This window comes from Brevundimonas sp. Soil_N_31, assembly GCF_057655995.1.
The window spans coordinates 220761-275394 of the sequence record NZ_JBDGLE010000005.1; the positions used below are offsets into that span (position 1 = coordinate 220761).

Sequence of the window (54634 nt, forward strand, 5' to 3'; positions counted from 1 at the left end):
AGCCGAAGCCTATACGACGCATCTGCAGGGGCAGGGCTGGCTGCCCGCCGACGGCGACGACAACCGCGTCATCTTCGTCAAGCGTCGCGAGGGCGGCGGCTGCGACGGCATGCAGATGGTCGCCTTCTATGATCAGGAAAAGCCGGCCGAAGCGACGGCGCCGGGCTATCTGGGCTTCGCGGTCATTCCGGGCGACGTCTGTACGGCGTCGCCGGTCGCGGGCACGCTGCCGCAATGACGACCGCACGCATCGACGCCCGTTTCGCCAAGCTGAAGGCCGAGGGGCGGGCCGGCTTTGTGCCCTATGTCATGACCGGCGATCCCAGCCGGGATGAGGCGCTGGAAATCCTGAAGGGCCTGCCCGCCGCAGGGGCCGATCTGATCGAACTGGGCCTGGCCTTTTCCGACCCGATGGCCGAAGGGCCGCCGATCCAGCGCGCCGCCCTGCGCGGGCTGAAGGCGGGGATGACCCTACGCGGCACGCTCGATCTGGTCGCTGATTTCCGCAAGGGCGATCAGGATACGCCGCTGATCCTGATGGGCTATCTGAACCCGGTGGAATCCTACGGCTATGAGGTCTTCGCCCGCGATGCGGCCGAGGCCGGGGTGGACGGCGTCATCGTCGTCGACTGCCCGCCGGAAGAGGCCGCGCCCCTGCTCGCCGCGTTGAAGGCCGCCGATCTGTCGCTGATCCGCCTGGCCACGCCGACGTCCGACGACGAGCGTCTGAAGGTCATCGCCGAGGGCACCTCGGGCTTCGTCTACTATGTCTCGGTCGCCGGGGTGACAGGGGTGAAGGAGGCCGTGGCCGCCGATGTGGCGCCTGCCGTCGAGCGCGTGCGCCGCGCAACGAACCTGCCCGTCGCTGTCGGCTTCGGCGTGAAGACGCCGGAACGCGCCGCCGAGATCGCCCGCGTCGCCGACGCCGTCGTCGCCGGCTCGGTCTTCGTCGACGAAGTGGCCGCCGCTCTCGAGGCGAACGAACCCGCCGTTCCTCGCGTTCTGGCCAAGGTGAAGGCCCTGGCCGATGCTGTGAAGACGGCGAGAACTAGTGCTTCCGTGACGGAAACCGTTTAAAGGCCCCGCCCATGGTCGATAAAAATCCCGAGAACAAGGCTCGCGGCGGCTGGCTGTCGCGTTTCGCGCCCGGCGTGCGCAAGATCGTCAGCCCGCGCGACACCCCGGACAATCTGTGGGTCAAGGATCCCGACACGGGCGAGATGCTGTTCCGCTCGGACCTGGAGGCGGCCCTGTGGGTCACGCCGTCGGGCCGTCACATGCGGATCAACGCGCCGACGCGCCTGAAGGCGACCTTCGACGACGGCCTGTATGAGGCGATCGATACGCCCGACGTGCCGGAAGACCCGCTGAAGTTCTCGGACGGCAAGCCCTATCGCGATCGCCTGTCGGCGGCGCGCAAGGCGGCGGGCCGCAAGGACACCATGGCCATCGGTTATGGCCGCATCGGCGGCGCGCCCGCCGTGGTCATCGTGCAGGACTTCACCTTCATGGGCGGGTCGCTGGGCATGGCGGCGGGCGAAGCCTTCATCGCCGCCGCGCGTGAAGCGGTGAAGCGCAACGTTCCTCTGGTCTGCTACACCGCCGCCGGCGGGGCGCGGATGCAGGAAGGCGCGCTCAGCCTGATGCAGATGGCCCGCACCACCCTGGCCGTTCAGGAAGTGAAGGCGGCCAAGCTGCCCTACGTCGTGGTGCTGACCGATCCGACCACGGGCGGGGTCACGGCCTCCTACGCCATGCTGGGCGACGTCCACCTGGCCGAGCCGGGCGCCCTGATCGGCTTCGCCGGTCCGCGCGTGATCGAGACGACCATCCGCGAGAAACTGCCGCCGGGCTTCCAGCGCGCCGAATACCTCAAGGACAAGGGCATGGTGGACAAGGTGGTGTCGCGCGGCGACCTGCCGACGACGCTGGGCCTGATCCTGTCCATGTTGATGGGCGGCGCGGCCCAGAAGAAGGCTGCCTAACCGCAGGCTTTTGCCATGGACCCGATTTCGGAACGCCTGCGCGCCCGGCATCCCCAGCGCATCGACCTGTCGCTGGATCGGATGCGGGCCTTGTGCGCCGCGCTCGGGAATCCGCAGGATAAACTGCCGCCGGTGGTTCATGTCGCGGGCACCAATGGCAAGGGCTCGACGGTCGCCCTGATCCGCGCCATCGCCGAGGCGGCGGGACTGCGCGTCCACGCCTATACCTCGCCGCATCTGGTGCGTTTCAACGAGCGTATCCGGCTGGCTGGGACGCTGATCACCGATGAGGCGCTGAACGCCATTCTCGACCGGGTCGAGGCGGCGATGGCCGAAACCGGCGGCCAGGCCACCGTATTTGAGAGCACCACGGCGGCGGGTCTTCTGGCCATGAGCGAGACGCCCGCCGATCTGGCCGTCGTCGAGGTGGGCCTCGGCGGATCGCTGGACGCCACCAACGTCATCGCCCGGCCCCTGCTCAGCGTCATCACCCCCGTCGATCTGGACCACGCCGAGTTTCTGGGTACGACCATCGAGGGCGTGGCGGGCGAGAAGGCGGGCATCCTCAAGGCGGGCGCACGCGGCGTCGTGGCGCGCCAGTCCGAAGCGGCCATGGCCGTGATCGCGCGCCGCGCGGCCGAGGTCGGCTCGCTCCTGACCGTCATGGGCGTGGATTTCGACGCCTGGGCCGAGCGCGGGGGCCTCGTCTATCAGGATCAGGAGCGGTTCCTCGATCTGCCCGCACCCGCCCTGTCCGGCGCGCACCAGTTCGACAATGCCGGCGTCGCCATCGCCGCCGCGCTGGAGTTGGACCTGCCCGAAGCCGCCATCGCCGAGGGCTTGAAGGCCGTGCGCTGGCCCGCGCGGATGCAGCGGCTCACCAACGGTCCCTATGCCGACAAGGCTCAGAAGGCCGACGCCGAACTGTGGCTGGACGGCGGGCACAACCCGCACGCCGCCCGCGCCCTGGCCCGCGCCCTGTCCGACCGCCAGGCGCGCGCCCCGCGCCCTACGGCCCTGATTGTCGGCATGCTGGCCAACAAGGACGCCGGCGGCTTCTTCGAGGCGCTGAAGGGGATCGACGCCCAGGTCTTCACCGTCGGCTTCGACGGAACGGCCGCCGAGCCGGAGGCTCTGGCCGCCGTCGCGCAGGGACGCGGCTTCGGCGCCCTGGCGGCGGGATCGGTAGACGCGGCGCTCGACCGCGCCCTGGCCTTGGGCGCCGGACGAGTGGTCATCTGCGGCTCGCTGTATCTGGCGGGCGAGGTTCTGGGCGCAAGCCGCGAGACCTGGCCCGTATAAGCAAACGCGCCGCCTCTCCCTCCCCTTCATGGGGAGAATGGTCGCGAAGCGACCGGGTGGGGAGGGCTTGGGCGAAGCGGGCAAAGAAAGAGGCGGCGCCTCTTTCGAAACGCCGCCCCCACCCGACTTCGCCCTGCGGGCTCAGCCGCCCTCCCCATGAAGGGGAGGGAGAATGTCACGTGTCAGTCCGCCTTCACGCCGGCTTCGGCCAGCCATTCGACGATCTTGCCCTTCGGCATGGCGCCGACCTTCATCGAGGTCATCTGACCGTCCTTGAACAGCATCAGGGTCGGAATGCCCTTCACGCCCATCTTGGACGGGACCATGGGGCTGTCGTCGATGTTGACCTTGGCGACCGTGACCTTGCCCGCCAGTTCGTCGGCGATCTGCTCCAGCGCTGGGCCGATCTGCTTGCAGGGGCCGCACCACTCGGCCCAGAAATCCACCAGCACGGGGGTCGAGGACTTCAGGACGTCGGCGTCGAAGCTGTCGTCGGTGACTTTCACAGTCGCCATTTTAGTCTCCTTAAGGGCGCTATCGCTCGCCGCGCGGCGGCTCGCTGCTTGAGCGCAGAACATGTTTCCCGCTGACGGCGGCGTCAGCGTTCAGACACAGATGTGGGTGCGAATCCCCGACAAATCAACGCGCATTTTCGAGAGCGGCGTCCATCAAGGCTTGAGGAACTGCCATCAGCTTGGGCCCGTCGGTCCAGACCAGGGCCGCCTCGACCGCGCGGTCGGGATAGAGGCGGCGCAGGACGGCGGCGTAGATCGCCATCTGCAGAATATAGGCCGGATCGGCGTTCTCGACGCGGTCGGGCGCCGGGCGGTTGGACTTGAAGTCGACCACCAGCACCCGCTCGGGCGTGACCACCAGCCGGTCGATGCGGCCCGAGATGGACACGCCGGACGGCAGGTCGGGCGCGGTCCCGGTCAGGGCGACCTCGGCGCGGCTGCCGGGGCCGAAGACGGGGGCGAAGCGAGCGTCGTCCAGCACGCCGAAGGCGGCGGCGATCATCTCGGCGCGCTGGTCCTCGGTCAGGTCGCGCTCGCGCGCCAGCATCCGGTGCGCGGCGTCCGGACGGTCAGGCGACGGAAGGTCGGGCAGGCGCTCCAGCAGGCGGTGGATCAGGTCGCCGCGCCGGAACCGGCCCAGCCCCGCGCCCGGCCCTTCGCCGCGCGCTAGCGGCGACGGCGCCGGGATGCGCTTCTGCTCCTGCATCTGCGAGGGCGAGGCGAAGCGGGCGGCGGCGTCGCGCGGCGGGTTGGTTCGTGTCCAGTCGGGGGCTTCGGGCCGGACTTCGACCGTGGCGACGGCGGCGGGCAGGCTGTCGGGATCGGCGCCGTAGCGACGGACGCCGCCGTCCAGTTCGCGCACCTGATCGCCCAGCCGGTCGAAGGTCTCTTCGAGCACCGACCACCAGTCCCCGGCCTCGGGCGCGCGTTTGGAGCCGCGTCCCATGACGATCACCCGATCCCGTGCGCGGGTCAGGGCGACGTAGAGCAGGCGCAGGGATTCATCGCCGACCCGCGCCTCGCGGATTGCGCGGGCGTCGGCCGAGGCGGGGCAGTCCTCCTTCGACGAGCCGGGGCACATCAGCCAGGCTTCGCCGCTCTCGGTGGCGACCGGCATCAGGGACGGCCCCTGCGCCTTCGCCTTCATCGTCGTGTCGGGCAGGATGACGACCGGCGCCTCCAGCCCCTTGGCGCCGTGGACGGTCATGACGCGGACCTCGCCGCGCGGGCCTTCCAGTTCGCGCTTCACCTCGACGTCGGCGGCTTCCAGCAGGGCGAGGCAGGTCTCCAGATCGGTTCCGCCGCGCCCCTCGGCGGCCAGCACCTGATTGAGGGTCTCGTCGACGGCTTCCTCGGCCTCGCGCCCCAGGCGGGTCAGGATGCGGGCGCGGCCGGACTGGCCTGTCGCGTCGACCCGGTTCAGCAGGCTGGAGAAGAAGCCGAAGGGATCGAGGTCGCGGGCGCTGCGCGCCGCGCGCAGCAGGTCCAGCGCCCGGCCCCACTCGGGCCGCTCCTCCGCCCGGCGCTTCAGTTCGCGCCACAGGCTGTCGCGCTTCTCGCGGCCCGCGAGGTCGAACAGGCTGTCCTCGTCCACGTCGCAGAAGGGACCGCGCAGCACCTCGGCGACCGTCAAATCGTCGCCGGGGAAGAGGGCGAACCGGGCCAGCGCCTTCAGGTCGTCGAAGACGATGTGCTGCGACAGCTTCAGCCGGTCGGCGCCCGCCACCGGCGCGCCCGCCGCCTTCAGGGCGCGGATGATCTCCTCGAACGTCGCATCGCGGCGGCGGACCAGGATCAGGAAGTCGCCGTAGCCGCAGGGACGCGCGGCGCCGCCCTTGTCGAAGACGACGGCGCCGGTCTCGACCTGTCGTTTGATCTCGAACGCCAGCGTCTGGGCCATGCGCTTGCGGGCGCTGGCGGTTCCTTCCTGATCGACGGGGTCGGTCCAGGCGTCGCGCTCCGGCGGGGCCTCGTCGATGAACAGGGGCCACAGTTCGACGGCGCCGGGCTGGCCTTTGCGGGCGGCGGTATGGTGCGGGATCTCGCCCGTTTCTCCGACCAGGGCGCGGGCGCGTTCGGGCGTGCCGAAGACTGCGTCCACGAAGGTCAGCACCGCCTCGGTCGAGCGGTAGGAGGTCTCCAGCGGCACGCCCTCGAAGGCGCCGCCCGCCCCGCTGATCAGGCTGTCATAGACCTGGGATTCCTGGCGCAGCCGTTCGGGCCGGGCGCCCTGGAAGGAGTAGATCGACTGCTTCTCGTCGCCGACGGCGAAGACGGTGCGGTCGGTGTCCGGGACGGTGAAGAACTCGCCGGTCAGGGCGCGCATGATGGCCCATTGTTCGGGCGCGGTGTCCTGGGCCTCGTCGATCAGGACGTGATCGACGCCGCCGTCCAGCTTGTACAGCACCCAGGCGGCGGTCGAGCGGACGGTCAGCAGCTCGACCGTGCGCGCCACCAGGTCCGAGAAGTCGAGCGCGCCGTGGGCCGTCTTGGCCGCCTCGTATAGGGCGGCGTGGGCGTTGGCGAGGGTCAGCAGCCTGATGGTGTCGTCGGCGACCTTGGCGGCGCGCAGCTGGTCGCGCGCGGCCAGGAATTTGTCCTGCAGATCGGTCAGCCAGCCGGCGGCGTCGGGCGGCGCCTTGCTGGTCGCCATCGACTTGCGGGGCGAGCCTGAGCCGGTCAGGAAGACGGCGCCCAGGCCGTGGAAACTCCAGTCGTGGTCGAGTGCGTGGGCCAGTTCGGCGGCCCGGTCCTTGTCGGTCTTGGAGCCGGTGGCCATCAACTCGGCCATGCGGCGGACCTCGTTCCGGTCCAGCCAGCGCAGGAAGTCGGCCTCGATGTCCTCGGGCGTCATGTCCGGATCGGCGCCGGTCAGGACATAGGGGCCGGGCGCGCGGCCGTCGCCGACGCGGGCGACATAGTCGGTCAGCTCGGCGCGCTTGGCCTCGATCAGGGCCAGCAGATCCTGGAAGCGGCCCCAGTCCAGCTCGACCGCGAAATGGCTGTAGGCCTCACCGATCGGCCCCTCGGCGTCGGCGAGGGCGGCGCGAGCCAGATCCTCGCGCGCGGCGTGGCTGAGGGCGATCGCCGCCTCATTCTCCAGCACGGTGAAGCGCGGCGACACGCCCGCCTCGATGGGAAAGCGCCGCAGCAGCTTTTCGCAGAAGGCGTGGATGGTCTGGATCTTCAGCCCGCCTGGCGTCTCCAGGGCGCGGGCGAACAGGCGGCGCGCCTCGGACAGGCGGGCGGGATTTAGGGCGGCGGGGTCGCTGTCGTCCAGCTTCGCCAGTTCGGCCGACAGTTCGCTGTCGTCCATGACGGCCCACTTGCCCAGAGTCTCGAACAGGCGGGCCTGCATCTCGGCGGCGGCGGCCTTGGTGTAGGTCACGCACAGGATGGCCGAGGGCGCGGCGCCGCCCAGCAGCAGGCGCGCCACCCGGCTGACCAGGGTGGTGGTCTTGCCCGATCCGGCGTTGGCGGTGACGAAGACCGAGCGGGCCGGATCGGCGGCGCGGGTCTGGGGGTTGAGGCCGTCGCGGACGTGGAGGTTCATTCCGCCTCTCCTTCTTCGCCGCCGCCGATGACGTGCCATTCCCAGACGCGGGCCAGCAGGTTGTAGGGGCTGTAGCTGCCCATCAGGTGGGGCGCGGCCCACGAGAGGTAGGGCGTCTCCGGCCGGTCGAATTCGGCGACGCGGGCCATCAGGCCTTGCAGGGCGGCGTCGGACAGGATTTGCGCTTCCGGCCCGGCCGCGCGCACGGCGACCTCGCCCGCCTTCTTGCGGCCGACGACGCGGACGTAGGTCAGTTCTTCCGGCGGGACGGGACCGTTCGTCGCTTTGAAGCCGCCGGCGGCCAGGATGGCGCCGGTCAGGGTCAGCTGGGGCGCAAAGCCCGCCTTGATCTGTTTGGCGGTGGGAACCTGGCCGGTCTTGAAGTCCATGACGGCGGCGGACAGGGCGCCGACCTCGATGCGGTCGGCGTAGGCCTTGACGGTGAAGGGGCCGCCCGGCGCGTCGAAGGTCAGCGCGCCCTGCTGTTCGATCAGCAGGGCCACGCCGGGCGCGCGTCGCTCGGTCTCGAACCCGGCCAGCCAGCGGGCGGCGTTCCGGGCCAGCGGCGCCTCGCGGGCCATGGCGGCGTCCTCGAAGCCGTGGGCGGTCAGCTCCTCCAGCAGCAGGCGCTCGATCACCGCGTCGAGATCGTCGGGCAGCAGGTCGGGCCAGTCCTCGGTCAGGCGCTCGATGGCCTTATGCACGGCGTTGCCGCGCGCCAGGGCCTCGGCCGAGGCGCCGGGGCGTTCCATCGGCTCCAGGTTCAGGATGCGGCGGGCGTAAAGGGCGTAGGGGTCGCGGACCCAGCGCTCGACCCCTGTGACATAGAGGCTGCGCGGGCGGCGTTCGACCGGGGGCGTGGGGGCCGGGCGCGCGGCCAGCCGGGCGGGACCGGGCGGCGGGGCGTCGAGGGCGCGGGTCCAGTCGGCGACGCCTTGGGGGGCGCTGAGGTAAACCGGGGTGTCGGGTGCGTCGGCGCCGCGCGTCAGCATCTCTAGCCGCCACAGCCAGCGCGAGCGCACGGCGGGCTGGCCGCCGCGCCGTTCGCAGTGGACCAGGACGGCTTCGTCGGCGCAGGCGGCTTGAACGAAGTCCTGCGCCGTCTGGCCCAGACGCCGCTCGGGCGCGGGCAGGGGCAGGGCGGCGCGCATCGGCCGCGACAGGAAGGGATCGACCGGGGCGGCATTGGGCCAGACGCCCTCCTCCAGCCCGGCCAGGATCATGCGGTCGGCCCGCGCCAGTCGCGCCTCGATGGCGCCGAGGATGCGCAAGGACGGATGGGTGGAGCCGCCGGTGCGCACCGTCGTCTCGGCCAGCAAGGCGGCGATCAGGTCGGCGAACTCCGCGGGCGTGGTGGGCCCCAGCGGACCGCCGCCCTCGATCAGGGCCGACAGCAGGGCGGCCGCCGCCTCGCCGTCCGGCCCGGCCCAGGCGTTCTGACCGGCCAAGGCCTCGATCAGGGCGGTCAGGGTTCGCGCGGCCTCGTCCGGCGGACAGGGGCGGGCGGTCGCCAGCGCCTCCAGCCGGTCGGCGAGGGCCTGCGCGCCCTTCAGCCGGGCCAGCTTCCAGTCGGCCAGCGGCAGGCCGCCGCGCCGCGGCCCGGCCGCCTTCAGCAGGCGTTCGTGAAGCTGGGACCAGCGGCGCGGACGCGGGCCGCGCAGGGCGTGCTCCTCCAGCGCCTCGGCGGCGTCGTGCAGCGAGGTCTCGCCCAGATCGAGGCGGACCAGCGGGTGCTTCAGCAGGGCCAGCAGGGTCTGCGGCTTCAGCGGCTCGGCCAGGAAACGGGCGCCGACGTCGACCAGCACGCCCGCCGTCATTCGCGACAGCGGCTGGCCGGTTGAGGAGTCCGCCACGATGCCCCAGCGCGCCAGCCGCGCCTCGACCCGGCGCGACAGCTGCAGGTCCGGCGTCACCAGGGCGCAGGTGATCGGACGGCCGTCGGAGCCGCGCTGCTCCAGGCTCTCGCGCATCATCAGGGCGACGGCGGTCGCCGCCTCTTCCTCGGCGCGGACGGACAGAACGGTCAGGCCCGACAGGCCCTCGGCGATGGGGTCGGCGGCGCGGCCGGCCTCGGCCGAGCGGGCGCGCAGGCGCTTGATCTCGCGGCGCCAGTCGTCGGTGGCCTCGGCGGGGCGAAGGGCTTCGTTGATCAGGCGCTGGCGGGCCAGACCGCGCGCCTCGACGGCCGGTTCGAGGGGGTGCTGGAACCAGGGCTGGACGGCCTCGCGCGCGACCTCGGCGCGGGCCAGCAGGGCCTTCAGCGCCGCCTGCGGGTGCTGGTCGTCGATGCGGTCCCAGGCGTCGGCGGCCAGGTCGAGGTCGAGGCCGGGCAGGACGACCACGCCCTGCGGCGCCCTGGCGACGGCCTTCAGCACATCGGCGGCGGCGGGGACGGTGCCGGTCGAACCGGCGGCGATGACGGGGGCCTGCGGCGGGCGGGCGTCCCACGCCTCGGCCAGACGGCGCAGCAGGGTCGCGCGGCGCCAGGCCGGATCGACCAGGCCGAGCGCCTCCAACCGTTTCGGCCAGGCCTCGACGGCGAGGCCGAGGAAGCGGGCGCTTTCGCGCCAGTGCTCGGCCAGATCGTGTTCGGCCAGCGTCGCGATGCGCGACAGGTCGGAGACTTCCTCGAGCTGGCAGGAATCGAGGAAGGCGCCCAGCGCATCGGCCATCTCGAGGGCGCGCAGGGGCTTCATCCCCGGCTCGAACTCCTCGGCGATCATGCGCGCCATCTCGAAGCGGCGCGTCAGGGGGGCGATGGCGGGCGGCAGGTCCAGACCCAGCTCGCCGGGGGCGAAGGGCGGCTCGTCCTCCTCCAGATCGCCGAGCGGGCGGACCTGAGGCAGCAGGACGGGGCGCTCGCCCGCCAGCTTGCCCAAGGCGAAGGAGAAGGCGCGGGCGGCGCGTCGGTTGGGCAGCAGGATGGTCGCGTCGGTCAGGGTCTCGGGCGGGGCGTCGCCCAGCCAGTCCAGCACCCCCGCCGCCAGATCTTCGAGGAAGGGCCGCCAGGCGGGCACGGCGCGCCAGCGCGGGCCGTCACCCGAGAAAGGATCGAAGCGCCCCCCCGTCATGATCAGGTCTCCGCCTTCAGCCGGGCTTCGGCCTCGTCACGCGCCTGCGGGTCGCCGACGTGCATCCAGTCGCCGTCGAGCACGTAGCCGTAGAGACGGCCCTCGGCGGCCGAGGCGCGCCACAGGGGGCTGAGCGAGAAGGGGCCGTCGGGGCCATGGTCGGCGTAATCGGGCCGGGTGATGTGGACGCCCATATAGGCGTAAGGGGCGCTGGCGGCCTCGCCCCGGAAGGTCAGGGCGCCGTCCTCGCCGAGGAAGAAGTCGCCGCCGCCCTCGAAGCCGATGGAGCCTTCACGCCGGGCCAGCAGCAGGGCGGCGTCCATGCGTTCGGGATCCCACAGACGTATCAGGTCGCCCAAGGCGTCGCCGCGGTCGATCCAGACGCTGTCGATATTGGCGACGAAGACGGGATCGTCGCCCAGCAGGGGGCGCGCCTTCTTCAGCCCGCCGCCGGTTTCCAGCAGTTCGACGCGCTCGTCTGAGATGCGGATCGTCGGGCGCGTGCGGGCGGCCAGATGGCTTTCCAGCCGATCGGCGAACCAGTGGACGTTGACCACGGCGTCGGTCACGCCCGCCTCGGCCAGCCGGTCGAGCACATGGTCGATCAGCGCCTTGCCGCCCACCTCGACCAGAGCCTTGGGCCGATCGTCGGTCAGGGGGCGCATCCGCGTGCCGAGCCCGGCGGCGAGGACCATGGCGGTGGTGGGGGCGGTCATCGACGCAGATCCTCCGGCACATGGCGGTCCATCCAGGTGGCGACGGCGTCGAGGCCCGGCGCCTTCAGATTGGCGTTCAGGTGGGCCCACATGCGCGGCATGAATGCGGCGTAGCGGGGCTTGCCGTCGCGGGCGATCAGGCGGGCGAAGATGCCGAGAATCCGCGCCTCATTCAGGGCGGCCAGACCGGCGTAGGCGGCCATGAAGGCCTCGCGGTCGGTCTCGGGGCGCAGGGCGAAATAGTGGTCGAGCGCGAGCGCCTCCAGCTCGGGCGCCACGTCGCGGCGGGCGTCCTGCAGCAGGGAATGCAGATCCCACGACGGGTGCGCCTTCACCGCGTCCTGGAAGTCGATCATCCCGACCGAGGCGGCGCCGGTCCTGCCGTCCAACCGGATCAGGTTCTCGGCGTGATAGTCGCGGTGGGCCATGACGGTCGCGCCCGCTTCGCCCGCCGCCGTGGTCGGCGCCCAGGCCGCGCGCCATTCGGCGACGGCGGCGTCGTCGAAGCTGAGGGCGGGGATCAGTTTGGGCAGCCATTCGACGAACAGGTCGGCCCCGCCCTGCAGCGCCGTCTGGTCATAGGTCAGCAGCGGCCAGTCGCCCGCCGGGCCGGTCAGGACATCGGGCGTCGGGGCGGCGTGCAGGACGGCCAGGGCCTCGACGGCGGCGCGATAGAGGGGGGCGGGATCGGCGCCGTCCTCGATGACGCGGGCGAACAGGGCGTCGCCGAAATCCTCGATCACGGCCAGGCCGTTCGGAGCGTCGACGGCGACGATCTCGGGCGCGGACAGGCCCAGCGACTTCAGGTGGGCGGCGACGGCGGCGAAGGCTTCGATGCGACCGGCGGACAGGCGGGCGACGGCGTTCCAGCCGTGGGCGTGGCGCTGTTCCGGCGTCCACAACGGATCGCAGGGCCGGCTTTCGGCGGCGGGGGTCTGATCCATCAGCATCAGGGATGCGCCGGACGGCGTGGTCAGCCGCTCGTAACGCCGCGTCGAGGCGTCGCCGGGCAGGGGCGAGCGGACGGCCCCGGCCAGCCCGGCCGAGCGCAGGAAGTCGAGACGGAAGGCTTCGCGGTCAGACATGGAGTTCCTTGAGTTTGGCTTCCCACGAGCCTGCGCCGGAAACGGTCGCAACTCTTCCAGAGAGGCCCCTGTCGCCGCCCTCGCGGAGGGCGGCTGCTTGAGGGGCGGGTTCCGAGATTTCGATCGTCAGACGGTCGGGGCCGAGCATCCGGCCGGGATCGTCGCCCAGCCGCTCGGGCCATTCGATCAGGGCGCACCCCTCGTCCAGCGCCTCGTCCAGCCCGACCTCGAAGGCCTCCTCCGGACGGGTCAGGCGATAGAGGTCGAAATGGGCGATGGGCGGGTCGCTCTCATAGAACTGGACCAGGGTGAAGGTCGGCGACGGCACGTCCTCGTCAGGGCGCGTCAGGGCGCGGATCAGGCCGCGCGCCAGCGTCGACTTGCCCATGCCCAGCGGGCCGTACAGCAGGACGGCCTCGCCCGGCGCCAGCAGGGGGGCGATGGCTTCGCCGAGGCGGGTGGTGGCGTCGGCGTCGGGAAGGTCGAATATCATCATGCTGAGGGCATCAGGCGAAGGTCGCGTCCGGATCGGCGGCCAGGGTCCGCTCGACGAAGGTTTTCAGTTTCAGAGTGGCGGCCTGGGCGTCGACGTCCAGGGCCAGCGGCGGGATGGGGCGACCGACGATCAGGTCGAAGGCGCGGCCCTTCTTGTTCAGCAGTTCGTGGAAGAGGGTGATGTCGCGCAGCTCCTGCGACACCTTGTCGAACAGGTGGAACAGGCGGCTGGTCGGACCGGCGACGTGGATCGGGATCACCGGCGCCTCGTACTTGCGGGCCAGCGAAGCGGCGGTGGCGGCCCATTCGGGGTCGGTCAGCAGACCGTCCGGGCCGACGCGGGCCAGGCGTCCGGCCGGGAACATGACGACGCAGCGTTCGGCCTCGAACGCCTCTTTCGCGGCCTGGAGGGTGGCGCGGGTCTTCTCGCGCGTGCGCTTGGCCGTGACCCATTCGACGGGGACGACGGTCTCGGCCAGGCGAGGCGAGACGCGCAGGGCGTCGGCGTTGGCGAAATAGATCAGGTCGTTCCGCACCGTGCGCAGGGCGTCGTGCACGGCCAGACCGTCGGCGATGCCGGTCGGATGGTTGCACACCACCAGACAGCGGCCAGACGCAGGCAGGCGATCCAGATGCGCCGTCCGCACGGTCAGCTCCAGCAGGTCGGAGACGTAGTCCAGCGCCTGACGTCCGCCCATGGGGCCGATGGCGTCGGCCATGCGCCGCGCCTTGGCGTAGTCGAGCAGGCCGTAGAGGGCGGGCCGCGCCAAAGGCCAGGCGGCCGATCCCGTCAGGCGGGGCGCGCGCTCGGCGATCAGGACGTCGACAATGTGCGGAGCCGGACTCATCGCCTGCTTGTCGCCGAGGCGGCGGCGTCGGGCAAGCGCCATCCAGCTTGGCTAGGACCGGATCGCCGCCTATGCAGGAAACCTGACCATTCTTTGGGGGAGTGTAGCGTAATGACCCGATCACACTGGATGACGGCTGCGGCCGTCCAGATGCTGTTGCTGGCGGGCGGCTTGGCCGCGACGCCGGTTCTGGCACAAGCGACTTTGGCCCAGTCCGCGCCGACCGCGGCGGTTGCGCCGGCTCCGGCCGAGGCCTCGGACCGCCTCGGCCTGAAGGATCTGGCGATGATGGAGCGGGTCAGCGATCCGCGCGTCTCGCCCGACGGTCGCCGCGTCATCTACGCCGTGACGCGCACCGACTGGGACGGCAACCGCAACCTGACCGGCCTGTGGATGGCCGACGTCGACGGCGCGACGGCGCCGCGCCGCCTGCCGATCTCAGAGGGCGGCGTCTCGGGTGCGCGCTGGGCGCCGGACGGGCAGTCGATCTACTTTCTGTCGCCGCGCGGGGGATCGACCCAGGTGTGGCGGACGGACCGCGAGGGCATGGCGGCGGCTCAGGTGACGACCTTGCCGGTGTCCCTGTCGGGTTTCCGCTTCACGCCGGACGGCAAGGCCCTGGTGCTGGGCGTGTCGGTCTATACGGACTGTGAGACTCTGGAGTGCACCAAGGATCGCCTGGCCGAACGGGCCAAGTCGAACCAGCAGGTCTATGACCGGATGCCGCTGCGGGTGTTCGACCGCTGGGCCGACGGCCGCCAGAGCCACATCTTCCTGCAGCCGCTGAACGGCTCGGGCTTCGCCGAGGGTCAGCCGCGCGACCTGACCGCCGGACTGGACGGCGATGTCAGCGTCGGCGAGGGCGGGCTGACGATCGCGCGTGACGGGCGCGCCTTCATCTATGCGGCGCGCAAGCAGGCGGACCGCGCCGCCTTCACCAACGACAGCGACCTGTATCGCCTGAGCCTTGACGGCGGCGCGCCGGTCAATCTGACCGAGGGCCATTCGGGACCGGACGGGGCGCCCGCCCTGTCGCCCGACGGACGGCGCCTGGCCTGGCTGGCGGCCCCGCGCGAGAACGTCGGCGGCGATCAGCCGGTGGTCATGGTGGCCGATGCGAACGGCGCGAACGCCCGCGCCCTGACCAATTGGGATCGCGGCCCCAGCGGCCTGACCTGGCGCTCGGACGGCCGGGCGCTCTATGTCACGGCTGCCGACGAGGGCCAGAACCGTTTGTTCGAGATCGACGCCCGCACCGGCGCGGTGAAGGCCCTGACCGACATCGGCTCGGTCGGCGACTTCGACGAGGTCGGCGGCGTGCTGGCCTACGCCCATGAGAGCTTCACGGCCCCGACGCAGGTCTTCATCGCCAAGAACGGCCAGGCTGCGCGCCAGGCCACCCAGCACAACGCCGAGCTGCTGGCCCGGATCGACCTGCCGCGTCCCGAGGAGATCCGCTTCCCCGGCTGGAACGACGAGACGGCGCACGGCTGGGTGTTCAAGCCCGCAGGCTATGTCGAAGGCCGTAAATATCCGGCCGTCTATCTGATCCACGGCGGGCCCAAGTCGCCCTGGACCGAGAGCTGGTCCTACCGCTGGAACCCCCAGGTCTATACGGCGGCGGGCTATGCGGTGGTGATGGTCAACTTCCACGGCTCGCCGGGCTACGGCCAGACCTTCACCGACGCCATCAACGACCACTGGGGCGACCGTCCGCTGGAAGACCTGCAAAAGGGCTGGCAGGCGGCGCTGTCGGCCAATCCGTGGATCGACGGCCAGCGAGCCTGCGCGCTGGGCGCCTCCTACGGCGGCTATATGGTCAATATGATCGCGGGCCAGTGGAACGAGCCGTGGCGCTGCCTGGTCAACCACGCCGGGGTGTTCGACGTGCCCCAGCTGATGAACGCCATGGACATCTCGACCTTCATCCATGAGTTCGGCGGCGCGACCTGGGACCGCAAGGCCGTCTATGACGAACACAACCCCGAGACCTATGCGGGCGACTGGAAGAAGCCGATGCTGGTGCTGCACGGCTCCAAGGATTTCCGCGTGCCGATGGAGCAGGGGCTGGCGACCTTCTCGGCCCTGCAGCGGCTGAACATCCCCAGCCGCTTCGTCCATGTGCCGGACGAGAACCACTGGGTGCTGAAACCCCAGACCTGGGTCGAGTGGCAGCAGGAGATCCTGGACTGGACGGCCGACTGGACGAAGGAAGGTCAGTAAACCGCGGGCTGAACAGGAGACTTTGCGGGCGGCGCGCGGCGGTGTTAGGCCTTCGGCCAGACTTCACATCCGCATGAGGAGCGCCGAATGCGCCGCCTGCCCCATCTCCTGTCCGGCCTCAGCGCCGCCGCCCTGCTGACCGCCACGGCCCTGCCGGCCCTGGCCGAGGGGGCGCTGGTCGCTCCGGCGGCTGCGACGGCCCCAGCGACGGCCCAGGCCCGTACGGCCTTCACCTATCAGGACATGATCTCGGCCAACCGGCTGGGCGATCCCCAGGTGTCGCCGGACGGCGAGTGGGTGGTCTACGCCCTGACCCAGACGGACGTGGCGGCCAACAAGCGCTCCAGCGCCCTCTACATCCTGGGCCTGAAGGGCGAGGCGCAGCCGCAGAAGCTGGACATCTCCGAGGGCGGCGCCAACACCGCTCGCTGGGGCGTCGACGGCAAGCTGTACTTCCTGTCGGGCCGTTCGGGTTCGAGCCAGGTCTGGGTCTCGGGCGACAAGGGCGCGACGGCGATGCAGGTCACGGCCCTGCCGACCGACGTCAACGCCTATCGCATCAATGGCGCGGGCGACGCCGTGGCCGTGTCTCTGGCCGTCTATCCGGATGCGGCGGACCTGACCGCCTCGGTCACGCGCGGCAAGACCGAGGCCGAGCGCAAGTCCACCGGCCAGGTCTATGACCGCATGTTCGTGCGTCACTGGGATACGTGGAACGACCACACCCAGAACCACCTCTTCGTCCAGTCGATCGGCGCTGACGGCAAGGCGGGCGGCGAACCGGTCTGGGTCACGAAAGGCTTCGACGGCGACACCCCGTCTAAGCCGTTCGGCGACGAGAGCGAGTTCACCTTCGCCCCTGACGGCCGCTCGCTGGTCTTCTCGGCGCGCAAGGCTGGAAACAGCGAGCCGTGGAGCACCAACTTCGATCTCTACAGCGTCGCCGTCTCGGCGCCCGGCCAACTGACCAATCTGACCGAGGCCAACCCGGCCTGGGACACCGGCCCGGTCTTCTCGCCGGACGGTCAGACCCTGGCCTACCGCGCCATGGCCCGTCCGGGCTTCGAGGCCGACAAATATTCGATCTTCCTGCGCGACGTCGCCACCGGCCAAACGCGCCAGATCGCGGCCAACTGGGACCGCTCGGCCGATACGCTGCAATGGTCGAAGGACGGGAACACCCTCTACACCACGGCGGGCGACGTCGGTCAGACTCGCCTATTCGCCATCGACGCGCGCAACGGGGTGGTGACGCCGCTGACGGGTGAAGGCCACGTCGGCGCCTTCCAGCAGACGCCCTCGGGCTTCGTCATGGCGGTCGACACCCTGACCTCGCCCAGCGACCTGTTCTTCAAGACCTATCGCGGCCGCGAAATGCCGCGCCGCCTGACGAACGTGAACCCGCAGCTGGCGACCAAGGCCTTCGGCGAGGCCGAACAGTTCAGCTTCCCCGGCTGGAACGACGAGACGGTCCACGGCTACGTCATCAAGCCCGCCAACTATGTCGAGGGCCAGAAGTATCCGGTCGCGTTCCTGATCCACGGCGGGCCGCAGGGCTCGTTCGGCAACGGCTGGTCCTACCGCTGGAACCCCGAGACCTATGCGGGCGCGGGCTATGCGGTGGTGATGATCGATTTCCACGGCTCGACCGGCTACGGCCAGGAATTCACCGACGCCATCAGCCAGCACTGGGGCGACCGCCCGCTGGAAGACCTGCAGAAGGGCTGGGCCTTCGCCCAGTCGAAGTACGACTTCCTGGACGGCCAGAACGCCTGCGCGCTCGGCGCCTCCTACGGCGGCTATATGATCAACTGGATCGCGGGCAACTGGGCGGGCGAGTTCAAATGCCTGGTCAACCACGACGGCGTCTTCGACACCTTCGGCATGGGCTACGGCACCGAGGAGCTGTGGTTCACCGAATGGGAATACGGCGGCACGCCGTGGGAGAATCCGGAGGGCTATCAGAAGTTCAACCCGGCCAACCATGTGCAGAACTGGCGCGATCCGATGCTGGTGGTTCAGGGCGACCTCGACTTCCGCATCCCGACCTCGCAGAGCCTGTCGACCTTCACCGCCCTGCAACGGCGCGGGATCGAGAGCCGCTTCGTCTTCTTCCCGGACGAGAACCACTGGGTGCTGAAGCCGGCCAACAGCCTGCAGTGGCACAATGAGGTCTTCGGCTGGCTGGATAAGCATCTGGCCAAGTAAGGCTCTGCTTGACTTCGGGGCGCGGTTCGACAGGGCCGCGCCCTTCAGCTTTCGGGGAGGCGGAATGACGAGACGAGGGCTTCTGGCGCCGCTGCTGGCGACCGTGGCGACGGCGGCCTGCGCGCCGTTGGTCGGCGAGGGCCTGACGCCGTCCGTGGCGCTGGGGCCGCCCGGCTGGCGCACGGCGCGCGCGGCCTATGGCGCCGATCCGCGTCAGACGTTGCGCCTCTATCGCCCGGCGCGGGCGGGCGGCTCGCCGATGCTGGTTCTGTTGCCGGACGGCGCGCCCGAGGCGGCGGATGAACGCACGGCGCGCGATCTGGCCGAGCGCGGCTTCGTCGTGGTTCTGGCCGACCGCCGCGCGGCGCCGGGCAGTCCCTATCCAGCCTACATCGCCGATGCGGCGGCGGCGGTCGCCTGGGCGGCGCGGCGGGCGGATGATCTGGGAGGCGATGCGAGGCGGATCGGCGTTTTGGGCCAGGGCGAGGGCGGTGGTGCAGCGCTGATGCTGGCGCTGGACCGGCGCTATCTGGCGGCGGCCGGCGCGCCCGGCGCGGTGCGTGCGGCGGCGGCCCTGGGCGCGCCGCAGCGGCCGGACGCGACCTTCACCGACCCGTCCGCCTATGGCGGCGCCTCCGACGCGGCGTCGGTCTGGCGCGGAGCGGCGGGCGATAGGACGGGCGCGATAGCCTTCCTGCGCGAGGCGCTGGGTTGAGACGTCAGTCGGCCCGCTCGGCCTGCGTCTTCAGATTGGCCAGTTGGGCCGACAGCACTCCGTCGACCGGCGCGGCCCAGGCTTCCAGCCCGCCGCTCGCGTAGCCGCCGACGACATAGGTCCACGTCAGGGTCGTCCCGTCTCCTTCCGGCTTCAGGCTGAACGTCAGGCCGCCCGCCGCGCCCTGGCCCTGCAGCGGACCGAGGCCGCCTTGCAGCACGAGCTTCGATCCCGGCTCGACCAGCACCGTCTCCAGATGGCGCGAGACGCGGCCGTCCGCCGCCCGCTCGCACCAGCAGCCGCCGGGCGACAGGTCCAGCGACAGGACTGAGTTCTTGAACCAGCGGTGGTCGCGGCTCCACCAGGCGTCGGGCGCGGTCAACATCGCCCAGACTCGCGCGGGCGGCGCGTTCAGGGTCAGCGTCCCGCCGACCTCGAAGCCATGCGGCGCGGCCGACTTCACCTCGGCCGAGGCGGGCGTCGAAACGAAGGCGGCGGCCAGCGTAGCGGTTGCGGCGGCGAGGGCGAAAAGGCGTCGAGCCATGGGAAATCCTCCAGCCGCATGAGGAAGCGCGCGCCGGCGTCCTTGGTCAACTGTCATGTCGGCGTGTTTCCCCCGTCTCGCCAAGGTCACGGATTTCCGCTAGAGGAAGCCATGACAGACAAGATGACCCCCCAGGCGGCGCTGGACCGCCTCGAAACCCTCTACAAGCAATCCGTCGCCAACCTGCGCAATGCAGTGAAGCGCTTCCTCGAGACCGGCGAGCGCGCCGATCTCGAAGCGCGGGCCGCCGGCCTGTTCGCCTATCCCCGACTGACCATCAGCTGGTTCGGCGACCGCCCGCAGAATCTTGAGACGCGCGCCTTCGGCCGCCTGTCGCGCCCTGGCGTCTATACGACCACCGTCACCCGCCCCGACCTGTACCGCGCCTATCTGCTGGAGCAGCTGACGCTGCTGTCCGACGAGTACGGCGCCCGGATCACGGTCGAGCCGTCGGAACAGGAAATCCCCTTCCCCTATGTGCTGGACGGGTCCGGCGTGGTGCTGGACAGCTCCATGACGGCGGCCATCGCCCGCTGGTTCCCGACCACGGACCTGGCCCACATCGGCGATGAAATCTCGGACGGCCTGTTCGAGCCGGGCGAGGGCTTCCCCCTGGCCCAGTTCGACGGTCTGCGCACCGACTTCTCGCTGGCCCGCCTGTGTCACTACACCGGCACCCCGGTCGAGGACGTGCAGTCCTATGTGCTGTTCACCAACTATCATCGCTACGTCGACGAGTTCGTGCGCTGGGCCTGCGCCCAGCTGGCCGATCCGGACAGCCCCTATGAAACCCTGTCGTGCGCCGGCGGCGTGGTCATCGACCGCGCCACGCCGAACCCGGAAGTCGCCATCATGGACGCGGCCTGGCGCCGCCATCAGATGCCCGCCTATCACCTGACGCGGCCGGACGGTCAGGGCATCACCCTGGTCAACATCGGCGTCGGGCCGTCGAACGCCAAGACGATCTGCGACCATCTGGCCGTCACCCGTCCGCACGCCTGGATGATGATCGGCCACTGCGGCGGCCTGCGCGGCAGCCAGACCATCGGCGACTATGTGCTGGCCCACGCCTATCTGCGCGACGACCATGTTCTGGACGCCGTCCTGCCCGCCGACATCCCCATCCCCAACATCGCCGAGGTGCAGCGCGCCCTCTATGATGCGACCAAGCTGGTCTCGGGCGCGCCGGGCGAAGAGGTCAAGAAGCGGCTGCGCACCGGCACGGTCGTCACTACCGACGACCGCAACTGGGAGCTGCGCTATTCCAAGTCGGCTCTGCGCTTCAACCAGAGCCGCGCCGTCGCCATCGACATGGAAAGCGCCACCATCGCGGCCCAGGGCTATCGCTTCCGCGTGCCCTACGGGACACTGCTGTGCGTCTCGGACAAGCCGTTGCACGGCGAGATCAAGCTGCCGGGCCAGGCCAACCGCTTCTATGAAGGCTCGATCTCCGAGCATTTGCAGATCGGCATTCAGGCGGTGGACCTGTTGCGCGCCGAAGGCGCCCGTTTGCACTCGCGCAAGCTGCGCGCCTTCGACGAGCCGCCGTTCCGGTAAGACGACCCGCTGACCTGATGAGGGCGCTGGGGGCTCCCCCGGCGCCCTTTTGCTTGGGCGCTGGGAGGGTCGTATGGTGCGATTTCAAGAAAGAACTTTACAGAATAAAGTTCTTGGCCCATTCTCGCTTTCAACAGGCAGGGAGAGACGCCATGACCCGCGACCAGGTTCAATCCGTTCACGACGACATCGCCTATATGAAGGCCCTCGCCCAGGAGGGACGGCAGGCGCCGCTTCTGGGCGGATCGGTGCTGGTCGCCGCGGCCGTAATCTTCGGGGTCGCCACGGTCGGCCAGTGGATGATGGCGCTGGGTCGCATCCCCAACGGCGGCTGGGAAAGCCTGTCGCTGTGGCTGGGTGCAGCCGCAGTATTCGTGATCGCTCTGGTCGTGCTCATCCGCCGCATCGAAAGCGCCTGCGGCGGCGCCAGCGCCATGAACCGGTCGGTCGGCGCGGCCTGGTCGGCCATCGGCTACGGCATCTTCGTCACCTGGACGGCCCTGATGGTCTTCGGCTGGCGCACCGGCGACTGGGGCGTGATGGCCCTGATGCCGACGGTGGTCATGGGCGCCTACGGTTCGGCCTGGATGGTAGTGGCCGCCATCAGCCGCAAGGCCTGGCTCAACGTCGTGGGCCTGATCTCTTACGCCGGCGCCGTGGTGCTTGCCGGACTGGGCGATCCCCTGCTCATCTATCCGGTCTATCTGGTCCTGCTGATCGCCGTCGCCCTCGCGCCCGGACTGATCCTGGTGCGCGGCGCAACGAAGAAGGCGGGCTGAGATGAACGTCGAGGACGAGACCTCGAACTTCGACATCGCCTGCATCGACGAGGTGATCCACGGCCGGGTGCGCCTGGGGATCATGGCCTATCTGTCCGGGGTGGAGAGCGCCGACTTCAGCGAACTGAAGGCGCGGCTGCAGACGACGGACGGCAATCTGTCGGTGCATTTGCGCAAGCTGGAGGAGGCGGGCTTCGTCGCCGTGTCCAAGAGCTTTCAGGGCCGCAAGCCCCTGACGCGGGCCAGCATGACAGAGATAGGCCGCGACGCCTTCCTTACCTATCTGGACGCCATGTCGGCCCTGGTGGCGGGGCGTTAGGCGACTGGCGTCGTTCGAGGAACAGTCTAAGGAAGGCGGTCATGAGCGACCGCCTTTCGCCGTTCGAGGCCATCGACAACTTCCGCGACTATGGCGGCTACGCCGTGGATGACTGTCTTCTGGCGCGCGGGCGGCTGTATCGTTCGGCGCATCAGGCGCGGGCGACGCAGGCGGACGTGGCGCAACTGGAGACGCTGAAGCTGGCTGCCGTGGTCGACCTGCGTCGGCCCAGCGAGCGCCGCGCCCAACCTTCGCGCCGTCCGGTCGGCTGGGCCGGGACGCTGATCGAAAGCGACCATGACGACGGCGGCGAGGCGCCGCACCTGACTTTTCTGAAGACCGCCGACCTGACCGAGGCGTCCGGTCGCGCCTTCATGACCGAGACCTATCGCCGCCTGCCCTTCGAAGCGGCTCATGTCGACCTGTTCGGCCGCTACTTCCGCCTGTTGGCCGAGGTCGAGGGGCCGGTGCTGATCCACTGCGCGGCGGGCAAGGACCGGACCGGCCTGCTGGCGGCCTTGACCCACAGCCTGCTGGGCGTATCGCGCGACGATCTGATGGCCGACTACCTGCTGACCAATCAGGCTGTGAGACTGGACGAGCGGGCCGAGGAGATGGCGCGCAAGCTGACCGCCTTCACCGGCCGCATGGCTTCGCACGGGGCCGTCGTCGCCTTTCTCGGGGTGGAGGGCGGCTATCTGCACGCCGCCTTCACCGCCATCGAGATGCGGCACGGCTCGATCCGCGCCTATCTGGATCAGGCTCTGGGCGTGGATGCGGACCGGGCCGATCGTATACGGGCGCGGCTGTGTCGCTGAAAGCTCTGCAGATCGAGCCGTGCGGCTGGGTCGATCCGCTGGCTGTCGCGGCGGGGTTGAACCGGCGCGAGGGCGCGCTGGCGCTGATCGCCGGGGCGGGGGATCCCGCCGCGCACGGCGGGAGGCTGTCTTTTGTCGCCTGCGAGCCGGATCTGAGCGTGGCGGGGCGGGCGGATGACGCGGCCCTGTTCCAGGCTCTGCGTGATCCGAGCTTTGCGGGAGGCGGCGTTGTCGGGTTGATGAGCTATGACGCCGGCGCGCGTTCCGCGACGGGCGAGCGGAGCGGGGCCTGGCCGGACTTGATGCTGGCCCGCTATCCGGCCGTGCTGGCCTTCGATCATCAGAAAAAGGTCGTCCACGCCGTGGGGCGCGGGCGCACGGCGGCGGAGGCGCGTGAGCAGGTCCGCCGGGCGGCGGGATGGCTGACGCTGGCCGAAGCGCCCGATGCGCCGTCCGCGCCCGCATCCGCCTTTGACGGCGAGGCGCCGCCTGAGGTCTATGAGGCGGCGGTGGCGGACGTCGTGGCGCGTATCGCGGCCGGCGAGCTGTTCCAGGCCAATATCGCTCGCGCCTGGTCCGGGCGGCTGGAGGCCGGGCGAGACCCGTTCGACGTCTTTCTTCGGCTATCGGCGGCGCGCGGCGCGGCCTACGGCGCCTTCTGGCGGTTAGGCGGGCGGGCCATCGTGTCGAACTCGCCCGAATTGTTCCTGACTTTTGACGGCGTCGATGGGCGGATGGAAACCCGGCCGATCAAGGGGACGCGTCCGCGTGATCCCGATCCGGCCATCGACGCCGTCTTGGCCGCTGAACTGGCCGCCAGCGCCAAGGATCGGGCCGAGAACCTGATGATTGTCGATCTGATGCGGAATGATCTGGCGCGGGCGGCGCGACCGGGCTCGGTCAGGGTCGAGCGCCTGTTCGAGGTCGAGCGTCATCCGACCGTGCATCATCTGGTCTCGACGGTCAGCGCCCAGGCGGCGGACGGTTTCGGCCCGGCCGACGTGCTGGAAGCCGCCTTTCCGCCCGGCTCCATCACCGGGGCCCCCAAGCATCAGGCCATGAAGGTGATCGCGGGCCATGAGCCGCCGCGCGGGCCGTGGTGCGGCTCCCTGTTCGGCCTGGGGCTGGACGGTGATCAGGCGCTGACGGCGTCTGTGCTGATCCGGACGGCGGCCTTTGTGCAGGATGCGGCGGGCTGGGGCTGGCGCGCCCAGGCCGGCGCGGGCATCGTCGCCGACAGCGACCCGCACGCCGAGCGGCTGGAGACCGAGGCCAAGATCCTGGCGCTGAAGGAGGCTCTGGTCGGTTAGGTCAGCAGTCGGTGCAGACGACGCGATCGACGGTTCGCGGGCGCAAGAAGTAACGGCGAGACAGCGTGACCGGTTTGGGCAGGACCGCGGCGAAGGGCGATTGATAGACGTATTCCGTCTCGCCCATGATGATGGTCTGTTCCTTCTCGACCACGTCGGACGGCAGGTCGCTGATCGGATCGTCGCGTTGGAGCGGGGCCAGCGCCTTGCCGTTGCCGTGGCTCCATTCCACCGTCGCTTTGCCGTTGGCGTCGACGGCGATGCTGGAGGCCCGGACCGATAGCTCGCTGGCGGGGAAGGGGCGCATGATCAGTCCGCCGACCGCAAAGACCGCGTCGATGCCTGCGCGGCTGGTCCGCTCGCTCTGGGCGATCAGATCGGACACGACCGAGGCGGCGTGGCTGGCGCGGCGCTGGGCCATGAAGCCCTGGCTGAACTCGACCAGGCCGAAATAGAGCAGAATCATGATCGGCGCGATCAGGGCGAATTCGATCGCTGTCGCGCCTCCCTGGTCGCGAGGCAGACGCCTTAGGGGGGTGAAGCGCGGGCGCCGGCTCATTGGTAGGGCTCGTTGCGGAAAGCCAGGGTGGTCGTCAGCATCACTCGGTTATCCTTGGTGCGCGATACGGCCTGGGCGATCACCGGGGTGAAGATCGGTTGTTCGTACCAGATGCGCACCAGAACCCGCTCGCCCGGCGCGCCGGGTTCGAAGCCGAGCTGGCTGGAGTCGAACCGCGCGCCGCTCATCGGGTCAGGCGGCTGCTTGTTCGGATCGTTGAGCGAAAAATCGTCGATGACGCGCACATCGATGAAGGCGCGGCTGCCGCAGTTGCTGGAGAAAAAGCCCATTTCAGAGCAGAAGTGGGTCTTGAACTGTTCCGGCGTCAGCTTCTCTTCCTGGGCCTGGCCGGTGCGGATCTGCCGCGCAGCGTCCGAGGCGGCCGTCTCGACCAGGGCGTCGACCAGCAGCATCAGGCCGATCTCCAGAATGCCGAAGAGCAGCAGGAAGAACGGGATCGCAACCAGCCCGAACTCGATCGCCGTCGAGCCTTCGCGTCGATCCCGAGCCTGGCGGCGCGTTGACAAGGCCGGGCCTATGAGCCGCGCCCGGCGGGGGCGCAAGCCGTGCCGCAGGTCACTTCGGTCGCCTCGCGGCCGCGCCAGACTCGTACGGCGCCGGTCCCGGCCGGGGCCACCACGACCTGGCGCTGGAACAGGGGCCGACCCAGGGCGTCGACGGCGATGATCTCGGTCACGCCGTAATCCTTGCCGGTGATGAACAGGGTCCGGGCGTCCGTCACCGCCACGTCGGCGATACCGGGGTTGGCCACGATGACCGATCCGGCGGCTGCGCTCAGATTGACGCGCGTCGCCTGATGAATTCGAACCTCCAGCGGCCGCTCCTGCGCCGATGCCGGCGCTGCGCCCAGCGCGATCGGCAAGGCGACGAACAGGGTGCGGATCAGGCTTGCGCCCTTGGGCTTGGCCGATGCCGGCATGTCGGGGCCTCCGGAGTCAAAGGAACCGGCGCGCGCGACGCCGCGCACGAAAGGTGCGACCCAAAGGTCAAGATTTCCTGAAATTCCAGAGAATGCCGGTCGGCAGGGACTTTTATAGTAAATATCAAAGTAACCATCATATTCATGCGGGAGGCTGGTAGATTTTACTCGTCCTTAATCCACGAGGCGGCATTGTCGTCATGCAAACGGGGGTCAAGCGGGCAAAGCCGGTGACCCTGAATGGTGGAACTGTTGCTCGCTTATAACAAAGGAAGACATCTCATGCGTAATTTCATCAATCGCTTCGCCAAAGACGAATCGGGCGCCACGGCCATTGAATACGGCCTGATCGCCGCCCTGATCTCGGTGGTCATCATCGGCGCGCTTGTCGCCATTGGCCCGAAGGTCAAAGGCATGTTCGACGGCGTGAACACCGAACTGGACAAGGCTGCTCCCGCTAAGAAAGGCTAAGACCTTATCCAGGTTTGGTTGCGACGGCCGGAGCGAAAGCTCCGGCCGTTTTCCTTTGACCGAGAGTCATCTTGCAGAACTTCACCAGGAAACTGAGTCTTAAAGACTTGAGGTCAGGCTGACGGCATGGACCAGCTTTCGCTTCTTCTCCTCGCCATTCTTCCGGTTCTCGCCGTCGTCGCGGCCCTGTACGATCTGACGACGATGAAGATTCCGAACTGGATCTCGATCGCCCTGGTGGTCGGCTTCTTTCCGACGGCGCTGGCGTTGGGATTGCCGTTGAGCGTGGTCGGGGTTTCGGCCGGGATGGCTGTGGCGGGCCTGTTCATCGGAGCGGGTATGTTCGCCCTGAACTGGATCGGCGGCGGCGACGCCAAGCTGTTGGCCGCGGCCACGCTGTGGATGGGCCTGTCGGGCACGTTGCACTTTTTGCTCTACACGGGCCTGGCGGGCGGGGCGTTCTGCATGCTGTTGCTGACGGCGCGCAGCCGTCTGCCCATTCTGGCCCAGACCGGGCCGGGCTGGATGATGCGGCTGATGCAGCCCAAGGGAGACATCCCTTATGGAGTCGCCATCGCCATCGGCGCGCTTCTGGCCTATCCGGCCAGTCCCGTGATGGCGGCCTTCATCGCCGGATGATCGATGTTCCCCAAGGGCTGTCCCGCTTAGGGACGCGTTAACCTCGATCCCTCATCATTGTTAACGGCAGGGGGCGATCCGCGCGGATCCGCGTCTGCCGGAGACCGTCGATGAAGCCCGCCAAAATCGCCGTCATCTGCATCGCCGCCCTGGCCGCCGTCGGCCTGGCGCTGGTGGTGCGCGCCATGGGGTCGCCCGGCCGCGAACCGGCCGCGTCCGTAGCGGCCGCCGTCGAGGCGCGGCCGATGGCCAAGGTGCTGGTCGCCGCGCGCGATCTGGAGCCGGGGCGCCGCCTGGCCGACGCCGACCTGAGCTGGAAGGACTGGCCGGTCGAGGAACTGAACCCCCTCTTCATCACCGACGGCTCGACCCCGCTTCCGGCCAAGCCTGAAGGCGCCGCCGCAGAGAACGCGGCGGTCGATGGCACGGCCAAGGACAAGCCGACCCGCGATGAGGCCCGCGCCCAGGCGGTTGATCGGGCCATGAAGGCCGCCGCCGAACTGAACGGCCCTGGCGCCAAGGCCGACTACATCGGCGCCGTGGTGCGCGAACCCATCCTGGCCGGAGAGCCCATCGTGGCGCGCAAGATCGTCCGCGCCGGGGACAGCGGCTACATGGCCGCCTATCTGGAGCCGGGCACGCGCGCCATGGCCATTCGCGTCACCGTCGAGACCGCCGCCGGCGGCTTCATCCTGCCCGGCGACCGGGTGGACGTGCTGATGACGCGCGAAATCAAGAACAACGACAGCGGCGCCGGGCCGCGCTTCACCACGGCGACCATCATGCGCAACATGAAGGTTCTGGCCATCGACCAGAGCACCCGCGCCGCCGAGGACGAGCAGGCCGTGGTCGGCGCCACAGCCACCTTGGCGGTCAGCGAGCGCGACGCCGAGTTACTGGCGCTGGCGCGGTCCGAGGGCGATCTGTCCTTGGTGCTGCGCTCCTATGCCGATACGGCGGGGCCTTCGGGTCATGTCCCCGGCGCCGTGCGACGCGGAGGCGAACGACAGGGCTCGGTGGTGAAGGTCTATCGCGGCGGCGGCGCGCCCCAGGACGTGGCGACGCCATGAGGATCTCCAGCATGAACCGCTTCGCCGCCGCCGCCTGCGTCGCCGTACTCGCCCTGAGCGGGGCGAGCGCGCCCATGGATCAGGCCGACGCCCAGACGACGCGCGCCGCGGTTACGGCGGGCTCGGCCCCGCAATTGGTCAACCTGCCGCGCGGCACCTCCTTCGCCGTCGATCTGCCCGCCGACGCAAGGGACATCATCATCTCCAATCCGCGCGTGGCCGAGGCCATGCTGCACACGCCGCGCCGCATCACCATGATCGGCCTGGAGGGCGGCGAGACGGACGCGGTCTTCCTGGACGCTTCGGGGCGCGCCATCCTGGCCTTGCGGGTACGGGTGGATGCGGGCGTCAGCGCCCTTCAGGATACGCTGAACCGCGTCGCGCCGGGCTCTAACCTGCAGGCCGAGGCGGTCAACGACAGCATCATCCTGACCGGGGTGGCCGCCAGCCCCGCCGACGCCGACCGCGCCGCCCAGGTGGCGCGCGCCTTCGTCACCGCGCCCGAGAAGGTCATGAACATGATCACGGTCGCCGGTTCGGACCAGGTGACGCTGAAGGTCCGCGTGGTCGAGGTGCAGCGCAATGTCGTCAAGCAACTGGGCTTTGACACCCAGGCCGTGATCGGCCGTGTCGGCGACACCCAGTGGCTGCTGGGCAACAACGCGACCTGGGGCGTCAACGGCTCCCTTCTGGGCGGGATCGCCGGGGGCATCGCCCGCGACACCACCAAGAACTTCCAGATGGAGGCGCCGTGCATCGGGCCGGGCTGGCCGGACGGCGCCATGTGTCCGGTCATCGTCGATGGCGGCCCGGGTGATCCCGTGAACTGGGAGACGGCCCAGCCGGGTACGGGGCCCGGCTCGGACGGCCTGAACAAGGGTTCGGCGACCCTGAAGGCGTTCGAGCGGGTCGGCCTGGTCCGCACCCTGGCCGAGCCCAATCTGACCTCGGTTAACGGCGAGGCCGCCAGTTTCCTGGCCGGCGGCGAGTTTCCGGTTCCCACGGGTCGTGATCGCGATGGTCAGATCGTGGTTCAGTACAAACCCTACGGCGTGGCGCTGGGCTTCCGGCCGGTGGTGCTTTCCGGCGGACGTATCAGTCTCCAGGTCAAGGTGGAGGTGTCGGAGTTGACGCCCAGCGGCGGCCTGACCATCGGCGCCGGCACGCCCTCTTCCGTCACCCTGCCAGGCCTGTCCGTGCGGCGCAGTGAAAACACCGTCGAGCTGCCCTCGGGCGGATCGATGATGATCGCAGGCCTGTTGCAGGAAAGCACGCGTCAGGCGGTGGATTCCTTGCCGGGCATGACCAACATCCCGGTGCTGGGCCAGTTGTTCCGATCGCGTGACTATCTGATGGGCGAGACCGAGCTGGTGGTCATCGTCGAACCCTACATCGTCACGCCGACGGCGCCGGGCCGGATGCAGACGCCGGCCGACGGCCTGCGCATCGCCCATGACGCCCAGACCATTTTCTTCGGCCAGTTGAACCAGGTCTACGGCTCGCCTGCGCCGACCGCCCAGGCGGGCGCCGGATGGCGTGGACCCGTCGGCTATGTGATCGAGTGAACGCCATGACCCGACCTGCCTCGCGTTTCCTTCCCCTGATCGCCCTGGCCCTGGGCGGGCTGGCGCTGTCGGCCTGCGTCGGCGGCCCGGCGAGTCTGGGCGGCGAGCCGCCCCTGACGCCGACATCGCGCTTCTCGCTCCAGGTCGAGCCGGGGCTGGAGCGTATCGCCCTGGCGGTTCACGAGACGGGCCTGTCCGGCAATCAGCGCGCGGCGCTGGGCGATCTGGTCAACCGCTTCGCTATGGAGGGCGCGCCTGTGCTGGTGATCGAGGCGCCATCGGGCGGCGACCCGGTGGCGAGCGAAGCGGCCTGGGGCGTCAAGGCGGCTCTGCACCAGGCGGGCGTGCCCGAGAACCGTATCAAGGTCGCGGCCTACGCCGCGCCGGACCCGCGTGCGCCGGTGCTGGTCGGCTTCGAGACGGTCCGCGCCGTGGTTCCGCAGTGCGGGACGCAGTGGGGCAATCTGGGCCGCAGCGGCGACAACCAGTCCGCTTCGAACTTCGGCTGCGCCGTCACCGCCAACCTGGCCGCCCAGATCGCCGACCCGCGCGACATTGTCGCGCCGCGCGGCATGACGCCGTCCGAAGCCGGGCGCCGCTCGGTCGTGTTCGACGCCTATCGCAAGGGCTCCGCCACCTCAGCGACGCGAGAGCCTTTGCTGTCGCAGATGCGCATCTCACAGGCCATTCAATGAGCAACCTGGCCAAGCCCCAAGCGCCGAGCGTGTTCGACGCCCTGGATGGTTTTGATCTGGACGACGAGTTTCTGGACCTTCGCAACGACCGGGGCGGCGCTGCTGCGTCTCCGGGGGCGGGATCTGCGGTTTCCATGAACACTGCGGCCCCGATGGCCGCTGAGGCGGTCCGGCCCGAGATCGAGCCGGCGCCGGTTGAACCCGCCGCGTCGCCCGTCGTGGACGCCGCGCCCGCGCCCCTGGCGACGTCGTCCGGCCTTAGCCCGATCGGCGCGACGGTCGAGGTCTCCATTCCGCGTATCGGGGTCCATGTCTTCGCCGAGCGCCAGGACACGGCCGCCGCCGCTGAACGCGCTGGCCAGGATCGCCGCATGGCGCGGGCGGCCACCCAGATCCGTCTCGGCGGCGTTCAGGCGGCCATCGAGGCCTATCAGGGCGAACCGACACCGCCCCTGGTCATCGTCGAAAGCCTGAAGGACGCGCAGAGCCTTCTGGCCGAGATCGACGCCCTGGCCCAGGTTTGCGACGCGGGCACCAAGGTGGTGATCATCGGCGCGGCCAACGACATCCTGTTGTATCGCGAACTGATGCGGCGCGGGGTCAGCGAGTACCTGGTCGCTCCGATTCAACCGCTGCAGCTCATCGCGGCTATCGGCGGCCTGTTCGCCGATCCGGCCCAGCCCTTCGTCGGGCGCACCATCGCCTTCGTCGGCGCGCGCGGCGGGGCGGGGGCCTCGGCCGTGGCGCACAACACCGCCTACGCCATGAGCGAGCGGATCGGCGTCAACACAGTCATCGTCGATTATGACCTGCCGTTCGGCACGGCGGGGCTGGATTTCAACCAGGATCCGCTGGGCGGCGTCGCTGACGCCCTGAAGCAGCCCGAGCGCCTGGACGCGACCCTGCTGGACCGGATGACGGTTCGCTGCACCGACAAGCTGAGCCTGTTTGCGGCGCCCGCGACCCTGGACGCCGATTGGGATTTCGGGCCCGAAGTCTTCGAGGAGGTGACGAGCCGCATCCGTTCCACGGCGCCCTTTGTCGTGCTGGACCTGCCGCACCTGTGGTCGGGCTGGATGCGTCGGGCGCTGATTTCGGCGGACGAGGTGGTGGTGGTGGCGACGCCGGATCTGGCCTCCCTGCGCAACGCCAAGAACATGATCGATCTGATCAGGCAGGGGCGACCGAACGACGCGCCGCCGCGTCTGGTGCTGAACCAGGTCGGCGTTCCCGGACGTCCCGAGATCCCGGTCAAGGATTTCGGCGCCGCGCTGGGCGTTCACCCCAGCCTGGTCATTCCCTTCGACGCCAAGGTCTTCGGCGCGGCCGCCAACAACGGCCAGATGATCGTGGACTCGGCGGCCAGAACCAAGGCGGCCGAGGCGTTCGAGACCCTGGCCCAGATCGTGTCCCATCGTGAACTGCCCACGACCGCCGGACAGGCGCGCGCCGCAAAGGGTTCGGCCGGGGGATCGTCCCTGTTCGCCGGCCTGTTCAGCAAGAAGCGCGGCTAGGTGTTCGGGAAACGGACAGCATCGGGAGCTCCGGTTGCGCCGCTGCGTCCGGCCGCTTCGCCAGAGCCGGACCTGGCCGCGGTCGCGGAACGGTCGTCGCACAGGGCGCTGGATCCCGTCGACGCCTTCCCGCCTGAGGAACTGGACCCGCTGACGCCGGCGACTCCCAAGCGGCCAGATCCGTTCGAGCACGCGCTGGGGCAGGGTGATCCGGTCGCGCGTCCGACGTCCGGCGGCGCGGGGCCGCGCGCCACGGCGGGGCTGGCCCAGCTGAAGAACGCCCAGGCCGTCGCCGAAATCGTGCGCGAGCAGAGCGACTATTATCACGCGACGAAGACGACCATCTTCAACGCCCTGATGAACACCATCGACCTGGCCCAGCTGGCCCAGCTGGATCAGAAGGCGGCGTCCGAGGAAATCCGCGACATCGTCGCCGAGCTGGTGGCGATCAAGAACGTCTCCATGTCGGTGGCCGAGCAGGAGCACCTGGTCCAGGACATCCTGAACGACGTCCTCGGTTACGGCCCGCTGGAGCCGCTGCTGGCGCGCGACGACATCGCCGACATCATGGTCAACGGGGCCGGGCGGGTCTTCATCGAAGTCGGCGGCAAGGTGCAACTGACCAATGTCCGTTTCCGCGACAACACCCAGCTGATGAACATCTGCCAGCGGATCGTGTCCCAGGTCGGCCGCCGCGTGGACGAGGCCAGCCCGATCTGCGACGCCCGCCTGCCCGACGGCAGCCGCGTCAACGTCATCGCCCCGCCGCTGGCCATCGACGGACCGACGCTGACGATCCGGAAGTTCAAGAAGGACAAGCTGACGATGCGCAATCTGGTGGAGTTCGCCTCCATCAGTCCCGAGGGGGCGCGCGTTCTGGGCGTCATCGGCGCGGCGCGATGCAATCTGGTCATCTCGGGCGGCACCGGCTCGGGTAAGACGACCCTGCTGAACACCCTGACGGCCTTCATCGACCCGACCGAGCGCGTCATCACCTGCGAGGACGCCGCCGAGCTGCAGTTGCAGCAGCCCCACGTCGTGCGGCTGGAGACCCGCCCGCCGAACCTGGAGGGGCAGGGCCAGATCACCATGCGCGACCTGGTGAAGAACTGCCTGCGGATGCGCCCCGAACGCATCATCGTCGGCGAGGTGCGCGGCCCCGAGGCCTTCGACCTGCTGCAGGCCATGAACACCGGCCACGACGGCTCGATGGGCACGCTGCACGCCAACAGCCCGCGTGAGGCGATCAGCCGTCTGGAATCCATGATCACCATGGGCGGCTACGGTCTGCCGTCCAAGACCATCCGCGAGATGATCGTCGGCTCGATCGACGTCATCGTTCAGGCCGCGCGCCTGCGCGACGGCAGCCGTCGCATCACCCACATCACCGAGGTGGTGGGGCTGGAAGGCGACGTCATCGTTACTCAGGATCTGTTCGTTTACGACATCACCGGTGAAGACACGCACGGCAAGATCACCGGCCGCCATCGTTCGACCGGCATCGCCCGTCCGCGCTTCTGGGACCGCGCCCGCTACTACGGGCTGGAACGCGAACTGGCCGAAGCTCTGGACGCGGCGGAGTAGGGCCGATGCTTCTTCCGATCCTCGCGGCGGTCCTGGCCTTCATCACCATCGGCGGCGTCGGCTGGGTGCTGGTCGGCGGCGACGACTCTTCGGGGCAGGCGGTCAAGCGCGCCAAGGGCCTGGCGGCCGGTCGGACCGAGGCCGTGGCGGCGGCCAAGCGCGCCGCGGCCGCCAATACGCCCGAAGCGCGCCGCAAGCAGATCATGGTCCAGCTGCGCGAAGTCGACCGGCGCGAGCGCAAGGCGCGGATGACCACCAGCGCAAAACTGAAGCAGGCGGGCCTGAGCCTGTCGATGCGGACCTTTGTCATCATCAGCGTGGTGATGGGGCTGAGCGGCTCGCTGCTGGCCTTTGTTCTGGGCGCCAACATCTTCATCGTGTTGGGCGTCGGCGTGGCCATGGGTCTGGGCGTGCCGCGCTGGATCGTGAACATGAAGGCCAAGGCGCGGATGAAGAAGTTCTCCCTGGCCTTCCCCGACGCCGTGGACGTTCTGGTGCGCGGCATCAAGACGGGTCTGCCCGTCCACGATTGTTTCAAGGTCATCGCGCGTGAAAGCCCCGAGCCGCTGGGCGGGGAATTCCGCCTGCTGGTCGAGGGCATGGGGGTGGGACTGACGCTCGCCGACGCGCTGGACAAGATGTATCAGCGCATGCCGACGCCAGAGCTGAAGTTCTTCGCCATCGTCATCGCCATCCAGCAGAAGTCGGGCGGCAACCTGGCCGAGGCGCTGAGCAATCTGACCTCGGTGTTGCGCGCCCGCCGGATGATGGGCGAAAAGATCAAGGCCATGTCGTCCGAAGCCGTGGCGTCGGCCGGCATCATCGGCTCCCTGCCGCCGGCGGTGATGATCATGGTGACGGTGACGAGCCCCAGCTACATGATGCTGCTGTTCACCGACGTTCGAGGTCATGTGATGCTGCTGGGCGCGGTGTTGTGGATGGCCACCGGCGTCTTCGTGATGAAGCGCATGATCAACTTCAAGTTCTGAGGGGGAAGTCCTGATCATGAACGCCTTCATGCGCTTCATCACAGACCCGCAGAACCTGCTGAGCATCGGCGTGGGCGTCGCCGTCTTCGCCAGCGTCCTGACCATGCTGGGCTCCTTCATCGGCGGCGGGGCGCGGCTGGACAAGCGGATGAAGGCGGTGGCCGAGCGTCGCGAGGAACTGCGCCGGCGTTCGCGTCAGGCCATGCGCGGCGGCGCGGGCGAGACGGGCAGCGGCCTGCGCCGCACGGACGACAGCTTCCGCAGTCGGGTCGTGGCGCGGCTGAATCTGGTGAAGCTGCTGGAAGACCCCAAGGTCGCCGAGAACATGATCCAGGCGGGTTTCCGTGGGCCGGGGCCGCTGAACACCTTCTACTTCTTCCGCTTTTCGCTGCCGTTCATCCTGATGGCGCTGACGGCCTTCTACCTGTTCGTCGTCATCAAGCCGGACCTGCCGGGCTTCACCCTGTTTTCCATCGTCATTCTGGCGGCGGGCGTGGGCTTCTATGCGCCGAACATCTATCTGAAAAATCTGATCGACAAGCGACGCCAGTCGATCGTGGCGGCCTTCCCCGATTCGCTGGACCTGCTGCTGATCTGCGTGGAGTCCGGCATGTCCATCGAGGCGGCGATCCAGAAGGTCAGCCAGGAGGTCGGCGGTCAGTCCATCGAACTGGCCGAGGAGCTGTCCCTGCTGTCGGCCGAGCTGAGCTATCTGCCCGAACGCCGACTGGCCTATGAGGGCATGGCCAAGCGGACTCAGCATCCGGGCATCCGCGCCGTGGCCACGGCCATGACCCAGGCCGAGACCTACGGCACGCCCCTGGGCTCGGCGCTGCGCGTCATGGCCAAGGAGAACCGCGACCTGCGTCTGGCGGCGGCCGAGAAGAAGGCGGCGGCCCTGCCGGCCCAGTTGACCGTGCCGATGATTCTGTTCTTCCTGCCGGTGCTGTTCGTCGTCATCCTGGGACCGGCGATCATCAACATCACCGATACGATCAAGGGCGGTTGACGTTCGGCGACGTCAGCCCTCTTCGGCGATCCGCTTCAGATTTTCACCGATTGTTTCATAGGCCGGGCGGATGCGCGCCCGATGCTTGTCATGGAATAGCTCGGCGCGCAGGCCCCTGAAGATGGTCCCGTGAGACAGGATGCAGCTGCCGCGCTCCAACTCGTCGATTTCATAGTAGCGCAGGGTGCGGAACAGGAAGCCGCGTCGTTCGGCCCACACCAGTTGGGCGTTCGGCTGCCATTCGCCCAACCGGGCCTCGATCCGACGCTCCCCCAGGTCCGGCAGGCGTTCGGTCAGGCGGATCGCCGCACCGAAACCGAGGACGCCTTCGATGTCCGTCTCGTGCGGGTTCCAGCGTCTCCATCCTGCAAAATCAGTCAGCACGTCCCAGATGCGTTCAGCCGGGGCGCGCACGCCGATGCGGTTCTCGATGCGGATCGTTTCCATGGCCGCATCCTGTGACACGGCTTTTGGGGTTTAGGAAGATGCGGAGGCGCCGGGCGTTTGTCCTTGGAGCGTTCGTCTCGCCGCGTATAAGTCCGGCGTCAACCGCAAGGAGCCGCCATGATCACCCGCATCCAGCCCGACAGCCGCATGAGCCAGGCCGTGGTCCACGGCCAGACCCTCTATCTGGCCGGACAGGTCGGCGAGCCGGGCGAGGACGTCGCCGCCCAGACGCGCACCGCTCTGGCCGAGGTCGAGGCGATCCTGGCCGAGTGCGGCAGCGACAAGACGAAGATCCTGTCGGCCCAGGTCTGGCTGGCCGACATCGCCGATTTCGAGGCGATGAACGCCGTCTGGGACGCCTGGGTCGATCCGGCCCATCCGCCCGCCCGCGCCACCTGCGAGGCCAAGCTGGCCACGCCCGACTACCTCGTCGAAGTCATCGTCGTGGCGGCGCGCTGACATGGCCCGCGTCATCTCCCCGGAAAGCGAGCTGGAGCGGTTCAAGGCGACCCGCGTCACCGCCCTTTACCGTCTCGACCTGATCGAGAAGGGCGCGCAACTGACCTATGACGACGGCACGCCGGTCGACATGGCGTCCGAGGCGCAACGGTTGAAGAATCAGGTCGCCGACATGGACAGCCGCATCGCCCGGCTGGAGGTGGCGGGCGAAGGGTGAGCCTGGACGGCGTCCGAGGCTTCACGCTCGCGTCAGCCGCAGATCCTGATAGTCGTAGCTGAAGTCGATGTCGGGCGAGACGCCCTTGACCGTGGCGGTCGCGGGTTTGGCCGTGCCGATGCTGAAGGTTATGAAGGCGTCTTCCTCGCGCTTGTCGGGGAAGCGGGTGCGGAAGGTCTCGCCGTCGTAGGGCTCCAGCCAGCCCTGCAGCGCCGGGGTGTGGGTGAAGCGTAGCCACAGGCCTGACTTGCGGTTGCGGCCGCGCCCTTCCGTCTTCGGCTCGATAACGATGTCGCCGTACCAGGGATCGCGCCAGGTTCCGGCGTAGGCCTCCAGCGGCATGGACGGGGCCGCGCCCGCCGTCTGTTTGGCGTCGATCTCGACGGCGGCCTTCAGCGACTTCTCGGTTCCTTCGGCCTCAATCCGTTTGGAATCGGCGATCCAGTCGACGTCGACCTTGTTCATGGCGATGTCCGACAGGCCCGATCGCAGGGCGCGCAGCAGGAAGCTCTCTTCGGCGTTGGTGAAGACGCTGAAACCGATCTTGCGGCCGGGGATCAGCACCGTGGCCGAGATGCCGCCGGGCGAGCCGCCGCCGTGGGTGGCCAGCCGCTCGCCGCGATAGTCCTGCACCTGCAGACCCATGGCGTAGGTCGAGGCCACGGCCCGGTTCGGCAGGGCCGCCGTCGGCCCGTTGGACGAGGAGACCACGATGTTCGGTTTGTACATCTCGCGCGCGGCGGCTTCGGAGAACAGGCGCGAGCCGTCGGCCAGCTTGCCGTCGTTCAGGCGCACGGCGATCCATTTGGCCCAGTCGTGGGCGCTGGCGCAGATGCCGCCCGCCGCCGCCGCCGAATCCCAGTTCCACACCTCGACGATGGACTCCGCGATCTGGGTCATCGCGCCTTGATAACGCAGGGGCGGGCCGACGCGGCCGTGGGGTAGGGCGGACTTCTTCGGATCGGCCAGGCGGGCCAGCGGTACGCTCTCGCTCATGCCCAGGCGGTCGAAGATGCGGGTCTGGACGAAGTCCTCCCAGGACAGGCCCGAGACCTTTTCGATTACCGCGCCCGCCACCACGAACATCAGGTTGCAGTAGTGGTAGTCCTCGCGGAAGCCGTCCTCGATCGGCACGAAGGCGGCCTGCGCCAAGACCTCGGCGCGCGTCCGGTCGCTGTTGGGCCAGAACAGCAGGTCGCCGGCGCCCAGGCCGAAACCGGCGCGATGGCTCAGGGTGTCGCGCACGGTGATGCGCTCGCCCACCATCGGGTCCGACAGGGTGAAGCCGGGCAGATAGGTGCGGATCGGCTCGTCCCACTTCACCTTGCCCTCATCGACCAGGATGGCCAGGCAGGCGGCGGTGACGTTCTTGGAGTTCGACGCGATGGCGAACAGGGTGTGTTCGTCGGCGGGTTCATTTTTGCCCTGACGGCGCACGCCGTAGCCCTTGGCCAGCACCGTCTTGCCGTCGCGCACCAGGGCCAGGGAGACGGCGGGCTGGTCCGGCCAGGCGGCCATGCACCGCTGCACCCAGGCGTCGGCGGCGGCGGCGATCTCCTCATCCGTGCGCGTGTCCGCGCTGGTCTGCGCCCAGCCGGTAGCGGGCAGGGCCGCGCCGGAAGCGGCGACGGCGGAAGAGATCAGCGCGGCGCGGCGCGACAGGCGGATGGACATCAAGGACGCTCCCGAAGACTGAACGGCGACGCTAGCGCCGCCGCTTCGTCGGGCCAAGGGGCGTCGCGCGCCCTACGCCGCCAGCCGCCACCTTTGCAGATGCTCCAGCACGTCCGCCACGATCTGGGCGCGGGTGAAGCCGGTCACGTCGCGCGGACGCATGCCGTCCCCGGTCACGGCGCTGAGCCGCCACTCCAGCGCGCGACGGTTCTCGGGGGCCTCTAGCGCGGTCAGGGCGGGCAGGGGCCGCGAGCGGGCGCCTAGGCGATACAGGAAGTCCCGCCCGTTGGCGTGCTCGACCCTCAGCCAGACGCCGTTGTCGTCGCTCTGAACCTCGCTGTTCTCCAGCCCTTCGGCGGCGACGGCGGCGCGCACCTCTTCCAGCGCCGGGGCGCCGTGGCGGGCGATCTGGCGGTCGATGTCGCGGCGGCTGGCGGGGGCCAGGATGCGCTTGAGCTGTTCGCGCAGCGGCGGGGCCTCGGTCTCGACGGCCTCGCCCCTCAGGTCGGCGTTCATCTGTCGCGCCAGACCGAAACAGGCCAGGATCATGATGACCGCGAAGGGCAGGGCCGCCACCAGGGTCGCCGCCTGTAATGCGCCCAGCCCCCCGGCCAGCAGCAGCAGGGCCGCGGCCAACCCCTCCATCGCGCACCAGTAGACCCGCTGCCAGCGCGGCGTGTCCTCCGCCCCGCCAGAAGCCAGGGTGTCGATGACCAGCGAGCCTGAATCCGCCGAGGTGACGAAGAAGACCGCCACCAGGGCGATGGCCAGGATCGAGGTGATCGCCGTCCCCGGCAGATACTCAAGGAAGCGGAACAGGGCTGTCGACAGGTCCGCCTGCACCGCCTCGGAAATGGTCCCGGCCGCGATGCCGAGGTCCAAGCTCATGGCCGAATTGCCGAAGACCGTCATCCACAGGAAGGTGAAGCCTGTCGGCACCAGCAACACGCCGATCAGGAACTCCCGCACGGTGCGCCCGCGCGAGATACGAGCGATGAACATGCCCACGAACGGCGACCAGGCGATCCACCACGCCCAGTAGAACAGAGTCCAGTCCGCCATCCAGGCACGCGGCTCATAGGCGTAGAGGGTGAAGGTGCGGACGAAGAAATGATCCAGGTAGAGGCCGAAATTCTGCACATAGGCCCGCAGCAGGAACAGCGTCGGTCCCGCCACGAGCACGAACAGCATCAGACAGACGGCGATGACCAGGTTCAGCTCGGACAGTCGCCGCACCCCCTTGTCCACGCCCGTCAGGACCGAGATCGTCGCCGCTCCCATGACCACGGCGATCAGCCCGACCTGCATCATCACATTGCTGGGAAGGCCGAAGACGTAGTGCAGACCTGAGTTCATCTGCGCCACGCCCAGGCCCAGGGAGGTGGCGATGCCGAACAGGGTGCCGCAGATGGCGAAGATGTCGACCGCATCGCCGACCCACCCGTTCACCCGCTTGCCCAGCAGGGGATAGAGGCTGGAGCGCATGGTCAGCGGCAGGCCCTTGCGGTGGGCGAAATAGGCCAGGCTGAGGCCCACCACGGCGTAGATGGCCCAGGCGTGGACGCCCCAGTGGGTATAGGTGATGACCATGGCCTCGCGCGCGGCCGTCAGGGTGCCGGGTTGGGCCTCGGGCGGGGCGATGTAGTGCTGCACCGGCTCGGCCACGGCGAAATACATCAGGCCGATGCCCATGCCCGCTGCGAACAGCATGGCCAGCCATGAAACATAGGGGAAGTCCGGCTCGGCGTCGTCCGGTCCCAGCTTCAGCCGCCCGGTCGGTCCCACGGCCAGCACCGCCACGAACAGCAGGAATCCCGCCACGGAGGCCACGTAGAACCAGCCGAAGGTGTCGATCACCCAGGCCTGGGCGCGCCCGAACAGCAGGCCGGACGTGGCGGGCGCCGTCAGGGCGAGCAGCAAAAGCCCGCCTGCGATGGCGCTGGCCCCCCAGAAGACTCGAGGGTTCATTTTGGATGTCAGCATGGGCCCCCAACGCACGGCTACGCTTGGGGTTCCAAATCGAAGCCACAGACCCGCCTTCGGGATGAAAAAGATGTAACTCGGTTATACGTCGAGGCGCTGATATCGGCGACTGTGAAGGACGTTGAGGGACGTCCGTGCGAGGACGCCCAGCCATGACGAAATACAAGTTCGCGCCCCTGCTGGGGGTGGTTTTGGCCCTGCCTGCGACGGGCGTTCTGGCGCAGACGGCGCAGCCCGCCGTCGGCGCACAGCAGACCCAGAGCCCGCCGGCGCAGACCCCGCCCCAGAAGGCAGACAAGGACGATCAACCCGCGGCCGTGGGCGACGTCGTCGTCAGCGCCCGCGCCAACGATGTCCGCACCTCGATTGATTCGATCAGCTACAGCCTGGCCGATGATCTCCAGGCGGCGACCGGCACCCTGGCCGAGGCCCTGCGCAATGTGCCTTCCGTCGATGTCGATCCTCAGGGCAACGTCTCCCTGCGCGGCGATGGGAACGTCACCATCCTGGTCGATGGCCGTCCCTCGGCGATCCTGTCGGGCCCGAACCGCGCCGATGCGGTGCTGCAACTGCCGGCCGACCGCTACGCCCGCATCGAGGTGATGACCAATCCATCCGCCGCCTACAGTCCTGAGGGTTCCGGCGGTGTCATCAACCTGATCACCAAGCCGGTTCCTGCGGCGGTGGCCGCCGCCGCAGCTACGGGAGCGCCGGGCGCGACCGTGACGACCGGCTCGCTGCGCGCCAATGTCGGCGACAACGGGCGCTGGAACGTCGGCGCCAGCGGCTCGCGCCAGCGCGGCAAGCTGACCCTGACCGGCGATCTCAGCTATCGCCATGACGAGCAGAGCATGACTTTCGACCGCCTGCGCGAACAGCTCAACGCTTCGGGCGCGACCGTCGGCACGACCACGACGGCTCAGAGCATCGACTCGACCCAGGGTGGTTTCTTCGGCCGGGTGGCGGCTGAATACCGGCTGACCGACAAGACCATGCTGACCGGCGAGGCGCGCGCCAACCGTTTCGACGTCGACAGCGATGTGGGCGGCCTGTTCGAGACCCGCGACGGCTCGGGCGCCCTGACCCGCGCCTATAGCCGCGATGGCTCGGGCGGCTTCGCCATGGACGGATGGGGCGTTACCGGCCGGGTGCTGCACCAGTTTGACGCCTCGGGACATGAGTGGTCGAACGAGCTGCGCTACGACCGCAACGATCATGAGAACGACTCCCTGGCCGCCAACGTCTTCAGCGTCCCGACGGAGCCGACAGTGTATGAGGCCCAGCGCGGTCTGAATGCGCAGGAGACGATTGGCTTCACCAGCGCCTACACCCGGCCCATGGGCGAGGGCGCCAAGCTGCGCGCGGGTTATGAGTTGAACCTCACCCGGCCGGATCAGGAGAATGAGGTGCGGCGCGGGCCGTCCGAGAACGCCTTGGCCCTCGTGCCGTCGCAGAGCAATCGGTTCGAGGCGGAGCAGATCGTCCACGCCCTCTACGCCACCTATGAGCGCCCGTTCGGCGAGAAGCTGTCCGGCCAGTTCGGCCTGCGCCTGGAGCAGGCGGACATCGAGGTCGAGGATGTCACCAACGCCGTACGCGCGTCCCAGGACTACTTCCGCGCCTATCCGACCTTCCATCTTCAGTATCAGCTGACCGAGACGCAGACGCTGCGCGGCAGCTATTCGCGGCGCATCCAGCGGCCGCAGCCGTCGCAGCTGAATCCCTTCATCGTTTACGGCGATCCGCTGAACCTGCGCTCGGGCAATCCGGATCTGGAGCCGCAGGAGACCGACAGCTTCGAGGCCATGTGGCAGATGCGGCGTGGTCAGAGCTTCTATCAGGCCACGGCCTACTTCCGCGATACGACCAAGGCCTTCACCGACGTGGCGACGGACGTCGGCGGCGGCGTCCTGCTGACCCGGCCCGAAAATCTGGGCGCCCGGCGCGATCTGGGGGTCGAGCTGACCGCCAGCGGCCGCCTGCACCCGACCCTGCGCTACAACGCGAGCGTCAACGCCTTCCGTCAGGAGATCGACGCGGCCGGCATCCCCGGCGGCCGCGACCGCGAGGGCGAGATAGTGACCGGCCGCCTCAGCCTGAATTGGCAGGCTACGCCCAAGGACTTCGTCCAACTGATGGGCTTCTGGCAGGGTGATCAACTGCTGGCCCAGGGGACGCGGGAGAGCGGCGGCATGCTGAATTTCGGTTATCGTCGCAAGCTGAACGACACCCTGTCGTTGCAGTTTACCGCCCGCGATATCCTGAACTCCTTCGGCGGCGCCACCACCTACGACACGCCGCTGTTCCGCGAGCGTTTCGATCAGGATCTGAACCTGCGCGCCCTCTACCTGGGTCTGAGCTGGTCCTTCGGCGGTCCCCGTCGCCAGCCCGAACAGTTCGACTTCTCGACCGGCCCGTCCGGCGGCTGACCCTGTCGTCAAATCGGATTCCGACGCCCGTCGCCTGTCTTGGCGGCGGGCGTTTTTGTGCCCCTCTCTTGCGTGTCCTCCCGGCCACACCCACTTCCTTTGCGACAGCTCAAGGCGTCGCTTCGTGAAAGGGCGCATTGAGTTCAGATCCGCCTCCCGAGGGGAAACCGAACGACATGAATCTCGACCTCTATTCCGACCGCGCCAAACAGGCCGTTCAATCCGCCCAGTCGCTGGCGCTGGCCCGCCGCCACCAGCAGTTCGCGCCCGAGCATCTGCTGAAGGTGCTGCTGGAGGAACGCGACGGCCTGGCCCGCAAACTGATCGATCAGGCGGGCGGCGATCCGTCCGCCGTCGAACTCGTCACCGAGGGGCTGCTGAAGAAGCGGCCTCAGGTCGAGGGCGGCTCGGGTCAGCTCTATCTGGACGGCGACACCGCCCGCGTCTTCAGCGCCGCCGAAGACGCCTCGAAGAAGGCCGGCGACGCCTTCGTCACGACCGAACGCCTGCTGGCCGCCATCGCCAAGGAAGGCGGGGCCGCCGCCGAGGCGCTGAAGTCCGCCGGGGTCACGGCCAAGAAGCTGGACGACGCCGTCGCCGAAATCCGCAAGGGCAAGACCGCCGACAGCGCGGGCGCCGAGGACAGCTTCGACGCCCTGAAACGCTACGCCCGCGACCTGACCGAGGCCGCCCGCGACGGCAAGGTCGACCCCGTCATCGGCCGCGACGAGGAGATCCGCCGCACCATCCAGGTGCTGGCTCGTCGCACCAAGAACAACCCCGTCCTGATCGGCGAACCCGGCGTCGGCAAGACCGCCATCGTCGAGGGCCTCGCCCTGCGCATCGTCAACGGCGACGTGCCGGAAAGCCTGAAGGACAAGAAAGTCCTGTCGCTCGACATGGGCGCCCTGATCGCAGGGGCGAAGTATCGCGGAGAGTTCGAGGAACGCCTCAAGGCCGTGCTGAACGAGGTGGCCGCAGCCGAGGGCCAGATCGTCCTCTTCATCGACGAGATGCACACCCTGGTCGGCGCCGGCAAGGGCGACGGGGCCATGGACGCCTCCAACCTGCTCAAGCCCGCCCTGGCGCGCGGCGAGCTGCACTGCGTCGGCGCCACGACGCTGGATGAGTACCGCAAGCACGTCGAGAAGGACGCGGCCCTGGCCCGTCGCTTCCAGCCGGTCTTCGTATCCGAGCCCACCGTCGAGGACACGGTGTCGATCCTGCGCGGCCTCAAGGAGAAGTATGAGGCCCACCACGGGGTGAGCATTTCTGACTCCGCAGTGGTCGCCGCCGCGACCCTGTCGAACCGCTATATCACTGACCGTTTCCTGCCGGACAAGGCCATCGACCTGATCGATGAGGCCGCGTCGCGCGTGCGCATGGCCGTCGATTCCAAACCCGAGGCTCTGGACGAGATCGACCGGCGCTTAGTGCAACTGCTGATGGAGCGTCAGGCGCTCAAGTCTGAAGCAGAGGACAAGAAGAAACGCGGCAAGACCGATGACAGCTTCCTCGCGCGCTTCGCTGTTTTGGATGAAGAGATCGACGAGCTCCAGCGTCAGTCCGACGAAATGACGGCTCGGTGGAGGGCCGAGAAAGACAAAGTCGGCGCCTCTGGTCAGATCCGCGAAGCCCTGGACCGCCTCCGCAATGAACTTGCTCAGGCTCAAAGGCAGGGCGATTTGGCCCGGGCAGGTGAAATCGCTTACGGTCAAATCCCTCAACTGGAACGGCAACTTGCGGAAGCCAGCGCTGCAGCCGACGCTAAAGATGAGCCCCCGCTGACGCCCGAGGTCGTCGACGCCGAGCAGATCGCCGCCGTGGTCAGCCGCTGGACCGGCGTGCCCGTCGACAAGATGCTGGAGGGCGAGCGCGAGAAGCTGCTCAAGATGGAGGACGAACTGGGCCGCCGCGTGGTCGGTCAGGACGAGGCCCTGGCCGCCGTCTCCGACGCCGTGCGCCGCGCCCGCGCCGGTCTGAACGACCCGAACAAGCCGCTGGGCAGCTTCCTCTTCCTCGGCCCCACGGGCGTGGGCAAGACCGAGCTGACCAAGGCGCTGGCGGGCTATCTGTTCGACGACGACAACGCCATCACCCGCATCGACATGAGCGAGTACATGGAGAAGCACTCGGTCAGCCGCCTGATCGGCGCCCCTCCGGGCTATGTCGGCTATGACGAGGGCGGCGCCCTGACCGAGGCCGTGCGTCGGCGTCCCTATCAGGTTGTCCTGTTCGACGAGGTCGAGAAGGCCCACCCCGACGTCTTCAACGTGCTTCTCCAGGTGCTGGACGACGGCCGCCTGACCGACGGTCAGGGCCGCACCATCGACTTCAAGAACACCCTGATCATCATGACCTCCAACCTGGGCAGCCAGTATCTGGCCGACCAGCCCGAGGGCGAGGATGTCGAAGCCGTCCGCCCCCTGGTCATGGAGCAGGTCCGCGCCCACTTCCGGCCCGAGTTCCTGAACCGCATCGACGAGATCATCCTGTTCCACCGCCTTGGCCGCGAACAGATGGGCGGCATCGTCCGCATCCAGCTGGCGCGTCTGGAGAAGCTGATGGCCGACCGCCGCCTGACGCTGGCCCTGGACGACAGCGCCCTGACCTGGCTCGCCGACAAGGGCTACGACCCGGTGTACGGCGCCCGCCCGCTGAAGCGCGTCATCCAGAAGGAACTGGTCGATCCGATGGCCAAGAAACTGCTGGCCGGCGAGATCGAGGACGGCAGCGTGGTGGCCGTGTCAGCGGGCGCCGACGGGCTGGAGATCGGGAAGGCGCGGGTGCATTGATGAGCTTTCCGACCATCGATTGGTCAGCAATCGGCACGGTTGTCACGGCTGTGGCAACGATCGTGTTGGTGTTTGTGACAACCATATTGGCGCGCGAAACTAAGCGTCTGTCGGACGCGACGAGTCAGCCAAGTGTGGTGGTCACGCTTGAACCAAGTCCTTGGTCGATCATCCATACCAATCTTGTTTTGCAGAACACGGGAACAGGGACGGCGTATGACATCGAGGCGAAGTTTGATCCCCCTCTTAAGACGCTCGTCGAAATGCCCTTCCGCTCACTGTCTGTTTTAAAGCCGGGAAGCATATTTCCTGTTTTTCTGAGAGGCTTTGAAAAGCTCAATGAGCAGGTCATTCGCGTTGAAGTCAGTTGGCGAAGGTCTCCGAAGTCCAAGAATCGGGAAGTGCATTCTTACGTTCTCAATTCGCGTATGGACTACGACAACTGGGGGCAACTCGGCGGGGCTCCTCCTGACATTCAGATCGCGAGGGAAATGAAGAAGCTACGTGAAGACGTTGAGCGGCTGGCCAGCGGATACAGGCGGCTTCAGGTTGATGTTCATGACTCGGGAGATCGTCAACGCGAGCAAGATGAACTTGAAGGAGCGTGGGGTATTCCATCGACTGATAGCGACGCAGAGGAAATTTCTAGCTAAGCGGCCACTTCGCGGCTGTTGGTGCCGTGTGTTCATTCCTTCCGTCATCCTACGGCAAGCCGCGTCAGCGGCGCAGACCGGGGGACCCAGCGGCGCGCGGGAGCGCGAAAGATCCACGCTCGGCGGCCGTGCTAACATCGCCTTCGGCGCCGCTGGGTCCCCCGGTTCCGCGCTGCGCGCGGCCCGGAGGATGACGAAAGAGGGGCAGCGGCATAGGCTGTGTGCATGGCGACCCATCGCACCTTCATCGCGACCTACATCATGGCCAGCGGGCGCAACGGGACGCTCTACGCCGGCTCGACCTCCAATCTGGAAAGCCGCGTGTGGAAGCACAGGACGCGCGCCTTTCCCGGCTTCACCGACGCCTATGACTGCACCCGTCTGGTCTGGTTCGAACAGCACGCCCTGATGCTTGATGCGATCCGGCGCGAGCGGCGCATCAAGAAGTGGCTGCGCGACTGGAAACTGGCCCTGATCGAGAAGGCCAACCCGGACTGGCGCGACCTCGCGGCCGACTGGTTCCTCGATCCGAACTGGACTCCGCCGCCGGGCGCCGACTGAGCCTCACCCCAGCACCGGCATCACCTCCACCCCGTCGCAGGGGAAGGGGTTCATGTGCGGGTGCCCCTCGAACAGGCGGGCCGCCGCCTCGTGGCTGTCGGCGCGCACGACCATGAAGACGGTCAGCAGGTTGACCACGTCCGTCACGGCGCCGTCGTCGCCGATGCGCTTGGTCGGGCCCAGCGGGCCGCCCTGAAAGACGATGGAGTCGCGGTGCGCCTCTTCCCATTCGGCGACGGCGGCCACGCCGATGCGGGCCGTCTCGGCCTGCTCGGCCTCGCTCATGGCGCGCCAGGCGCGCCATTTGGGGCTGGTCTTGTCGCTGGTGAAGACGGCCAGATAATGGGTCTCAACGCTCATTGCAGCCTCCTGTTTGGCTGGAGGATCAACCCTTTGGGCCCTCTCCGACAAGCAGCGCCGGAGGCTGGCCTCAGCTCTCGGCCAGCAGGTCGTCGATCAGGGCTTTGGCCTCGGGGCTGGCCCAGTCGGCCTCGCCGACCAGGACGGCGCGAACCTGACCCCGGCGGTCCAGCACCATGGTCTGGGGCATGGCGCCCTTGCCGGGGAATTCGAAGGCCAGCTGGAACTTGGGATCGATGTAGAATTCCAGCGGCGCGTGGTCGGCGATGAAGGCGCGGGCGTCGTCGACGGTCTTTTCCGCGTCCATGCTGACGGTCACTACGGCGAAGTCGTCGCGCGTCTTGTAGTGGTCGGCCAGGGCGGCCAGGGTCGGCATCTCGATCCGGCACGGGGCGCACCATGTGGCCCACAGATTCACCACCGTAACCTTGCCTGCGAAGTCGGCGAAGCGCACCTCCTGTCCGGCGGCGTTGCGGAAGGCGTAGTCGGGAGCCGGGGCGGGCGGCGGCGCCTGCAACCGGGCCAGGGAGCCGCGCGCATAGGCGATCAGCCGCGTGCTCGGCTGTTTCGGCGCGGCTGAAACGGGCGCGGATTCTTTGCGCCCCTGATGATGATTGACGTATAGCAGCGCCGCGCCCACGCCGATCACGCCGATCACTGCGAACGTCGCCACGCCCGCCCAAGTCCGCCCAGAGCCGCTCATGTCCGATACGCCTTCCAAACCACAGCAAGATGTCCCCGCTCAGGGGCAGTCTCTATGGGGCGGACGCTTCAGCGCCAAGCCCGCCGACATCATGCAAGCCATCAACGTCTCCATCGGCGTCGACAAACGCCTGTGGGCGCAGGATCTGGCCGGATCGCGGGCCCATTGTCGCATGCTGGCCCAGCAGGGCATCATCCAGCCGGCCGACGCCGAGGCCATCCTGGGCGGTCTGGACGTCATCGAGGGCGAGATCCGGGACGGTTCCTTCCCCTTCCGCGACGCCTATGAAGACATCCACATGAACGTCGAGGCCCGCCTGTCGGAACTGATCGGCGAGCCGTCGGGGCGTCTGCACACGGCGCGCAGCCGCAATGATCAGGTGGCGACGGACTTCCGCCTGTGGGTGCGCGACGCCTGCGACCGCACCGTGGCGCAACTGAAGGATCTGCAGGCCGCCCTGCTGGACCGGGCGGAACAGCACGCGGGCGACCTGATGCCGGGCTTCACCCATCTGCAGACCGCCCAGCCGGTGACCTTCGGCCACCATCTGATGGCCTATGTCGAGATGTTCGGCCGTGACGCCGGGCGCTTCGCCGACGCGCGCGCCCGCATGAACGAGAACCCGCTGGGCGCCGCCGCCCTGGCCGGGTCGCCCTTCCCCATCGACCGCCACATGACGGCCAAGGCGCTGGGCTTCGACCGCCCGATGGCCAACAGCCTGGACGCCGTTTCGGATCGCGACTTCGCCCTGGAAAGCCTGGCCGCCGCCTCCATCGCGGCGGGCCACCTGTCGCGTCTGGCCGAAGAGATCGTGGTGTGGATGACGCCGATGTTCGGTTTCGCCACCCTGCCCGACGACCTGACGACCGGCTCGTCTATCATGCCGCAGAAGCGCAACCCGGACGCGGCCGAACTGGTGCGCGCCAAGACCGGCCGCATCAACGGCGCCCTGATCGCCCTGACCACGGTAATGAAGGGCCTGCCGCTGGCCTATTCCAAGGATATGCAGGAGGACAAGCCGCCGGTGTTCGAGGCCTTTGACGCGCTCGACCTGGCGCTGACGGCCATGACCGCCATGGTCGCCGTGATCCGCCCCAACACCGAGAAGATGGCCGCCGCCGCCGGCGCGGGCTTCTCGACCGCCACCGATCTGGCCGACTGGCTGGTGCGCGAGCTGAACCTGCCCTTCCGCCAGGCGCACCACGTCACCGGCGCCGCTGTGAAGCGGGCCGAGGCCCTGGGCCTGGGTCTGGGCGAATTGCCGCTGACGGAATTGCAGGCCCTGGATGGCCGGATCACCGAAGGCGTGTATGAAGTGCTGACGCCCGAAGCCTCCTGCGCCAGCCGCCAGAGCTTCGGCGGCACGGCGCCGGAACAGGTCCGCGCGCGCATCGCCGACTGGAGAAGCCGCCTGTGACGAAGACGTCTGTGAAGAAGACCCTGATCCTGGCGAGCGCCGCCGCCCTTCTGCTCTCGGCTTGCGGCCGCATGGCCGACCTCGAACCGCCGCAAGGCGCGACGCCGAAGAAGCAGACCGAGCGCGCCATCCGCGACCGCTCGGCCGAGCACCTGCCCGAGCCAGCGATGCAGAACCTGCCGCCGCGCCAGATGCCCATCGACAACGGCACGTCCGACCCGTTCGGCAAGCCGCCGCAGGTGAACTGAGCCTTCGCTCCGACCTTCTGACTGGACTCCCCGCCGGTGCACCATTTCGATCTCAAGGACGACGTCCTGCACGCCGAGGGCGTCTCGCTGGAGGCGCTGGCGGAGACGGTCGGCACCCCGACCTACGTCTATTCCTCGGCCACGCTGCGCCGTCACTACGGCTTGCTGCGCGAGGCGTGCGACGGGCATAAGGACGCGCTGGGCGACGCCCTGATCGCCTTCGCGGTCAAGGCCAACTCCAACCTGTCGGTGCTGGCCACGCTAGCGAAGCTCGGCTGCGGCGCCGACACCGTGTCCGAAGGCGAAATCCGCCGGGCCCTGGCCGCGGGCGTTCCGGGCGAGCGCATCATCTTCTCGGGCGTGGGCAAGACCGACGCCGAACTGGCCTTCGCCGTCGATGTCGGCGTGCGCCAGATCAACGTCGAATCCTCGGCCGAACTGGACCGGCTGATCGCCGTCGCGGCCGCCAAGGACGCCGCCCCCGCCATCGCCATTCGCGTCAATCCCAAGATCGGCGCGGGCGGCCACGCCAAGATCACCACCGGCGGCGCGGGCGACAAGTTCGGCGTGCCGGTCGGAGAGGCGATGGCGCTGTACGCCCGCGCCTCCGCCTCGCCGCACGTCACCCCCGTGGGTCTGGCCTGCCACATCGGCAGCCAGATCACCGACCTGGCCCCGCTGGAGGCCGCCTTCCGCGTGCTGCGCCAGATGACGCAAGAGCTGCGCGCCCAGGGACACAGCATCACCCGCCTCGATCTCGGCGGAGGCCTGGGCGTGCCCTACTACGGCGAGACGGCGACGCCGTCCCCGGCCGACTATGCAGCCATGGCCGCGCGCGTGCTGGACGGACTGAAGGTCGAGGCCGCCTTCGAGCCAGGCCGCCTTATGGCCGCCAACGCGGGCGTGCTGCTCAGCCGCGTCATCCAGGTCAACGAACGGACGGACGGCCGCCGCTTCCTGGTGCTGGACGCGGCAATGAACGATCTGATGCGTCCGGCCCTCTACGACGCCTTCCACGACCTGAAGCCGGTGCGGCCGACAGCGGGCGAAGCTCTGCCCCACGACGTCGTCGGCCCCGTCTGCGAGACCGGCGACACTTTCGCGCGTGATCGCGACCTGCCGCCGCTGAAGGCAGGCGACCTGGTGGTCTTCATGAGCGCCGGGGCCTATGGCGCGGTGATGAGCGGCGAATACAACACCCGCCCCCTGGCCGCCGAGGTTCTGGTCGACGGCGACCGCTACGCCGTCATCCGCCCGCGCCCGACCTATGACGAGATGTTCGCCCGCGAACCGATGGCGGACTGGCTCTAAGCCTCAGTCCAGCGCGCAGATGTCCGGCAGGCCGCGCATGCCGCCCGCGTGGTCCAGGCCATAGCCGACCAGGAAGCGGTTCGGCGCCTCCCAGCCGACGAAGTCGGGCTCGGGCGCGCGGGGCTTGGGCCAGGGCTTGCGGGCGAAGACGCAGGTCAGCACCTCGGCCGCGCCCGCCTCCCGCGTGATCCGCACCGCCTCGGCCAGGGACAGGCCGGTGTCGAACACATCGTCCAGAATCAGCACCTTCCGCCCGTCGAGCGAGCGCTGATAGGGGGCGCGGACCTCGATCCGGCCCCGGCTGGTCTGTTCGTCGCCGTAGGAGGCCAGCCACAGGGCGTCGAAGCGGACGTTGCGGCCCTCGCGCGCCAGGGCGCGGGTCAGGTCGGCGGCAAACCACAGCCCGCCGGTCAGCAGGACGGCGGCCACCGTCTCATCGTCGACATGGGGGGCGATGCGCCGCGCCAGATCGGCCACGACTGTCTCGATCTCGGCCTGGGACAGAAGAACCGTGGGGGCGGGGGGCGCTTGGATGTCAGCCATGCCCGGCGATACCGCCTGGACAGGGGGTGAGTCGAGAGGCGAAGGCGCTTGACCAAGGTCGAAGGCGTTCAGCGGCGCAGGCCGCCGTCTTCCCGCGGGGGCGCTTCTCCATGTGGCCGAGGCGGAGCCTTGGCGGGAGGCATGAGGATGAATTTTGTCATCATCTTTGCACCCTTGCCCTGGGGGTCGGCGATGACTACGGCGAAGCCCTTGACTTGGCCGGGCAGGACGGGCGGCCCGTCCAGGCGCACCACGCGGCTGGCCACCTCCACGCCGCGCTCGTCCTGAAGCACGGCGCGAATGGGAGGCGAGACCACTTCGGTCTCGCGGATATTGCGCACGGCGCCGGAGACGACGACCTTGCCCGGATCGTGCGAAGCGACGCGCGCCCGTTGGGCCTCGAACTCCAGGCCCACGATGTTCACGTCCAGGCCCAGCGTTTCATAGGCGCCGGCGGTGATCGGGAATTTCCGGACGATCTCCTCGCGGAACAGCACGCCGCCGGTGATCAGGCCCAGGACGACCGCCGCCGCCGCCGCCCAGGCGGCGCCCGCCGCCGCCGCCTTGCGCACCCGGCGCTTGCGCTCGGCCTTGGCGCGGAAGGCGCGGGGCAGTTCGGGCGCGGGCGTCTCCGCCAGGGTCTCGGGCGAGGTTTCCTCGATGGTTTCGGTCGGCGTGACGGCGTTGGCGCCCGCTGCGGGCTCCAACTCCAGCGGCGCGTCTTCCAGGCTGGCGCGCCAGTCATGGCCGCACGTCTTGCAGCGCACGCGGCGACCGTTGGGGCCGATCGCCTCATCTGGAACGAAATAGCTAGTGGCGCAGGCGGGGCAGGTCAGTATCATGTCAGCTGACTGCGAGGCTTATCGCCCCCTCCTGTCGCGGCGCAACGCCCCGGTCCAATACGAAACCCGATGCCTGATTCGAACCGCCGCGCCGCTGACCCGGATTCCACACCCGACACCGTCCGCCTGAAGGGCGTGGGTTTCGGCTATACGGACAGGCCCGCCGTGCTGCGGGACGTTAACCTTACACTGCCAAACGGCTCTTTCCACTTCCTTACCGGACCTTCGGGCGCGGGCAAGTCGTCGTTGTTGAGATTGCTGACCCTGGCGGCCCGGCCGCAGGCGGGGCGAATCAGCCTGTTCGGCCGCGAGGTGACGCATCTGCCGCGTCGCGACGTTCCCGCCTTTCGCCGTCGCATGGGCGTGATCTTCCAGGACTTCCGCCTGCTGGACCATCTGTCGGCGTTCGACAACGCCGCCCTGCCGTTGCGTCTGGCTGGGGAGGGGACGGGTGACTACGCCGAGGACGTGCGAGAGATGCTGCGCTGGGTTGGTCTGGGTCAGCGGTTGGACGCCTTGCCGCCGACGCTGTCGGGCGGAGAGAAGCAGCGCCTGGCCATCGCCCGGGCCGTGGTCACGCGCCCCCGGCTGATCCTGGCCGACGAACCGACGGGCAGCGTTGACGCGGCCATGGCCGAGAAGCTGATGCGCCTGTTCCAGTCGCTGCACCGACTGGGCGCCACTGTCCTGATCGCCAGCCACGACGAAGTCCTGGCCGAGCGGAGCGGTGCGAGCGTCCTGCGGCTGGAAGGCGGACGACTGGGCCTGATCCGCGAAGCCGCTTCGGAGGCGGCGTCATGATCGGTCGACGGCGTTCAGCCCGTCCTGAACTTCTGCCGCGTGAGACGGGCGGCGAGCGTTGGCTGGTCGTGGTCATCGCCGTCCTGTGTTTCCTGGCGTCCATCGCCGCCGTCGGCGCCATGGCGGCTGACCGGGCGGCGCACGGTTGGGCCGGGCGCCTGCGGGCCGAGGTCACGGTTCAGGTGCGGCCGCGCGTCGATGAGACCGGGCCCGCCGCCGCTGCGCGCGCCGCTGAAGTTCTTGCCGGGGTCAAGGGGGTGTCCGAGGCCGAGGCGCTGGACCGCAAGGCGGCGGAGACCCTGTTGCGGCCCTGGGTGGGAGAAGCCGTGCTGCCGGATCTGCCTCTGCCGTATCTGGTGACGGCCCGTCTCGACGCAGAGGCGCCGGCGGGCGCGCCGACGTTGAGTCGGGCTCTGGCTGAAGCGGGCCTGGACGCTACGGTTGATGATCACAGCCTCTGGCGCGGCGAGGTCGAGCGCTCGGCGGGCTTCATCACTGCGCTGGCGGGTGCTGCCTTCCTGCTGATCGCGGCGGCGACGGGGGCGGCTATCGCCTACGCCACCCGCGCAGGCATGGCGGCGCAGGCCGCGGTAATTGAAACTTTGGAGCTGAACGGCGCCTCGGACGGAGCGATCGCGGCGCTGTTTCAGCAGCGGTTCGGCCTGTTGGCGGCGAGCGCGGGCGCGGCGGGCGCGGGATTGGCGGCGCTGATGCTGGCCGTGCTGCGCCTGATCGGCGGCGAAGGCGGACTGACCCCGGCCCTGCCGCTGGCCTGGGTCGATCTGCTGGTGCTGATCGCCTGCCCGCTGCTGGCCGGCGCCGTCGCCGTGCTGGCCGCCCGCCTCACGGCGCTGGCGAAGCTGGGCCAGCGTAGCTAGTTAGTCTCCTATGAAGTTCCTGACGCTGATCGCCGTGGTGGCGCTGATGTGGCTGACGGGCCTGTTCGTCTTCGCCGAGCGGGTGCGCGAGTTCACGCCTGCGCCCGACCCCGCACGGGCCGACGCCGTCGTCTCCCTGACCGGCCCTTCGGCCGAACGCGTCAACGCGGCCATCCGCCTGCTGGAGCAGGGCAAGGGCGACCGGCTGCTGATCTCGGGCGTCAATCGCGAGGTCCGCCGCCAGGAGTTGCGCGCCCTGACGCCGGGCTCCAGCAAGCTGTTCAACTGCTGCGTCGATCTGGGTTTCGAGGCTGAGAACACCGTCGGCAACGCCCAGGAGATCGCCGCCTGGGCGCGATCCAAGGGCTATGATCATCTGATCGTCGTCACCTCCGACTACCATATGCCGCGCAGCCTGCTGGAAATCCGCGGGGCCGCGCCGGGGGTGAAGCTGACGCCGTATGCGGTCTCCACGCCCTCGCTGGACGACGCCGGGTGGTGGCGCGCGACCGAGACCGCTCGGCGCATGGCGCTGGAATACATGAAGTACCTGGCCGTGCTGGGCCGCGAGGGAATGCACCGCCTGACCGGCCGTCACCCCGAACGCCCTGGCCCGACCGCTGAGGCCGACGCCTCCGAACCGAGCAAGGCCGCCGCATGACGACCGTCCGATCCCTGATCTTCACCCTGTGGCTCTACCTGTCGATGCCGCTGTTCGCCGTCGGCCTGTCGCCGGCGCTGCTGATGCCGCACGGGGTCGCCATGGGGGTGATCAAGCTGTGGGCGCGTTTCGTCCTGTTCGGCCTGCGCTGGATCGCCGGGGTCAAGGTCGAGGTGCGCGGGCTTGAGCATCGCCCGACCGGCCCGGCCCTGATCGCCGCCAAACACCAGGGCATGCTGGACGTCATCGCCCCCTTCGCCTTCCTGGACGACGCCTGTTTCGTGATGAAGAAGGAGCTGATGCCTCTGCCCTTCTTCGGCTGGTTCGCCTGGAAGACGAAGATGATCGCCGTCGACCGCGCCGCCCACGCCAAGGCGCTGAAGGACATGGTGCGCCAGACCCGCGCGCGTCTGGCCGATGGCCGTCAGATCCTGATCTTCCCCGAGGGCACCCGCACGACGCCGGGCGAACCGGCCGACTACAAGCCCGGCGTCGCCGCCATCTATCGCGACGTCGAGGCGCCCTGCTGGCCCGTCGCCACCAACTCGGGCGTCCACTGGCCGGCGCACGGCTT

Annotated in this window: 52 protein-coding genes (2 of these 52 only partly in view); 34 read left to right on the forward strand and 18 right to left on the reverse strand. The window is 69.0% G+C overall.

Annotated features, from left to right (window positions below; genetic code table 11):
* The 4 genes in view from AC3A3G_RS10445 to AC3A3G_RS10460 are tightly spaced (at most 15 nt apart) and all read left to right on the forward strand, a layout consistent with a single transcriptional unit that may run on beyond the window.
* Window positions 1-238 carry the final stretch of a hypothetical protein gene (locus tag AC3A3G_RS10445; protein ID WP_487488141.1) on the forward strand. The gene continues 254 nt to the left of window position 1, outside the view, so the window shows 238 of its 492 coding nt (coding positions 255-492); its start codon lies off the left edge, out of view; its stop codon occupies window positions 236-238.
* A complete protein-coding gene (gene trpA / locus AC3A3G_RS10450) occupies window positions 235-1077 on the forward strand; it encodes a tryptophan synthase subunit alpha (RefSeq protein ID WP_200168666.1) in 843 nt (280 codons plus the stop codon). The genes AC3A3G_RS10445 and trpA overlap by 4 nt, the downstream gene beginning before the upstream one ends.
* Window positions 1078-1088: 11 nt before the next feature.
* Window positions 1089-1985 carry an acetyl-CoA carboxylase carboxyltransferase subunit beta gene (locus AC3A3G_RS10455; RefSeq protein WP_200168667.1) on the forward strand — a complete coding sequence of 299 codons (897 nt, stop codon included), beginning with the start codon at window positions 1089-1091 and terminating at the stop codon, window positions 1983-1985.
* Window positions 1986-2000: 15 nt separating this feature from the next.
* Window positions 2001-3287: a bifunctional folylpolyglutamate synthase/dihydrofolate synthase gene (locus AC3A3G_RS10460; RefSeq protein ID WP_487488142.1), complete on the forward strand. Its 1287-nt coding sequence runs from the start codon at window positions 2001-2003 to the stop codon at window positions 3285-3287.
* 182 nt (window positions 3288-3469) lie between these two features.
* Here the strand turns inward: AC3A3G_RS10460 and trxA are convergent, their stop codons facing one another.
* The 7 genes from trxA to AC3A3G_RS10495 form a co-directional block, all read right to left on the reverse strand.
* Window positions 3470-3802: a thioredoxin gene (gene trxA, locus AC3A3G_RS10465; RefSeq protein ID WP_003168818.1), complete on the reverse strand. Its 333-nt coding sequence runs from the start codon at window positions 3800-3802 to the stop codon at window positions 3470-3472.
* A 124-nt stretch (window positions 3803-3926) separates the two neighbouring features.
* Entirely contained in the window at window positions 3927-7355 is a 3429-nt protein-coding gene (addA, locus tag AC3A3G_RS10470) for a double-strand break repair helicase AddA (RefSeq protein ID WP_487488143.1), read from the reverse strand.
* On the reverse strand, window positions 7352-10426 hold the full coding sequence (gene addB, locus AC3A3G_RS10475) for a double-strand break repair protein AddB (protein WP_487488144.1): 3075 nt from the start codon (window positions 10424-10426) through the stop codon (window positions 7352-7354). Before addB ends, addA begins: the two co-directional genes overlap by 4 nt.
* A 2-nt stretch (window positions 10427-10428) precedes the next feature.
* Complete coding sequence (gene murU / locus AC3A3G_RS10480; RefSeq protein WP_487488145.1) at window positions 10429-11142, reverse strand: N-acetylmuramate alpha-1-phosphate uridylyltransferase MurU; 714 nt, start codon at window positions 11140-11142, stop codon at window positions 10429-10431.
* The gene (gene amgK / locus AC3A3G_RS10485; RefSeq protein WP_487488146.1) at window positions 11139-12227 is read right to left on the reverse strand and encodes an N-acetylmuramate/N-acetylglucosamine kinase AmgK; all 1089 of its coding nucleotides are present in this window, start codon (window positions 12225-12227) and stop codon (window positions 11139-11141) included. Before amgK ends, murU begins: the two co-directional genes overlap by 4 nt.
* Window positions 12220-12723: a tRNA (adenosine(37)-N6)-threonylcarbamoyltransferase complex ATPase subunit type 1 TsaE gene (tsaE, locus tag AC3A3G_RS10490; protein ID WP_487488147.1), complete on the reverse strand. Its 504-nt coding sequence runs from the start codon at window positions 12721-12723 to the stop codon at window positions 12220-12222. Before tsaE ends, amgK begins: the two co-directional genes overlap by 8 nt.
* A 10-nt stretch (window positions 12724-12733) precedes the next feature.
* Entirely contained in the window at window positions 12734-13612 is an 879-nt protein-coding gene (locus AC3A3G_RS10495; protein ID WP_487488148.1) for a 1-acyl-sn-glycerol-3-phosphate acyltransferase, read from the reverse strand.
* Window positions 13613-13681: 69 nt separating this feature from the next.
* Here AC3A3G_RS10495 and AC3A3G_RS10500 point away from each other — a divergent pair, with 69 nt between their 5' ends.
* The 3 genes from AC3A3G_RS10500 to AC3A3G_RS10510 all read left to right on the forward strand — a co-directional run bounded on the left by AC3A3G_RS10500 (window position 13682) and on the right by AC3A3G_RS10510 (window position 18716).
* Window positions 13682-15793 carry a dipeptidyl-peptidase 5 gene (locus tag AC3A3G_RS10500; RefSeq protein ID WP_487488149.1) on the forward strand — a complete coding sequence of 704 codons (2112 nt, stop codon included), beginning with the start codon at window positions 13682-13684 and terminating at the stop codon, window positions 15791-15793.
* Between the two features lie 87 nt (window positions 15794-15880).
* Window positions 15881-18001 carry a dipeptidyl-peptidase 5 gene (locus AC3A3G_RS10505; protein WP_487488150.1) on the forward strand — a complete coding sequence of 707 codons (2121 nt, stop codon included), beginning with the start codon at window positions 15881-15883 and terminating at the stop codon, window positions 17999-18001.
* Window positions 18002-18065: 64 nt separating this feature from the next.
* Entirely contained in the window at window positions 18066-18716 is a 651-nt protein-coding gene (locus AC3A3G_RS10510) for an alpha/beta hydrolase fold domain-containing protein (RefSeq protein WP_487488151.1), read from the forward strand.
* Window positions 18717-18720: 4 nt separating this feature from the next.
* Here AC3A3G_RS10510 and AC3A3G_RS10515 read toward each other — a convergent pair whose 3' ends face one another.
* Complete coding sequence (locus AC3A3G_RS10515; RefSeq protein WP_487488152.1) at window positions 18721-19260, reverse strand: SRPBCC family protein; 540 nt, start codon at window positions 19258-19260, stop codon at window positions 18721-18723.
* Window positions 19261-19371: 111 nt separating this feature from the next.
* Between AC3A3G_RS10515 and AC3A3G_RS10520 the strand changes: the two genes are divergently transcribed.
* From AC3A3G_RS10520 to AC3A3G_RS10540, 5 genes are all read left to right on the forward strand, one after another.
* Window positions 19372-20817, forward strand: coding sequence for an AMP nucleosidase (locus AC3A3G_RS10520; RefSeq protein ID WP_487488153.1), 1446 nt, complete (start codon window positions 19372-19374; stop codon window positions 20815-20817).
* A 152-nt stretch (window positions 20818-20969) separates the two neighbouring features.
* A complete protein-coding gene (locus AC3A3G_RS10525) occupies window positions 20970-21596 on the forward strand; it encodes a hypothetical protein (protein WP_487488154.1) in 627 nt (208 codons plus the stop codon).
* 1 nt (window position 21597) lies between these two features.
* A complete protein-coding gene (locus AC3A3G_RS10530; protein ID WP_487488155.1) occupies window positions 21598-21915 on the forward strand; it encodes a winged helix-turn-helix domain-containing protein in 318 nt (105 codons plus the stop codon).
* 41 nt (window positions 21916-21956) lie between these two features.
* Window positions 21957-22733: a tyrosine-protein phosphatase gene (locus AC3A3G_RS10535; protein WP_412876726.1), complete on the forward strand. Its 777-nt coding sequence runs from the start codon at window positions 21957-21959 to the stop codon at window positions 22731-22733.
* Window positions 22730-24043: an anthranilate synthase component I family protein gene (locus AC3A3G_RS10540; protein ID WP_487488184.1), complete on the forward strand. Its 1314-nt coding sequence runs from the start codon at window positions 22730-22732 to the stop codon at window positions 24041-24043. Before AC3A3G_RS10535 ends, AC3A3G_RS10540 begins: the two co-directional genes overlap by 4 nt.
* Window position 24044: 1 nt before the next feature.
* On the opposite strand, the gene AC3A3G_RS10545 is transcribed toward AC3A3G_RS10540, so the two are convergent.
* Genes AC3A3G_RS10545 through AC3A3G_RS10555 form a run of 3 tightly spaced genes read right to left on the reverse strand, consistent with a single transcriptional unit; the run spans window position 24045 to window position 25542 of the window.
* Window positions 24045-24602, reverse strand: a complete 558-nt coding sequence (locus AC3A3G_RS10545) for a TadE/TadG family type IV pilus assembly protein (RefSeq protein ID WP_200168535.1) — start codon at window positions 24600-24602, stop codon at window positions 24045-24047.
* A complete protein-coding gene (locus AC3A3G_RS10550; protein WP_200168534.1) occupies window positions 24599-25129 on the reverse strand; it encodes a TadE/TadG family type IV pilus assembly protein in 531 nt (176 codons plus the stop codon). Before AC3A3G_RS10550 ends, AC3A3G_RS10545 begins: the two co-directional genes overlap by 4 nt.
* A gap of 8 nt (window positions 25130-25137) precedes the next feature.
* A complete protein-coding gene (locus AC3A3G_RS10555) occupies window positions 25138-25542 on the reverse strand; it encodes a pilus assembly protein N-terminal domain-containing protein (protein WP_200168533.1) in 405 nt (134 codons plus the stop codon).
* A gap of 282 nt (window positions 25543-25824) precedes the next feature.
* Between AC3A3G_RS10555 and AC3A3G_RS10560 the strand changes: the two genes are divergently transcribed.
* The 9 genes from AC3A3G_RS10560 (at window position 25825) to AC3A3G_RS10600 (ending at window position 35078) form a co-directional block, all read left to right on the forward strand.
* On the forward strand, window positions 25825-26013 hold the full coding sequence (locus tag AC3A3G_RS10560) for a Flp family type IVb pilin (protein ID WP_200168549.1): 189 nt from the start codon (window positions 25825-25827) through the stop codon (window positions 26011-26013).
* A 126-nt stretch (window positions 26014-26139) separates the two neighbouring features.
* Entirely contained in the window at window positions 26140-26652 is a 513-nt protein-coding gene (locus tag AC3A3G_RS10565; RefSeq protein ID WP_125899399.1) for an A24 family peptidase, read from the forward strand.
* A 110-nt stretch (window positions 26653-26762) separates the two neighbouring features.
* Entirely contained in the window at window positions 26763-27722 is a 960-nt protein-coding gene (gene cpaB / locus AC3A3G_RS10570) for a Flp pilus assembly protein CpaB (RefSeq protein WP_200168531.1), read from the forward strand.
* An 11-nt stretch (window positions 27723-27733) separates the two neighbouring features.
* Complete coding sequence (locus AC3A3G_RS10575) at window positions 27734-29287, forward strand: type II and III secretion system protein family protein (protein WP_418903805.1); 1554 nt, start codon at window positions 27734-27736, stop codon at window positions 29285-29287.
* 5 nt (window positions 29288-29292) lie between these two features.
* Window positions 29293-29982: a CpaD family pilus assembly protein gene (locus AC3A3G_RS10580; RefSeq protein ID WP_125899396.1), complete on the forward strand. Its 690-nt coding sequence runs from the start codon at window positions 29293-29295 to the stop codon at window positions 29980-29982.
* Window positions 29979-31496, forward strand: coding sequence for a CpaE/TadZ family protein (locus tag AC3A3G_RS10585; protein WP_125899395.1), 1518 nt, complete (start codon window positions 29979-29981; stop codon window positions 31494-31496). Before AC3A3G_RS10580 ends, AC3A3G_RS10585 begins: the two co-directional genes overlap by 4 nt.
* Window positions 31497-33080 (forward strand): TadA family conjugal transfer-associated ATPase, encoded by a 1584-nt coding sequence (locus AC3A3G_RS10590; protein ID WP_200168528.1) that lies wholly within the window; start codon window positions 31497-31499, stop codon window positions 33078-33080.
* Between the two features lie 5 nt (window positions 33081-33085).
* Window positions 33086-34069 (forward strand): type II secretion system F family protein, encoded by a 984-nt coding sequence (locus AC3A3G_RS10595; RefSeq protein ID WP_200168527.1) that lies wholly within the window; start codon window positions 33086-33088, stop codon window positions 34067-34069.
* Between the two features lie 16 nt (window positions 34070-34085).
* Window positions 34086-35078: a type II secretion system F family protein gene (locus AC3A3G_RS10600; RefSeq protein WP_487488156.1), complete on the forward strand. Its 993-nt coding sequence runs from the start codon at window positions 34086-34088 to the stop codon at window positions 35076-35078.
* A gap of 12 nt (window positions 35079-35090) precedes the next feature.
* Here the strand turns inward: AC3A3G_RS10600 and AC3A3G_RS10605 are convergent, their stop codons facing one another.
* Entirely contained in the window at window positions 35091-35525 is a 435-nt protein-coding gene (locus AC3A3G_RS10605) for an SRPBCC domain-containing protein (RefSeq protein ID WP_125899391.1), read from the reverse strand.
* Between the two features lie 117 nt (window positions 35526-35642).
* Here AC3A3G_RS10605 and AC3A3G_RS10610 point away from each other — a divergent pair, with 117 nt between their 5' ends.
* Together AC3A3G_RS10610 and AC3A3G_RS10615 are read left to right on the forward strand one after the other, a co-directional pair.
* Window positions 35643-35984, forward strand: coding sequence for a RidA family protein (locus AC3A3G_RS10610; protein WP_200168525.1), 342 nt, complete (start codon window positions 35643-35645; stop codon window positions 35982-35984).
* Between the two features lies 1 nt (window position 35985).
* Window positions 35986-36201: a hypothetical protein gene (locus AC3A3G_RS10615; protein ID WP_487488157.1), complete on the forward strand. Its 216-nt coding sequence runs from the start codon at window positions 35986-35988 to the stop codon at window positions 36199-36201.
* Between the two features lie 21 nt (window positions 36202-36222).
* On the opposite strand, the gene AC3A3G_RS10620 is transcribed toward AC3A3G_RS10615, so the two are convergent.
* On the reverse strand, window positions 36223-37875 hold the full coding sequence (locus tag AC3A3G_RS10620; protein ID WP_200168523.1) for a serine hydrolase: 1653 nt from the start codon (window positions 37873-37875) through the stop codon (window positions 36223-36225).
* A 72-nt stretch (window positions 37876-37947) separates the two neighbouring features.
* A complete protein-coding gene (locus AC3A3G_RS10625; protein WP_234287996.1) occupies window positions 37948-39843 on the reverse strand; it encodes a BCCT family transporter in 1896 nt (631 codons plus the stop codon).
* Between the two features lie 167 nt (window positions 39844-40010).
* Here AC3A3G_RS10625 and AC3A3G_RS10630 point away from each other — a divergent pair, with 167 nt between their 5' ends.
* From AC3A3G_RS10630 to AC3A3G_RS10645, 4 genes are all read left to right on the forward strand, one after another.
* Window positions 40011-42287, forward strand: a complete 2277-nt coding sequence (locus tag AC3A3G_RS10630) for a TonB-dependent receptor domain-containing protein (RefSeq protein WP_487488158.1) — start codon at window positions 40011-40013, stop codon at window positions 42285-42287.
* Window positions 42288-42463: 176 nt separating this feature from the next.
* Complete coding sequence (clpB, locus tag AC3A3G_RS10635; protein ID WP_200216444.1) at window positions 42464-45082, forward strand: ATP-dependent chaperone ClpB; 2619 nt, start codon at window positions 42464-42466, stop codon at window positions 45080-45082.
* Window positions 45082-45735, forward strand: a complete 654-nt coding sequence (locus AC3A3G_RS10640; protein WP_487488159.1) for a hypothetical protein — start codon at window positions 45082-45084, stop codon at window positions 45733-45735. Before clpB ends, AC3A3G_RS10640 begins: the two co-directional genes overlap by 1 nt.
* 225 nt (window positions 45736-45960) lie before the next feature.
* Window positions 45961-46296: a GIY-YIG nuclease family protein gene (locus AC3A3G_RS10645; RefSeq protein WP_487488160.1), complete on the forward strand. Its 336-nt coding sequence runs from the start codon at window positions 45961-45963 to the stop codon at window positions 46294-46296.
* 3 nt (window positions 46297-46299) lie between these two features.
* Here AC3A3G_RS10645 and AC3A3G_RS10650 read toward each other — a convergent pair whose 3' ends face one another.
* Complete coding sequence (locus tag AC3A3G_RS10650; RefSeq protein WP_487488161.1) at window positions 46300-46656, reverse strand: hypothetical protein; 357 nt, start codon at window positions 46654-46656, stop codon at window positions 46300-46302.
* Between the two features lie 70 nt (window positions 46657-46726).
* Complete coding sequence (locus AC3A3G_RS10655) at window positions 46727-47359, reverse strand: TlpA family protein disulfide reductase (RefSeq protein ID WP_200168518.1); 633 nt, start codon at window positions 47357-47359, stop codon at window positions 46727-46729.
* On the opposite strand from AC3A3G_RS10655, the gene argH reads away from it, so the two are divergent.
* Genes argH through lysA form a run of 3 tightly spaced genes read left to right on the forward strand, consistent with a single transcriptional unit; the run spans window position 47358 to window position 50335 of the window.
* A complete protein-coding gene (gene argH / locus AC3A3G_RS10660) occupies window positions 47358-48776 on the forward strand; it encodes an argininosuccinate lyase (RefSeq protein WP_125899381.1) in 1419 nt (472 codons plus the stop codon). The genes AC3A3G_RS10655 and argH overlap by 2 nt on opposite strands.
* On the forward strand, window positions 48773-49024 hold the full coding sequence (gene lptM / locus AC3A3G_RS10665; RefSeq protein ID WP_234288004.1) for an LPS translocon maturation chaperone LptM: 252 nt from the start codon (window positions 48773-48775) through the stop codon (window positions 49022-49024). Before argH ends, lptM begins: the two co-directional genes overlap by 4 nt.
* A gap of 36 nt (window positions 49025-49060) precedes the next feature.
* Window positions 49061-50335: a diaminopimelate decarboxylase gene (lysA, locus tag AC3A3G_RS10670; protein ID WP_487488162.1), complete on the forward strand. Its 1275-nt coding sequence runs from the start codon at window positions 49061-49063 to the stop codon at window positions 50333-50335.
* Window positions 50336-50338: 3 nt separating this feature from the next.
* Here the strand turns inward: lysA and AC3A3G_RS10675 are convergent, their stop codons facing one another.
* Both AC3A3G_RS10675 and AC3A3G_RS10680 read right to left on the reverse strand, forming a co-directional pair.
* Window positions 50339-50878, reverse strand: coding sequence for a phosphoribosyltransferase (locus AC3A3G_RS10675; protein ID WP_487488163.1), 540 nt, complete (start codon window positions 50876-50878; stop codon window positions 50339-50341).
* A 68-nt stretch (window positions 50879-50946) separates the two neighbouring features.
* Window positions 50947-51720 carry an MJ0042-type zinc finger domain-containing protein gene (locus AC3A3G_RS10680; RefSeq protein WP_487488164.1) on the reverse strand — a complete coding sequence of 258 codons (774 nt, stop codon included), beginning with the start codon at window positions 51718-51720 and terminating at the stop codon, window positions 50947-50949.
* Between the two features lie 69 nt (window positions 51721-51789).
* On the opposite strand from AC3A3G_RS10680, the gene AC3A3G_RS10685 reads away from it, so the two are divergent.
* The 4 genes in view from AC3A3G_RS10685 to AC3A3G_RS10700 are tightly spaced (at most 10 nt apart) and all read left to right on the forward strand, a layout consistent with a single transcriptional unit that may run on beyond the window.
* A complete protein-coding gene (locus AC3A3G_RS10685) occupies window positions 51790-52521 on the forward strand; it encodes a cell division ATP-binding protein FtsE (RefSeq protein WP_200168514.1) in 732 nt (243 codons plus the stop codon).
* Window positions 52518-53399 (forward strand): cell division protein FtsX, encoded by an 882-nt coding sequence (locus AC3A3G_RS10690; protein WP_412876746.1) that lies wholly within the window; start codon window positions 52518-52520, stop codon window positions 53397-53399. Before AC3A3G_RS10685 ends, AC3A3G_RS10690 begins: the two co-directional genes overlap by 4 nt.
* A 10-nt stretch (window positions 53400-53409) precedes the next feature.
* Complete coding sequence (locus AC3A3G_RS10695) at window positions 53410-54060, forward strand: YdcF family protein (protein WP_200168512.1); 651 nt, start codon at window positions 53410-53412, stop codon at window positions 54058-54060.
* Window positions 54057-54634: the 5' portion of a lysophospholipid acyltransferase family protein gene (locus tag AC3A3G_RS10700; protein WP_487488165.1), read on the forward strand. Its footprint extends 136 nt past the window's final position; 578 of the gene's 714 nt are visible here — the first part of the coding sequence; the start codon lies at window positions 54057-54059; its stop codon lies beyond the right edge, outside the window. Before AC3A3G_RS10695 ends, AC3A3G_RS10700 begins: the two co-directional genes overlap by 4 nt.

What these genes read in the sequence shown, in the direction of transcription:
- trpA (WP_200168666.1), top strand. Translation starts at nt 235, where the DNA reads ATGACGACCGCACGCATCGACGCCCGTTTCGCCAAGCTGAAGGCCGAG.
- AC3A3G_RS10455 (WP_200168667.1), top strand. Translation starts at nt 1,089, where the DNA reads ATGGTCGATAAAAATCCCGAGAACAAGGCTCGCGGCGGCTGGCTGTCG.
- AC3A3G_RS10460 (WP_487488142.1), top strand. Translation starts at nt 2,001, where the DNA reads ATGGACCCGATTTCGGAACGCCTGCGCGCCCGGCATCCCCAGCGCATC.
- trxA (WP_003168818.1), bottom strand. Translation starts at nt 3,802, where the DNA reads ATGGCGACTGTGAAAGTCACCGACGACAGCTTCGACGCCGACGTCCTG.
- addA (WP_487488143.1), bottom strand. Translation starts at nt 7,355, where the DNA reads ATGAACCTCCACGTCCGCGACGGCCTCAACCCCCAGACCCGCGCCGCC.
- addB (WP_487488144.1), bottom strand. Translation starts at nt 10,426, where the DNA reads ATGACGGGGGGGCGCTTCGATCCTTTCTCGGGTGACGGCCCGCGCTGG.
- murU (WP_487488145.1), bottom strand. Translation starts at nt 11,142, where the DNA reads ATGACCGCCCCCACCACCGCCATGGTCCTCGCCGCCGGGCTCGGCACG.
- amgK (WP_487488146.1), bottom strand. Translation starts at nt 12,227, where the DNA reads ATGTCTGACCGCGAAGCCTTCCGTCTCGACTTCCTGCGCTCGGCCGGG.
- tsaE (WP_487488147.1), bottom strand. Translation starts at nt 12,723, where the DNA reads ATGATGATATTCGACCTTCCCGACGCCGACGCCACCACCCGCCTCGGC.
- AC3A3G_RS10495 (WP_487488148.1), bottom strand. Translation starts at nt 13,612, where the DNA reads ATGGCGCTTGCCCGACGCCGCCGCCTCGGCGACAAGCAGGCGATGAGT.
- AC3A3G_RS10500 (WP_487488149.1), top strand. Translation starts at nt 13,682, where the DNA reads ATGACCCGATCACACTGGATGACGGCTGCGGCCGTCCAGATGCTGTTG.
- AC3A3G_RS10505 (WP_487488150.1), top strand. Translation starts at nt 15,881, where the DNA reads ATGCGCCGCCTGCCCCATCTCCTGTCCGGCCTCAGCGCCGCCGCCCTG.
- AC3A3G_RS10510 (WP_487488151.1), top strand. Translation starts at nt 18,066, where the DNA reads ATGACGAGACGAGGGCTTCTGGCGCCGCTGCTGGCGACCGTGGCGACG.
- AC3A3G_RS10515 (WP_487488152.1), bottom strand. Translation starts at nt 19,260, where the DNA reads ATGGCTCGACGCCTTTTCGCCCTCGCCGCCGCAACCGCTACGCTGGCC.
- AC3A3G_RS10520 (WP_487488153.1), top strand. Translation starts at nt 19,372, where the DNA reads ATGACAGACAAGATGACCCCCCAGGCGGCGCTGGACCGCCTCGAAACC.
- AC3A3G_RS10525 (WP_487488154.1), top strand. Translation starts at nt 20,970, where the DNA reads ATGACCCGCGACCAGGTTCAATCCGTTCACGACGACATCGCCTATATG.
- AC3A3G_RS10530 (WP_487488155.1), top strand. Translation starts at nt 21,598, where the DNA reads ATGAACGTCGAGGACGAGACCTCGAACTTCGACATCGCCTGCATCGAC.
- AC3A3G_RS10535 (WP_412876726.1), top strand. Translation starts at nt 21,957, where the DNA reads ATGAGCGACCGCCTTTCGCCGTTCGAGGCCATCGACAACTTCCGCGAC.
- AC3A3G_RS10545 (WP_200168535.1), bottom strand. Translation starts at nt 24,602, where the DNA reads ATGAGCCGGCGCCCGCGCTTCACCCCCCTAAGGCGTCTGCCTCGCGAC.
- AC3A3G_RS10555 (WP_200168533.1), bottom strand. Translation starts at nt 25,542, where the DNA reads ATGCCGGCATCGGCCAAGCCCAAGGGCGCAAGCCTGATCCGCACCCTG.
- AC3A3G_RS10560 (WP_200168549.1), top strand. Translation starts at nt 25,825, where the DNA reads ATGCGTAATTTCATCAATCGCTTCGCCAAAGACGAATCGGGCGCCACG.
- AC3A3G_RS10565 (WP_125899399.1), top strand. Translation starts at nt 26,140, where the DNA reads ATGGACCAGCTTTCGCTTCTTCTCCTCGCCATTCTTCCGGTTCTCGCC.
- cpaB (WP_200168531.1), top strand. Translation starts at nt 26,763, where the DNA reads ATGAAGCCCGCCAAAATCGCCGTCATCTGCATCGCCGCCCTGGCCGCC.
- AC3A3G_RS10575 (WP_418903805.1), top strand. Translation starts at nt 27,734, where the DNA reads ATGAACCGCTTCGCCGCCGCCGCCTGCGTCGCCGTACTCGCCCTGAGC.
- AC3A3G_RS10580 (WP_125899396.1), top strand. Translation starts at nt 29,293, where the DNA reads ATGACCCGACCTGCCTCGCGTTTCCTTCCCCTGATCGCCCTGGCCCTG.
- AC3A3G_RS10585 (WP_125899395.1), top strand. Translation starts at nt 29,979, where the DNA reads ATGAGCAACCTGGCCAAGCCCCAAGCGCCGAGCGTGTTCGACGCCCTG.
- AC3A3G_RS10595 (WP_200168527.1), top strand. Translation starts at nt 33,086, where the DNA reads ATGCTTCTTCCGATCCTCGCGGCGGTCCTGGCCTTCATCACCATCGGC.
- AC3A3G_RS10600 (WP_487488156.1), top strand. Translation starts at nt 34,086, where the DNA reads ATGAACGCCTTCATGCGCTTCATCACAGACCCGCAGAACCTGCTGAGC.
- AC3A3G_RS10605 (WP_125899391.1), bottom strand. Translation starts at nt 35,525, where the DNA reads ATGGAAACGATCCGCATCGAGAACCGCATCGGCGTGCGCGCCCCGGCT.
- AC3A3G_RS10610 (WP_200168525.1), top strand. Translation starts at nt 35,643, where the DNA reads ATGATCACCCGCATCCAGCCCGACAGCCGCATGAGCCAGGCCGTGGTC.
- AC3A3G_RS10615 (WP_487488157.1), top strand. Translation starts at nt 35,986, where the DNA reads ATGGCCCGCGTCATCTCCCCGGAAAGCGAGCTGGAGCGGTTCAAGGCG.
- AC3A3G_RS10620 (WP_200168523.1), bottom strand. Translation starts at nt 37,875, where the DNA reads ATGTCCATCCGCCTGTCGCGCCGCGCCGCGCTGATCTCTTCCGCCGTC.
- AC3A3G_RS10625 (WP_234287996.1), bottom strand. Translation starts at nt 39,843, where the DNA reads ATGAACCCTCGAGTCTTCTGGGGGGCCAGCGCCATCGCAGGCGGGCTT.
- AC3A3G_RS10630 (WP_487488158.1), top strand. Translation starts at nt 40,011, where the DNA reads ATGACGAAATACAAGTTCGCGCCCCTGCTGGGGGTGGTTTTGGCCCTG.
- clpB (WP_200216444.1), top strand. Translation starts at nt 42,464, where the DNA reads ATGAATCTCGACCTCTATTCCGACCGCGCCAAACAGGCCGTTCAATCC.
- AC3A3G_RS10640 (WP_487488159.1), top strand. Translation starts at nt 45,082, where the DNA reads ATGAGCTTTCCGACCATCGATTGGTCAGCAATCGGCACGGTTGTCACG.
- AC3A3G_RS10645 (WP_487488160.1), top strand. Translation starts at nt 45,961, where the DNA reads ATGGCGACCCATCGCACCTTCATCGCGACCTACATCATGGCCAGCGGG.
- AC3A3G_RS10650 (WP_487488161.1), bottom strand. Translation starts at nt 46,656, where the DNA reads ATGAGCGTTGAGACCCATTATCTGGCCGTCTTCACCAGCGACAAGACC.
- argH (WP_125899381.1), top strand. Translation starts at nt 47,358, where the DNA reads ATGTCCGATACGCCTTCCAAACCACAGCAAGATGTCCCCGCTCAGGGG.
- AC3A3G_RS10655 (WP_200168518.1), bottom strand. Translation starts at nt 47,359, where the DNA reads ATGAGCGGCTCTGGGCGGACTTGGGCGGGCGTGGCGACGTTCGCAGTG.
- AC3A3G_RS10675 (WP_487488163.1), bottom strand. Translation starts at nt 50,878, where the DNA reads ATGGCTGACATCCAAGCGCCCCCCGCCCCCACGGTTCTTCTGTCCCAG.
- AC3A3G_RS10680 (WP_487488164.1), bottom strand. Translation starts at nt 51,720, where the DNA reads ATGATACTGACCTGCCCCGCCTGCGCCACTAGCTATTTCGTTCCAGAT.
- AC3A3G_RS10685 (WP_200168514.1), top strand. Translation starts at nt 51,790, where the DNA reads ATGCCTGATTCGAACCGCCGCGCCGCTGACCCGGATTCCACACCCGAC.
- AC3A3G_RS10690 (WP_412876746.1), top strand. Translation starts at nt 52,518, where the DNA reads ATGATCGGTCGACGGCGTTCAGCCCGTCCTGAACTTCTGCCGCGTGAG.
- AC3A3G_RS10695 (WP_200168512.1), top strand. Translation starts at nt 53,410, where the DNA reads ATGAAGTTCCTGACGCTGATCGCCGTGGTGGCGCTGATGTGGCTGACG.